The organism is Agarilytica rhodophyticola, from assembly GCF_002157225.2.
Taxonomy (GTDB): Bacteria; Pseudomonadota; Gammaproteobacteria; order Pseudomonadales; family Cellvibrionaceae; genus Agarilytica; species Agarilytica rhodophyticola.
The window spans coordinates 2572501-2630171 of the sequence record NZ_CP020038.1 but is presented as its reverse complement, the minus strand read 5'-3'; the positions used below and the strand labels follow the sequence as shown (position 1 = coordinate 2630171).

The 57671-nt window shown below is 41.7% G+C and carries 53 protein-coding genes, 4 tRNA genes, 2 rRNA genes and 1 CRISPR repeat array (1 of these 60 running past the window's edge); of the genes, 12 read left to right on the top strand and 47 right to left on the bottom strand.

Annotated features, from left to right (window positions below):
• On the top strand, window positions 1–879 hold the 3' portion of the coding sequence (locus BVC89_RS11120) for a Calx-beta domain-containing protein (protein ID WP_158657880.1). Its footprint begins 1962 nt before the window's first position; 879 of the gene's 2841 nt are visible here — the last part of the coding sequence; its start codon lies off the left edge, out of view; its stop codon occupies window positions 877–879.
• Window positions 880–1061: 182 nt separating this feature from the next.
• Here the strand turns inward: BVC89_RS11120 and BVC89_RS11115 are convergent, their stop codons facing one another.
• The 7 genes from BVC89_RS11115 to BVC89_RS11090 all read right to left on the bottom strand — a co-directional run bounded on the left by BVC89_RS11115 (window position 1062) and on the right by BVC89_RS11090 (window position 4673).
• Window positions 1062–1313 carry a hypothetical protein gene (locus tag BVC89_RS11115; protein ID WP_086931253.1) on the bottom strand — a complete coding sequence of 84 codons (252 nt, stop codon included), beginning with the start codon at window positions 1311–1313 and terminating at the stop codon, window positions 1062–1064.
• Between the two features lie 191 nt (window positions 1314–1504).
• On the bottom strand, window positions 1505–1747 hold the full coding sequence (locus tag BVC89_RS11110; RefSeq protein ID WP_086931252.1) for a hypothetical protein: 243 nt from the start codon (window positions 1745–1747) through the stop codon (window positions 1505–1507).
• Between the two features lie 417 nt (window positions 1748–2164).
• Window positions 2165–2323, bottom strand: a complete 159-nt coding sequence (locus BVC89_RS29675; RefSeq protein ID WP_158657879.1) for a hypothetical protein — start codon at window positions 2321–2323, stop codon at window positions 2165–2167.
• A gap of 2 nt (window positions 2324–2325) precedes the next feature.
• Window positions 2326–3734: a CRISPR direct-repeat array (repeat unit 28 nt; unit sequence TTTCTAAGCTGCCTATACGGCAGTGAAC).
• Between the two features lie 350 nt (window positions 3735–4084).
• Window positions 4085–4160, bottom strand: a tRNA-Gly gene (locus BVC89_RS11105).
• A gap of 115 nt (window positions 4161–4275) precedes the next feature.
• Window positions 4276–4351 (bottom strand) — tRNA-Glu (locus tag BVC89_RS11100).
• A 61-nt stretch (window positions 4352–4412) separates the two neighbouring features.
• Window positions 4413–4488: transfer RNA gene (locus BVC89_RS11095), tRNA-Gly, on the bottom strand.
• 109 nt (window positions 4489–4597) lie between these two features.
• Window positions 4598–4673, bottom strand: a tRNA-Glu gene (locus BVC89_RS11090).
• Between the two features lie 202 nt (window positions 4674–4875).
• On the opposite strand from BVC89_RS11090, the gene BVC89_RS11085 reads away from it, so the two are divergent.
• Window positions 4876–5667 (top strand): hypothetical protein, encoded by a 792-nt coding sequence (locus tag BVC89_RS11085; RefSeq protein ID WP_086931251.1) that lies wholly within the window; start codon window positions 4876–4878, stop codon window positions 5665–5667.
• A gap of 55 nt (window positions 5668–5722) precedes the next feature.
• On the opposite strand, the gene BVC89_RS11080 is transcribed toward BVC89_RS11085, so the two are convergent.
• The 3 genes from BVC89_RS11080 to msrB form a co-directional block, all read right to left on the bottom strand.
• Window positions 5723–6436, bottom strand: coding sequence for a DUF1499 domain-containing protein (locus tag BVC89_RS11080; protein WP_086931250.1), 714 nt, complete (start codon window positions 6434–6436; stop codon window positions 5723–5725).
• A gap of 121 nt (window positions 6437–6557) precedes the next feature.
• Window positions 6558–7229, bottom strand: coding sequence for a DNA-3-methyladenine glycosylase I (locus tag BVC89_RS11075; protein WP_086931249.1), 672 nt, complete (start codon window positions 7227–7229; stop codon window positions 6558–6560).
• Window positions 7226–7636, bottom strand: a complete 411-nt coding sequence (gene msrB, locus BVC89_RS11070; protein WP_086931248.1) for a peptide-methionine (R)-S-oxide reductase MsrB — start codon at window positions 7634–7636, stop codon at window positions 7226–7228. Before msrB ends, BVC89_RS11075 begins: the two co-directional genes overlap by 4 nt.
• 203 nt (window positions 7637–7839) lie before the next feature.
• On the opposite strand from msrB, the gene BVC89_RS11065 reads away from it, so the two are divergent.
• The 3 genes from BVC89_RS11065 (at window position 7840) to BVC89_RS11055 (ending at window position 11648) form a co-directional block, all read left to right on the top strand.
• Entirely contained in the window at window positions 7840–9054 is a 1215-nt protein-coding gene (locus BVC89_RS11065) for a pyridoxal phosphate-dependent aminotransferase (RefSeq protein WP_086931247.1), read from the top strand.
• A gap of 17 nt (window positions 9055–9071) precedes the next feature.
• Window positions 9072–9533: a hypothetical protein gene (locus BVC89_RS11060; protein ID WP_086931246.1), complete on the top strand. Its 462-nt coding sequence runs from the start codon at window positions 9072–9074 to the stop codon at window positions 9531–9533.
• Between the two features lie 87 nt (window positions 9534–9620).
• Window positions 9621–11648 (top strand): sensor domain-containing protein, encoded by a 2028-nt coding sequence (locus BVC89_RS11055; protein ID WP_086931245.1) that lies wholly within the window; start codon window positions 9621–9623, stop codon window positions 11646–11648.
• A 12-nt stretch (window positions 11649–11660) separates the two neighbouring features.
• Here the strand turns inward: BVC89_RS11055 and BVC89_RS11050 are convergent, their stop codons facing one another.
• Genes BVC89_RS11050 through BVC89_RS11030 form a run of 5 tightly spaced genes read right to left on the bottom strand, consistent with a single transcriptional unit; the run spans window position 11661 to window position 16406 of the window.
• Window positions 11661–12635: a class I SAM-dependent methyltransferase gene (locus tag BVC89_RS11050; RefSeq protein WP_086931244.1), complete on the bottom strand. Its 975-nt coding sequence runs from the start codon at window positions 12633–12635 to the stop codon at window positions 11661–11663.
• Window positions 12619–13830, bottom strand: coding sequence for an ATP-NAD kinase family protein (locus tag BVC89_RS11045; protein ID WP_086931243.1), 1212 nt, complete (start codon window positions 13828–13830; stop codon window positions 12619–12621). The genes BVC89_RS11050 and BVC89_RS11045 overlap by 17 nt, the downstream gene beginning before the upstream one ends.
• Entirely contained in the window at window positions 13817–14944 is a 1128-nt protein-coding gene (locus BVC89_RS11040) for a 4-phosphoerythronate dehydrogenase (RefSeq protein ID WP_086931242.1), read from the bottom strand. The genes BVC89_RS11045 and BVC89_RS11040 overlap by 14 nt, the downstream gene beginning before the upstream one ends.
• Complete coding sequence (locus BVC89_RS11035; RefSeq protein ID WP_086931241.1) at window positions 14941–15849, bottom strand: 5'-3' exonuclease; 909 nt, start codon at window positions 15847–15849, stop codon at window positions 14941–14943. Before BVC89_RS11035 ends, BVC89_RS11040 begins: the two co-directional genes overlap by 4 nt.
• Window positions 15846–16406, bottom strand: coding sequence for an elongation factor P hydroxylase (locus BVC89_RS11030; protein ID WP_086931240.1), 561 nt, complete (start codon window positions 16404–16406; stop codon window positions 15846–15848). Before BVC89_RS11030 ends, BVC89_RS11035 begins: the two co-directional genes overlap by 4 nt.
• Before the next feature lie 332 nt (window positions 16407–16738).
• Between BVC89_RS11030 and BVC89_RS11025 the strand changes: the two genes are divergently transcribed.
• A complete protein-coding gene (locus BVC89_RS11025; protein WP_086931239.1) occupies window positions 16739–17440 on the top strand; it encodes a hypothetical protein in 702 nt (233 codons plus the stop codon).
• A 130-nt stretch (window positions 17441–17570) separates the two neighbouring features.
• Here BVC89_RS11025 and tusA read toward each other — a convergent pair whose 3' ends face one another.
• Window positions 17571–17813 carry a sulfurtransferase TusA gene (tusA, locus tag BVC89_RS11020; RefSeq protein ID WP_086931238.1) on the bottom strand — a complete coding sequence of 81 codons (243 nt, stop codon included), beginning with the start codon at window positions 17811–17813 and terminating at the stop codon, window positions 17571–17573.
• A gap of 177 nt (window positions 17814–17990) precedes the next feature.
• On the opposite strand from tusA, the gene BVC89_RS11015 reads away from it, so the two are divergent.
• On the top strand, window positions 17991–18272 hold the full coding sequence (locus tag BVC89_RS11015) for an antibiotic biosynthesis monooxygenase family protein (RefSeq protein WP_086931237.1): 282 nt from the start codon (window positions 17991–17993) through the stop codon (window positions 18270–18272).
• A gap of 49 nt (window positions 18273–18321) precedes the next feature.
• Here BVC89_RS11015 and rlmM read toward each other — a convergent pair whose 3' ends face one another.
• Complete coding sequence (rlmM, locus tag BVC89_RS11010; RefSeq protein ID WP_086931236.1) at window positions 18322–19368, bottom strand: 23S rRNA (cytidine(2498)-2'-O)-methyltransferase RlmM; 1047 nt, start codon at window positions 19366–19368, stop codon at window positions 18322–18324.
• Window positions 19369–19426: 58 nt separating this feature from the next.
• On the bottom strand, window positions 19427–19648 hold the full coding sequence (locus BVC89_RS11005; protein ID WP_086931235.1) for a YheU family protein: 222 nt from the start codon (window positions 19646–19648) through the stop codon (window positions 19427–19429).
• A gap of 193 nt (window positions 19649–19841) precedes the next feature.
• On the opposite strand from BVC89_RS11005, the gene BVC89_RS11000 reads away from it, so the two are divergent.
• Window positions 19842–20375: a glycine cleavage system transcriptional repressor gene (locus tag BVC89_RS11000; protein ID WP_158657878.1), complete on the top strand. Its 534-nt coding sequence runs from the start codon at window positions 19842–19844 to the stop codon at window positions 20373–20375.
• A 57-nt stretch (window positions 20376–20432) separates the two neighbouring features.
• On the opposite strand, the gene BVC89_RS10995 is transcribed toward BVC89_RS11000, so the two are convergent.
• The gene (locus BVC89_RS10995; protein WP_086931233.1) at window positions 20433–20825 is read right to left on the bottom strand and encodes a DUF2721 domain-containing protein; all 393 of its coding nucleotides are present in this window, start codon (window positions 20823–20825) and stop codon (window positions 20433–20435) included.
• 336 nt (window positions 20826–21161) lie between these two features.
• Here BVC89_RS10995 and BVC89_RS10990 point away from each other — a divergent pair, with 336 nt between their 5' ends.
• Both BVC89_RS10990 and BVC89_RS10985 read left to right on the top strand, forming a co-directional pair.
• Window positions 21162–22820, top strand: coding sequence for an ExeA family protein (locus tag BVC89_RS10990; RefSeq protein WP_086931232.1), 1659 nt, complete (start codon window positions 21162–21164; stop codon window positions 22818–22820).
• A gap of 38 nt (window positions 22821–22858) precedes the next feature.
• A complete protein-coding gene (locus BVC89_RS10985; protein ID WP_086931231.1) occupies window positions 22859–23695 on the top strand; it encodes a general secretion pathway protein GspB in 837 nt (278 codons plus the stop codon).
• A gap of 53 nt (window positions 23696–23748) precedes the next feature.
• On the opposite strand, the gene BVC89_RS10980 is transcribed toward BVC89_RS10985, so the two are convergent.
• The 17 genes from BVC89_RS10980 to BVC89_RS10900 form a co-directional block, all read right to left on the bottom strand.
• Complete coding sequence (locus BVC89_RS10980) at window positions 23749–24177, bottom strand: hypothetical protein (protein WP_086931230.1); 429 nt, start codon at window positions 24175–24177, stop codon at window positions 23749–23751.
• Window positions 24167–25006, bottom strand: coding sequence for a PilW family protein (locus BVC89_RS10975; protein WP_245929377.1), 840 nt, complete (start codon window positions 25004–25006; stop codon window positions 24167–24169). The genes BVC89_RS10980 and BVC89_RS10975 overlap by 11 nt, the downstream gene beginning before the upstream one ends.
• Before the next feature lie 2 nt (window positions 25007–25008).
• Window positions 25009–25479: a type IV pilus modification PilV family protein gene (locus BVC89_RS10970; RefSeq protein ID WP_086931229.1), complete on the bottom strand. Its 471-nt coding sequence runs from the start codon at window positions 25477–25479 to the stop codon at window positions 25009–25011.
• 45 nt (window positions 25480–25524) lie between these two features.
• A complete protein-coding gene (locus BVC89_RS10965; RefSeq protein ID WP_086931228.1) occupies window positions 25525–25965 on the bottom strand; it encodes a GspH/FimT family pseudopilin in 441 nt (146 codons plus the stop codon).
• Window positions 25966–25981: 16 nt separating this feature from the next.
• Window positions 25982–26368, bottom strand: a complete 387-nt coding sequence (locus tag BVC89_RS10960) for a type II secretion system protein (protein WP_086931227.1) — start codon at window positions 26366–26368, stop codon at window positions 25982–25984.
• 121 nt (window positions 26369–26489) lie between these two features.
• The gene (locus BVC89_RS10955; RefSeq protein ID WP_086931226.1) at window positions 26490–27017 is read right to left on the bottom strand and encodes a hypothetical protein; all 528 of its coding nucleotides are present in this window, start codon (window positions 27015–27017) and stop codon (window positions 26490–26492) included.
• Between the two features lie 46 nt (window positions 27018–27063).
• The gene (locus BVC89_RS10950; RefSeq protein ID WP_086931225.1) at window positions 27064–28284 is read right to left on the bottom strand and encodes a type II secretion system F family protein; all 1221 of its coding nucleotides are present in this window, start codon (window positions 28282–28284) and stop codon (window positions 27064–27066) included.
• Between the two features lie 5 nt (window positions 28285–28289).
• Window positions 28290–30032 carry a GspE/PulE family protein gene (locus BVC89_RS10945; RefSeq protein ID WP_086931224.1) on the bottom strand — a complete coding sequence of 581 codons (1743 nt, stop codon included), beginning with the start codon at window positions 30030–30032 and terminating at the stop codon, window positions 28290–28292.
• Entirely contained in the window at window positions 30026–31522 is a 1497-nt protein-coding gene (locus BVC89_RS10940) for a tetratricopeptide repeat protein (protein ID WP_086931223.1), read from the bottom strand. The genes BVC89_RS10945 and BVC89_RS10940 overlap by 7 nt, the downstream gene beginning before the upstream one ends.
• Window positions 31519–32448 (bottom strand): ExeA family protein, encoded by a 930-nt coding sequence (locus BVC89_RS10935; RefSeq protein ID WP_245929376.1) that lies wholly within the window; start codon window positions 32446–32448, stop codon window positions 31519–31521. Before BVC89_RS10935 ends, BVC89_RS10940 begins: the two co-directional genes overlap by 4 nt.
• Before the next feature lie 11 nt (window positions 32449–32459).
• Window positions 32460–34166, bottom strand: a complete 1707-nt coding sequence (gene mshL, locus BVC89_RS10930; RefSeq protein ID WP_086931222.1) for a pilus (MSHA type) biogenesis protein MshL — start codon at window positions 34164–34166, stop codon at window positions 32460–32462.
• Window positions 34163–34516 carry a hypothetical protein gene (locus BVC89_RS10925; protein ID WP_086931221.1) on the bottom strand — a complete coding sequence of 118 codons (354 nt, stop codon included), beginning with the start codon at window positions 34514–34516 and terminating at the stop codon, window positions 34163–34165. Before BVC89_RS10925 ends, mshL begins: the two co-directional genes overlap by 4 nt.
• Window positions 34509–35207, bottom strand: a complete 699-nt coding sequence (locus BVC89_RS10920) for a hypothetical protein (RefSeq protein ID WP_086931220.1) — start codon at window positions 35205–35207, stop codon at window positions 34509–34511. The genes BVC89_RS10925 and BVC89_RS10920 overlap by 8 nt, the downstream gene beginning before the upstream one ends.
• Window positions 35207–35821, bottom strand: coding sequence for a hypothetical protein (locus BVC89_RS10915; RefSeq protein WP_158657877.1), 615 nt, complete (start codon window positions 35819–35821; stop codon window positions 35207–35209). Before BVC89_RS10915 ends, BVC89_RS10920 begins: the two co-directional genes overlap by 1 nt.
• Before the next feature lie 2 nt (window positions 35822–35823).
• Entirely contained in the window at window positions 35824–36753 is a 930-nt protein-coding gene (locus tag BVC89_RS10910; RefSeq protein ID WP_086931218.1) for a type IV pilus biogenesis protein PilM, read from the bottom strand.
• 320 nt (window positions 36754–37073) lie between these two features.
• The gene (locus BVC89_RS10905; RefSeq protein WP_086931217.1) at window positions 37074–37538 is read right to left on the bottom strand and encodes a tRNA (cytidine(34)-2'-O)-methyltransferase; all 465 of its coding nucleotides are present in this window, start codon (window positions 37536–37538) and stop codon (window positions 37074–37076) included.
• Window positions 37539–37671: 133 nt separating this feature from the next.
• Entirely contained in the window at window positions 37672–38262 is a 591-nt protein-coding gene (locus tag BVC89_RS10900) for a peroxiredoxin-like family protein (RefSeq protein ID WP_086934585.1), read from the bottom strand.
• A gap of 516 nt (window positions 38263–38778) precedes the next feature.
• Between BVC89_RS10900 and BVC89_RS10895 the strand changes: the two genes are divergently transcribed.
• A complete protein-coding gene (locus BVC89_RS10895) occupies window positions 38779–40749 on the top strand; it encodes a VacB/RNase II family 3'-5' exoribonuclease (RefSeq protein WP_086931216.1) in 1971 nt (656 codons plus the stop codon).
• Between the two features lie 127 nt (window positions 40750–40876).
• Here BVC89_RS10895 and BVC89_RS10890 read toward each other — a convergent pair whose 3' ends face one another.
• From BVC89_RS10890 to BVC89_RS10865, 6 genes are all read right to left on the bottom strand, one after another.
• Window positions 40877–41227 carry an FHA domain-containing protein gene (locus BVC89_RS10890; RefSeq protein WP_086931215.1) on the bottom strand — a complete coding sequence of 117 codons (351 nt, stop codon included), beginning with the start codon at window positions 41225–41227 and terminating at the stop codon, window positions 40877–40879.
• A 47-nt stretch (window positions 41228–41274) separates the two neighbouring features.
• Window positions 41275–43746 carry a serine/threonine protein kinase gene (locus BVC89_RS30160; RefSeq protein ID WP_216825128.1) on the bottom strand — a complete coding sequence of 824 codons (2472 nt, stop codon included), beginning with the start codon at window positions 43744–43746 and terminating at the stop codon, window positions 41275–41277.
• Window positions 43747–43776: 30 nt separating this feature from the next.
• Window positions 43777–44130 (bottom strand): FHA domain-containing protein, encoded by a 354-nt coding sequence (locus BVC89_RS10880; RefSeq protein ID WP_086931214.1) that lies wholly within the window; start codon window positions 44128–44130, stop codon window positions 43777–43779.
• 248 nt (window positions 44131–44378) lie between these two features.
• Window positions 44379–45002 carry a DUF4136 domain-containing protein gene (locus BVC89_RS10875; protein ID WP_086931213.1) on the bottom strand — a complete coding sequence of 208 codons (624 nt, stop codon included), beginning with the start codon at window positions 45000–45002 and terminating at the stop codon, window positions 44379–44381.
• A 174-nt stretch (window positions 45003–45176) separates the two neighbouring features.
• Entirely contained in the window at window positions 45177–45677 is a 501-nt protein-coding gene (locus BVC89_RS10870) for an STAS domain-containing protein (RefSeq protein WP_086931212.1), read from the bottom strand.
• Window positions 45677–46867, bottom strand: a complete 1191-nt coding sequence (locus BVC89_RS10865; RefSeq protein WP_086931211.1) for a PP2C family protein-serine/threonine phosphatase — start codon at window positions 46865–46867, stop codon at window positions 45677–45679. The genes BVC89_RS10870 and BVC89_RS10865 overlap by 1 nt, the downstream gene beginning before the upstream one ends.
• A gap of 411 nt (window positions 46868–47278) precedes the next feature.
• Here BVC89_RS10865 and BVC89_RS10860 point away from each other — a divergent pair, with 411 nt between their 5' ends.
• Complete coding sequence (locus BVC89_RS10860) at window positions 47279–47596, top strand: PilZ domain-containing protein (protein ID WP_086931210.1); 318 nt, start codon at window positions 47279–47281, stop codon at window positions 47594–47596.
• A gap of 95 nt (window positions 47597–47691) precedes the next feature.
• Here BVC89_RS10860 and BVC89_RS10855 read toward each other — a convergent pair whose 3' ends face one another.
• From BVC89_RS10855 to BVC89_RS10835, 5 genes are all read right to left on the bottom strand, one after another.
• Window positions 47692–48501 carry an MlaA family lipoprotein gene (locus BVC89_RS10855; RefSeq protein ID WP_245929375.1) on the bottom strand — a complete coding sequence of 270 codons (810 nt, stop codon included), beginning with the start codon at window positions 48499–48501 and terminating at the stop codon, window positions 47692–47694.
• Window positions 48502–48745: 244 nt separating this feature from the next.
• A complete protein-coding gene (hrpA, locus tag BVC89_RS10850; RefSeq protein ID WP_086931209.1) occupies window positions 48746–52624 on the bottom strand; it encodes an ATP-dependent RNA helicase HrpA in 3879 nt (1292 codons plus the stop codon).
• Between the two features lie 71 nt (window positions 52625–52695).
• Window positions 52696–53652: an acetyl-CoA carboxylase carboxyltransferase subunit alpha gene (locus BVC89_RS10845; RefSeq protein ID WP_086931208.1), complete on the bottom strand. Its 957-nt coding sequence runs from the start codon at window positions 53650–53652 to the stop codon at window positions 52696–52698.
• Between the two features lie 638 nt (window positions 53653–54290).
• Window positions 54291–54406: ribosomal RNA gene (rrf, locus tag BVC89_RS10840) — 5S ribosomal RNA — on the bottom strand.
• A gap of 292 nt (window positions 54407–54698) precedes the next feature.
• Window positions 54699–57568: ribosomal RNA gene (locus BVC89_RS10835) — 23S ribosomal RNA — on the bottom strand.
• Window positions 57569–57671: the final 103 nt, after the last annotated feature.

Below are 57671 nucleotides of genomic sequence, written 5' to 3'. Positions count from 1 at the left end.
ATTAGTGGCTTGATAGATAACCTTCCAGCACAAATTACCCAGTTTGATTTGTCCTATCCCAACAGCATAAGTGGGAATATTGGCGCTATTCCAGGCTCTCTTAGAACGTTGAGAATTGTCGATGGCGATAACACCATAGGCGGGCAATTAGGCGCGATACCACAGAGCCTTGCCTCACTGTTTATCGAAGGCAGTAATACCATTAGCGGCAATATTGAGGATTTGCATACAGCTATCGGCGCAATCATGATTAGCGGGCTTAATACGATTAGCGGTGACCTTAGCCTTATCCCTGCCAATACGGGATTACTGTCTTTATCCGTTGATGGCAACAACACCATTGGCGGCGACTTTACCCGTCTCCCTGCCAATATACTATCTATTGATTTAGGCGGGAATAACACGGTTTTCGGTGATATCCAAAATATTCCCTCGAGGCTGTTTAACGTTTTTATATTCGGCGATAACACTATTTCAGGAGATATTCAGAATCTTCCTAGCAATGTGAGTAACTTTCAGGTTTTCGGCAATAACACGATCAGCGGCGATCTTGCCCTACTGACAAACGACTTTATCGCAAGTCTTGCTATCGGCGGCAATAACAGCATAAACCTCTTTTCTAATCCCCCTGTCTGGCGCCCTTTCAGTTTGTCGGAGCTTATCATCACCGAGGGCGATGGAAGTAGTGGGTTTAGCTCAACAGACCTGGATAATTTACTGATCGCATTGGCTGGTAACCTAACAGGAACCAATAACAGCTCAGCAAATATAACGATAACTAGGGCCGCAGACGCAGCCCGCACGAACACCTCAGACGCTGCCGTCATGCAACTTCAGCAATTGGGGTATCGCGTTGATATTGGCCTTGCGGTGCCTTAAACAAAACCCTTAGAAGAACAATAAACTATTTTCTCTAGCGAGGGTCAGAAGCAATAAATTTCTGACCCTATAAGGCAGTTAGTTGTTTGAGATAACTGGCATACAAAAATAAATAGACACACACTGGAATTAGGAAATTAATGAGTAGAAAGCTAAAAGTATATGAAATAAATAAACTCGTCCTATGCATCTAAGATTCTACACATTTCTTTCGCTTCTTCTATATTTTGAACAATTTCATTAGTGAGTTTGAGGCGTTCTTCATCCGACATTTCGCACATATGTGCCACCGCCACAGCCTCACCTGTAAGGTGGTTGATCCGCCATACATTGCCATTGACATCCACCGCAGGAGTGGTTTTAGCAATAGCTTGAGCATCAGTAGTTTGATCGCTAACGGCTTGGTTTGTCATGAGATTGTCTTCTTCTGTCATCACACATACCTCTAGGTAATAATAGACCTGATTTACCAAAGGTGTTCGCAGCTTTTGATGACAAAGTAAATTTAGTGCTTGTTTAGCAGTAAAAGAAGAACCGAGAGATTTACAGTTTTTTATTTAAGATAGAGGTTTTAACACTTATTGCGTCATGAGCAAAATAGCCATATAGGAAAGAGAACTAAGTGCTAAATTTTTCCGCTGGTCATTCGACATATTTTTTTATTCTCTAATACACCATCAATAATCTGTTGGGCAAACAACTCTTGCCTCACATCATCCATCTCGCAATAGTGCATAATGATCTCCGCCTTGCCTGTGACAATATTTATCATCCACACATCACCCAGAGGATCAATACTCCAGGTAGTACTTGGAATTTTTTGTTCTAACAACGCATTAAGCATGGCTTTTTGTTTTGAGTCATCCATACATCACCTCTCTATTCAAGAATAGACCGCTTTCACATGATCCGTCTCTAAATTTGCTCGAGAAATAAATGAATACATCATTTAAATTTTAAAAATCATACAACTAAGATAACTGACACGAAAAGCAACATAAAGTAAAATACACGCCGCTAAACCTTCAATTACTTTTCAGAAGGTATTAAAAACTCAAAGCATTGTAGAATTTAATCTTTAAAAGTTATCTATCTAAAGAAGAACATGAGAAAACTATTTATCTTGACATTACTTATGCTATCAGCGGCAGCGCAAGCTGAGCTTGAATAAAGTAGTAATACAACGATTAACCGATTTATTTCTTTTAATAGTCATGGGGGTGGAGATGTCGTATTTAGCGTTCAAGACCCGGCTCAGAAATGTTACGGATATTGGATAGCAAAATCAGACCCAGGCTTTGAAGCCAATCTTAGTGCAATACTCGCCGCTTATCATGCCAAAGCCCGAGTCAAAGTTTCCGGGCACGATAGTCAAATCTGGACAGGCAGCAGCAACGACTGGTGTAAATTGTATGCAATTGAGTACAACTAAGTAAAAGCTCATAATTGCTTCGCTGCCTATACGGCAGTGAACATGCGTATAGCATTGCGTCGTCAATTTCAACTTTTCTAAGCTGCCTATACGGCAGTGAACTGCTAAGTCTACTTATAACGGCTCTCGTACTTTTTCTAAGCTGCCTATACGGCAGTGAACAAACCGTTGATAATGCGACTTTCTGTTGGCTGTTTCTAAGCTGCCTATACGGCAGTGAACGAAATTCTGATTTGAAGGACGCATCTTTGTCATTTCTAAGCTGCCTATACGGCAGTGAACGAAATTCTGATTTGAAGGACGCATCTTTGTCATTTCTAAGCTGCCTATACGGCAGTGAACGAAATTCTGATTTGAAGGACGCATCTTTGTCATTTCTAAGCTGCCTATACGGCAGTGAACATGGTGAGTGCTGGATGGTGTTGCCAGCGAAATTTCTAAGCTGCCTATACGGCAGTGAACGGTAAATCATGAAAATTGGAACGCTTTAGAAATTTCTAAGCTGCCTATACGGCAGTGAACCACGATCATCTGAATGATCTACACAACGTAAATTTCTAAGCTGCCTATACGGCAGTGAACTTGAATTACCTGAAGAAGAAGGAGTAAGAATATTTCTAAGCTGCCTATACGGCAGTGAACATCTAAACCTGATAGAAGCTTTACTCTTATAGTTTCTAAGCTGCCTATACGGCAGTGAACTTGGTCTGTAATGTTCATTTCTTTTGCACTTGGTTTCTAAGCTGCCTATACGGCAGTGAACCACGAGCTAAATGCACTTTGCCCATACGAATATTTCTAAGCTGCCTATACGGCAGTGAACCAGAGTTTACGGCGCGTAATGGAACTCGCGGTTTTCTAAGCTGCCTATACGGCAGTGAACCAGGCGCTACGTGTTATCAACCTCCTAGCTCGTTTCTAAGCTGCCTATACGGCAGTGAACGATATCCCTGGTTAAACGCAATGCCTCCTAGTTTTCTAAGCTGCCTATACGGCAGTGAACTTACGATGAAAGTAAGGGTTGTTATCTAACTTTTTCTAAGCTGCCTATACGGCAGTGAACGCTGACGGAGAAGACTTACTCATACTCAACGATTTCTAAGCTGCCTATACGGCAGTGAACTAAATGATTTTAGAAATTATAGTGATAGTGTATTTCTAAGCTGCCTATACGGCAGTGAACTAGAAGCCCCCCAGGGAGAGATAGATGCGTTTTTTCTAAGCTGCCTATACGGCAGTGAACTTTATGTCCAAGTAAAGAAATACTATCTTTCGTTTCTAAGCTGCCTATACGGCAGTGAACTTTGTTACGTTCTGGTATGATATCATTAGAGTTTTCTAAGCTGCCTATACGGCAGTGAACAAGATCTTTTGGCTGCATTGAGATATGTCAAATTTCTAAGCTGCCTATACGGCAGTGAACAATATAAAAATAGCTATAAGCATCTGATTATTAAAGAACTTTTGCGCTTTTCGACCAAAACACCTTTTTTTATTTCCTTATTTTAGCCCCACGTAAAATGCGGCCTGTAGCGATGCTCTAAAAAAAGGGTCAAAAGCTATCTGCAATAGTAGACATCTTTTAAAGACTATCCTATTGATTTTGGTGTCAAAAAGAATACCTTGGCGTTTAATACTGATGGAGCGGATCAATGTATGGTAATTATGGTGAGCCAACTTTTGCCAATGCTGATGAAGGGAGTAAAAACAGATAAATGTCGATAATTCTAGAGGATAGGAAGGAATAAAAAGACACTATGACGTGATGAAAAATGGAGCGGGAAACGAGACTCGAACTCGCGACCCCAACCTTGGCAAGGTTGTGCTCTACCAACTGAGCTATTCCCGCGTAGTTACTACTATTCTATATATCCCATTTACATTCTATTACGTAATATTTACCTAAGTAAGTCTTGTCAAACGCCACCTGGATAAGCCCACCAGCCTTGTCACTCTAGTGGAAGTGGCGTCCCCTAGGGGATTCGAACCCCTGTTACCGCCGTGAAAGGGCGGTGTCCTAGGCCTCTAGACGAAGGGGACAAGAACAGGCAAATACTAGGAATTCTATAGAATAATAAGAAACTATAACCTGATGAAAAAATGGAGCGGGAAACGAGACTCGAACTCGCGACCCCAACCTTGGCAAGGTTGTGCTCTACCAACTGAGCTATTCCCGCACATTTTTTATACTCTCCAGATGACACTGCATTTAGCTAATTTACACTAAAATGATCCTGTCAAACGCCACTCACATAAACTCACCGGTCTTATCACACCAATGAGAAGTGGCGTCCCCTAGGGGATTCGAACCCCTGTTACCGCCGTGAAAGGGCGGTGTCCTAGGCCTCTAGACGAAGGGGACAAGAACATGTGTCTCTCAAAGAGGGGCGCATTCTAGATAGCCCTTGAGTTTCTGTCAATATATTCTTTAGGTTTTTTCAAAATCGGTAAATAAGAGACAATTCGCCTCATTTTTCAACACTCGAGGCACATGTATTTGCACAAGCAGCATACAGTGACTAGCCTTGATTATATACTGTCCTAATTCTGACCTTAGATAACTTATGTCTACCGTTACCGTCATCATTGCTATCGTTTGCCTACTAGGCGTTCTCGTCAGCTACGCCTTTGTGCAACAAACTGTAAAAAACAAACAGGAACACCGAACAAGGATGCTCGCAGCGCTGAAATCCCGTTCACGCACGTTTAAATATATGCTCAACGGTTTTCCTAATGGATTCCTAAGCAAAGAATTGGTCAACCTGGTTCAAAAGAGTTTGGTAGATGTCTACGAGCAACTTTCAATGCTTGAACCAGAGGAAGACCAGCACATCCAGGATCTGCAGATAATTAAATCCCAGATGACGGAAAATCAGCGCCAAGCTAAGTCTAATGACCCACCAAGCCTGGAAAACCCTCAACAAATCAAAGAAGTTAAAGTCTGCCTTGAAGAGCTACATAAGTTTGTCTTCAAATTGGAGGAAAAACAAACAATACCCAAAAATCAGGGGCAATACTTTCGCAACCAGATAAAACAGATGGTCACCCAGGTAACAGTAGACTCCTACTGCTTAAATGGTAATCGCGCCAAGAAATCGGGTAAGACAAAGCTGGCGATCCACTATTTCGAAACGGCGCTATCGGTTATCGCAAAAGCGGGTAAAACAGATCGTTTTAATAAGAGAATCACGAAGCTTAAAGAGACTGTCGAGGAGCTTAAAGTCAAATTTCAAGAAGAAATGGATGCAGAAGGAGCCACCCAGCAACAAGGGGCTAGCCAGCAGGAAACGGAAGACGAATGGGCGAAGTTTTCCGATGATGATGATATGTGGAAAAAGAAAAATGTCTATGATTAGGTTCTGCTGAAACAACATGGCATCCCCAAACTACCATAGACATTCGACTTGCCTTTTATTGGTATGCGTCTATGAAGCGCTTAATTCTTTTAGCATTAGCACCTAAGTCACTTTCGCCAACCCTAGACACCGAACGCAAATCAATCACACTTCCCCCTTCACTGGCACTCACACGCACAGCAATATCATCGATAAAACCAAACATCGCAGTTGTTTCAATGGCTTCCAATTGCAACTTATCCTTATCTTCATGGGTAATCGTCCATCCTAAGGAGGTAATGATTTCGCGGCTTTTGCTGTAGGCTTGCTGGGGGTTGTCATTGACGATGAGAGGTTTGAGGTCCGAATAGAAAGAGCGATGCATTGCCAACACCTTTGGCGACGGCAAGCTCAAGCTATTATGGGTTTTGTCACGTAAGTTATGAGCATTTAGAAAATCAATATTATTATCCAGGTTGGTTGAGATATCGTGGATACGTGGCACCTTTAAATCCGCCCCTACCCTGCCTGCGATCACAATTAAAGGAAGCACGCCCAGTAAAAATGCCCCCACCATGAAACTTCGATATTCTGCAGAAATAACGCCAAAGGAAAGTAAAGTCATCACTAGGCTAACGAGACTGATCAATGCGGCCACTAAAAGAGCGAGTGCAAAGCCGCCAAACGCTATTTTAAAAGGCAATATCTGAAATCGCTGCCCGACAATGCCAACTAACATTAAAACAAAACATATGCACACTCCAAAAAAAAGTGTTTTCGAAAAAATCATGGTCCTGGATTCCTAAATATTTATGTGTATTAGCGTAAAGGTTTGTATCCCTACCCTGGGTTGTTCAGTGTTTCGAGCTGTTGCCGATGACTAAAATTAACAATGGCGACAGCTTAGTAAGCTACGATGTAGCCGTACAAGAAATCACACGGCTGATTTCACATAGCGAGCGTCCGCTCTGCTGGTGCCAATAAATGAACGCCTCCTGCGCTGCATACATATCTTTCTTAGATGTGGGGCTGCGGTCAATAACGTTTTCGTTTATTAATACTGCCACAACATCCCGCGTTAATAAAAACGTGTCTTTGCCCACCATACGTAAAAAAGCCGGGCCTGAATTACCACCAAGCTGCTTGCCCTGCTTTTTCAACTGCCACCATAGATCGACAGTGTCACTCACCCCCCAAGCAGATAGGTAATGGCCGAAGCTACCATATTCCTGAGCTTTTTCACGGACAAACTGAGCATTGTGCTGAATCGACTTAAGTTTGCCGCGATGGCGAATAATACGGCTATCTTGCATCAACGTATCGATATCATCCTCACTCAACATCGCACAGAAATACGGGTCAAAGCCGTGAAAGAGAGTCTCAAATTGAGGCCACTTTTTATCCACCATCGAGTGTTTCAAACCTGCTCTGAACACACGCCGGCTCATGTTAGACAAGAACTCATCATCGCTTTTTGCAATGAGCGCCTCATCGCTCAACGCCTTAGGCAAGAGTGCTTTGAGTATTCGCTCGCCTCCTTTATGAAGGCTCGCTAATGCATAATAATCGGCAAACGACTTCATTCACTCTCACTCTTTTCTGTATCCAGTGTGATCGACGACGAGTTAACACAGTAACGCATACCCGTAGGTGCAGGGCCATCGGGAAACAAATGACCAAGGTGGCAGTCGCATTTGGCACACACCACTTCAATTCTCTCCATACCAAGGCTCCGATCCACATTTTCTTTGATCAATAATGGGTCGAGTGCCTGATAGAAACTCGGCCAACCAGAACCTGAATCATATTTGGCGTCGGATTTAAATAAAGGTGTTGCACAACACCTACATCGGTAGGTGCCAGCCACTTTAGTATCCCAGTACTCACCAGTAAAAGCTCGATCCGTGCCTTTTTCACGGCATACCTTGTACTCTTGAGGACTTAATTTATCGCGCCAAAATTCATTATTGCGCAGAGAATCATCATTCATGTTCTACCTACCTTTTACTTCTTTGTCTGGGGTAACCCCTTAATACGTTATAAAACACTGTCAGTATCTAGACAATATAATTTATCACCGTTAATCTTCTTATAAATTGCGCCGATTTGCGGCTAAAGCCTAACTATTAAGCAACAGACAATCAGACACGAAATAATCGCGTAGATTGTTCGCCATCGATTATATTTGAACACATGCAACGGATAAAAAAATCAAACAAATTAGCAGACGTATGTTACGACATTCGCGGCCCTGTGCTGGAACATGCAAATCGACTGGAAGAAGAAGGCCAGCGGATACTAAAACTCAATATCGGTAACCCAGCCCCCTTCGGCTTTGATGCGCCAGATGAACTCATTACCGATGTCATCCATAATTTGCGCAATGCCCAAGGTTATACGGCATCCCACGGCCTCTTTGCCGCACGCAAGGCAGTCATGCAAGAGTGCCAGCGCTTGTCTATTCCTAATGTGGATATCTCCGATATTATTTTGGGTAACGGTGTCAGCGAGTTGATTGTGATGGCTTGCCAGGCTTTACTCAACGATGGTGACGAAGTCCTTATTCCCTCTCCCGACTATCCATTGTGGACAGCAGCGGTGAACCTATCTGGCGGCAAGCCCCGCCACTACCTCTGTGACGAACAAGCCCAATGGTATCCGGATATTGACGATATCAAATCCAAAATAAGCGATAAAACCCGTGCTATTGTAGTCATCAACCCTAACAACCCTACAGGAGCGGTGTATAGTCAAGATATCCTTGAGCAAATTATCAAGGTGGCCGAAGAGCATAAACTGGTAATTTTTGCCGATGAAATATACTCAAAAATTACCTATGAAGACGCGGAATTTATTCCCATGGGACGTCTCGCTCACGACGCTTTATGCATTAGCTTTAACGGCTTATCTAAATCTTACCGCTTAGCAGGGTTTCGTTCCGGGTGGCTAGTGATAAGTGGCGCCAAAGAGAACGCGAAGGGCTATATCGAAGGGATAGAGATGCTCGCTTCCATGCGACTGTGTGCTAATGTCCCTGCAATGTATGCGGTACAGACAGCGCTCGGCGGCTATCAAAGTATTCGCGAACTGATTTTGCCCGGTGGCCGTCTACTAGAACAGCGCGATGCTGCTTGTGCAAGTATCAATGATATACCTGGGGTGAGCTGTGTTACTCCCAAAGGTGCCATTTATCTGTTTCCTAAAATCGATAGACAGATGTATCAAATTGAAGATGATCAGCAACTCATTCTCGACTTTTTATTGAAAGAAAAAATTCTTCTCGTACAAGGAACAGCATTTAACTGGCCACAGCCGGATCACTTTAGAGTGGTGTTTTTACCCCGTGCGGGTGAGATCAAAACCGCCATTGAGAAGCTCGGTCATTTTTTATCACACTATCGAAAATAGGTTGACTTACCACCACAATGATTGAGTCTGTAAGTGATTTACACATTGACGATTTTTGTAAAGATACAGCAAAAATTTTATTAATGCTTTACAAGCGCTTTCCTACAAAAACGGTAGTTTATGTGGAAGACATTGCAGGGCCTGACGAACCAGACGAGTTTGGCCTGCATAGTCCACGTTTTGAAGCAGGGTTTAGCGCTTTAGTGTGGCTTAAAGAGCAGGATTATATTGCTTATTCAGGTGCCATCAAGCAAGAAGCGGTGGAGGACGCGTGTCTATCTCACCGCGGCTTCATATTAATGTCATCTATTGAGCAACATCCCATCTCACTCGATGACCAGAAGCCCCCGGCCGTAGATAAGCTATCATCAGTAGTGCGACGAATCGATCGTTTGCGACATACTTTACGACATGGTAGCTCAGAAGCGATAAAAGAATTAATATTACACTATATGATCTTGTCGCGAGAGCTGAAGTAATGACAAGCGTAAAGCTACGATTCACCCAAAGGAAAATGGAATTTTGGCGTACTGTTACTTCAAAAAACACATCACGACGCGCAGATTATGAATACCTATATCCTGCACCTCGTCATATTCTGTGAGCTACTCGTTGTTGCAGCGGGAGCCTACCTATTTTTTACTCTTATAAAAAACAAACATTTAGGCTACGATAAAAATATACGTACAGCTCTAACAATCGCCCTGGTTGGCTGTGCGTCCATCGTTGTTTGCATAAGTGCGAGATGGTTGTTTCTTTTTGCGCCAAACGAGCAACTGGCTACAACATTTCAGCAATTAAATACATCATACATCGGCACTGTATTTTGGTTGGGCATTGGCATTGGCTTGGTCTGTATTATAAGTGCCATAACACATATGATTTCGCTCATCGTTCATCGCGATGAGGCTAACTACCTTCCACAGAGCTCATTAAAAGCAAATGCAGAACTGGATCTGTTCTTTGCCCAGGCTCCCATGCCACTCATTATTCTCAATAAAAAGCAACGTATTATAAAAGTCAATAATGCGCTCTCGCGTCTTCTTCAGCAAAACACAAGACTGATCGAAAGAAAACCTCTAAAAAAATTTGTTTACGAAAGTGATATAGCAAAGCTCGAGAATCTCGCCCTTAATAAAATTAACGATTGTGATGTAAATACAAGTATCGAACTACGTATCATCATCGAAAATAGTGAAATCATGTGGGTGCGCATATGTCCCAGACTTCTGCAGGCACAAGATAACAATAAATACATGCTACTCTGGTTGCACGATATCAGTGAGTCTAAAAAATTAATGCAACTTACCAATTTTCACTCACACTTCGATCCGTTAACTAAATATCACAATAGGGAAGCACTGGAAAATTATCTGGAGGATAAATACAAAAACCCTAAGCACAGTATTGTGCTTATTTATATCGATGTTGATCAGTTAAAAGTTGTTAACGATACCTGCGGCCGAACAGCCGGTGATATGTTAATACAAGATATGGCTAACATCGTAAAAAAAATAGGTAGAGACTGTGATTTTTTTGCACGAATGGGAGGCGATGAGTTCGCTATAGTAAAGGCCGAAGGCACAATAGATGAAGCCAAAAGCATTGCCGAGCGTATGCGCAGTGCCGCCGAAGACTTTACGTTTACCTGGAATAATCAAAAGTATCGGCAAAGTATTAGTATCGGCGTAGCACTAAGTTCTAAAGCGCTTAATTGTGTTATAGATATTGTCGGTGCGGCTGATTCTGCATGCTTCGAAGCGAAGAACAAAGGTAAAAACCGTGTAGTCATCTACTCAGAAATGCTTGAATCATTGCAAAATAGCCGCCGCGATATGATGTGGGTCAGCCGCTTACAAAAAGCGGTGCAATACGGTTCGTTTGTTTTATATTTTCAACCAATACGAAAGCTCAATGGCGATCCTGAACATATTCATTATGAGTTTTTAATACGCTATAAGGACGAATCTGGCGAACATATTTTACCCCAACACTTTATACCCGCGGTCGAGCGATTTGGCCTTTCAGAACAAGTAGATTTATGGGTGCTCACCACTGCCTTAGATTATTTAGATAAGCATCCTGAGCACACTCAAAAACTCAGCTGCTGCTCTATTAATCTCACCTCTCAGTCTATTGCTAATCCAAGAATACGTAGCGCTATTTTACAAGTGGTTGCCAGTTATAATTTCCCTCTGGAAAAGATTTGTTTTGAAATTACCGAAAGCAGTGCTATTCATAATATCAATGAAGCCCAGGAATTTATCCAGGAGTTAAAGACCCTGGGCTGCCATCTTGCACTCGATGACTTTGGCACAGGTTTTTCTTCTTTTGCGTACCTCAAACACTTGGAAGTCGATTATTTAAAAATTGATGGCTCATTTGTACGAGATATTATCGATGATAAATTTGATCGAGCCATGGTAAATTCAATTAATTACATCGGCAAAGAAATGCAAATATCTATTATCGCCGAATACGCTCATTCAGATCGCATTTTATCATTGCTCACAAAAATGGAGATTGACTATGCCCAAGGCAATGCCATAGCCAAACCGATGCCGCTTAAGATGCTGCAAACCTATTACCATTAAGTAGTATCTAATTTAGTTTTTTTGATACGCCAGCATCTTTAGTTCCCTGCCACTTTCCTGCTCAGGGAAGTCTGGGTGATGAGCCAATGTTTGGCAATGAGAGAAATCATCACTACATACCTCTAACCAGGTTTTAAATTCATCCAGCATAATTTCTGGTGCATTGAGACAAGCTAAAAAGCAACCGCCATCGGCTACCAGCGCCGACATTTTACCAAGCACTTTGACATAATCCTTTTTAGCAATAAAACTCCCTTTTTGAAAGCTGGGGGGATCAATAATGACCATATCATAAGGGCCATATTTTTTTAGCTTGCCCCAAGATTTAAAAATATCGTGCGCAAAGTAGTGAACATTGTCAGTACTAAGATTATTCACCTTATGATTATCTCGTCCCCTAGCCAAAGATTTTCTACTTAAATCAATATTGACAACAGAACTAGCGCCGGCGGCTATGGCAACCACCGAGAAGGCGCAGGTATAAGCAAATAAATTCAGTATTTTTTTCCCTTTCGCTTTTTTTTCTAACCATAGTCTCGCAGGTTCAATATCCAGAAAATAACCTAAATTTTGCTGTGAAAAAGATAAAGTAAACTTAAGATTTTGACGCCAAGCATAAGCAAGATCGGGCACCTCGCCATAAATAGCCTCAAAAGGTGCCTTATATAAGTCGCGACGCTGAATAACCACATTATCAACACCGCAATCAATATGACCGATCACAGACATCTTTATCAGAGTATCTATAATATCTTTTGATAACATATCCATATCCATATCATCTGGAACCCGATATATGGTGATTAATATTAGCGATGAAAAGTAATCGACATTTAACCAGTCCAATCCATGAAAGCATTTACCTCGTCCATGAAAAATACGAAAACAATTCTGCTGCAGGTTCTTCATCAACGCCGCTTTATTTTCAATAGCCTGAGTAATCGGCACTAGACGTTGTTGCAGGTCGTGATCACTCTGAACAAGCATTCACACCCCCGATACAATAGAGTACTTGATCATGATAGCCGGTGATAACAGGGATAAGTCCCTGCCATTGCTGATCTAGAGCAGCATCATTACTGTCGATTAATAAGGGCCTTTGATTGAGTGCTTCTAATTTAGACTTAGTGGCCACAAGCCAAAGGTTATCGCGGCCACAGCGGCGCAAAACTATAGGGCTTAACTGCTGATTACCACGGCCTATAATATGCCCTTGTCCACCAATCGCTGTCAGTACAATAATAACTTTTCCTTGATGCTCTGAAATACGATGCTCAAGCTGTTCAGCGCTCACATCTAAAGCGATAAGTTCCCCACGAAAATAAATATCAACGCCAAGTAAGGTTCCCTCACACCCTAATTCTTGTTGTATAAATTGAGTAGTAGAACCTGTGGCAAAAATCACTAGCGCATCTTGATTCTCCGGCTCTTCCAGTCGCTCTCGGATCTCTGCGGCAATATCCATCAACACTAGTTCATCGACTTCCACTCCACCCTGTTTAACACTTTGTACATAGCGAATTTCATCTGGCACGATCATACTGCCAAAGTAACGACTTTTAACCACGCCTTTTTGAAAAGCGTCTTCATCAATATCACGTACTTCTTGCTCAGTAAGGGAAACCAGTTTAGTTGCAGCGAGATCGTCGATAACCATCGCCGCGCCTTGTGGAGTTATAGCAAAAACGCCTGAATGCATTTTCACTCCAGAGGGAACACCCAAGACTGGCAGTTTGTGTCCGATAACCGAACATACGTCACGCGCTGTGCCATCACCGCCGACAAATACCAACATATCAATATTAGCTGCTAGCAAAGCATCAACCGCTATTTGTGTATCTTCGGCTCGCGTTACTTCTGGAAAATCAATATCTAACAGATGAAAAACTTCATTTACTTGCATACCCGCAGCAAGAAAAGCATTTTCACCCATCGCCCCTTTGAGGGTCACAAACTGCAAGGTATTATCTTTGGCGATGGATGTTAATGCAGATATAAATTGTAGCGCTCGCTCAGGCGCTCGCGATTTAATTTCACCATCGACAACGGCTTTTCTAGTGGTCGAACTGTCACTCCCTTTTAAACCTGCAGGACCGCCTGCACCGGCATAGGGATTAATAACAAAACCCAAACGTAGGGGGACTTTTTCAACACGCGGCTGCTGAATACTATATTTCGTCATCAATACCAAACCCCAAGGCCTTCACCATTGCTTTTTCTTCTGGTGGTACTTTTTTGTGATCGAAAGGTTTACAAAAGAAATGTGAAAATTCTCTTCGCTTTGGATAATTCTTACGTAGTTTATCAAATACGGCGGGCAATTGTGCCTGATGTTGTTTCAGTCTGGCGAAATCTTGCTTTACGTTGTATGCAGTTAAAATCGCATCTATGAGGCCTTTATATTCTATTTCACCAGTATCGCCAAATGCTTGTGCTATAACCTCTCTTCGAACCTTGTCTTTACGTTGTGAGTCAATATTAAAATGTTTACAAAAAGCATCAAAGATCATCAGTGAACCCTGCACACGGCCTTCAAAACTATAACCCGCAATATGAGGTGTACCAATTAATACACGCTGTAAAAGATCTGTATCAACATTAGGTTCATCGGCCCAAACATCTAATACTACTTGCAGATCTTCGCGTTCATGCAATATAACGTTTAACGCTTCATTGTTAATAACACCACCGCGACCTGCATTAATCAAAAGAGCGCCAGGTTTTAGCCCTTGCAATTGATCATAAGCTAGCATATCAATAGTGGGGTGTGCCCCTGAACCAGTTAAAGGAGTATGCAAACAAATAATATCAGCGTCGTAAATAGCCGAAAAATCCACTAGAGGCATACCACAAGAAGAATCAAGAAATGGGTCGACAACGGAGCAGTTAAATCCAATGTTATCCAACATCTGATACACCCGCTTACCGACATTTCCGCCACCGACAATAACGACGTTTTTACGGCTTTGAAGGATATCCAGCGAAGCAAAGACACTGATAATATATTGTACAACCGCGTTAGCATTGCAGCCTGGCGCGCTAGCATAAGCTATAGCTCTTTCTTGTAGATATTGTGTGTCCAAGTGATCAACACCAATGGTACAGGTGCCAACAAATTGAACTGGACTATCGTCTAGAAGCATTTTATTAACAGGCGTCACCGAGCGTACCAATAACGCATTAGCATTATTGACATCCGCATTTGTCAATGTTCGCCCTGGAAGCAATTGAACCTCACCTAAAGGAGCAAATAATTCTTCCACATAGGGAATATTTTCATCCGCAACTATTTTCATAATTCTTTTTTATTCTCCATACGTTGACAGAAACTCTCTGGCAAACCCAAACCACGCAAAAGTCCGACAAGTGCGATCCAATCACCTGCCTGCCGACATGTATCCTCTATCGTTATGGCGATAGCATCACACGCAATGGTGGTTAACTTTAAAGCCATATCGATTTGACTGGCGTACTCAATGATTTTTTTTTCTAACGATTGTGCCCCACGTATTGGCAGGGAATGTATGTCATGCAAATTTTCTTTCATAGCAGACCAAGAAAGAAAGTGATTTAATAATTGCGCTGCTGTTTTTTTACCAACCCCAGGGACACCGGGGATATCGTCACTGACATCTCCAAGCAAGGCCAGATAGTCAGGGATTTGTTGCGGCCAAACCGCCATTTTTTGGTAGATATCTTTTTCATTTAAGGGGTCATCTGCAGGATAATTCCAAAGATGACTGCTAGGTAGGCGAAGAAGCTGAGCTAAGTCTTTATCGTTGGATAATATAGTTACCGGGACCTTCTGACTTTGACACAACTGAGCACAGCTGCCTATAAGATCATCGGCTTCATATTTTTCTGATGCGTAGCAACGAATACCGAACAATTGTGTTATGCGCTTACAAGCCAATAACTGGAACGCTAAATCATCATCAGGTAACGCTCTGCTTTTCTTATACTCAGGATAAATGTCATTGCGAAAACAGGTTGTTAAACTTTCATCAAAACAGGCGATAACTCGCGCAGGCTCCACTTGAGAAAGAAACTCCCACAACCATCGTGTATAGCCATATACAGTTTCTGTCGGACGACCATTGTCAGCATGCCAATGACTGGGCATGGAAAAATAGTATTTAAAAATAAAAATAGATGCATCAATGATAAAAACACGAGCATCTTGATCGGCACGATTGTTCAAATTAAATCCTGTAGCAAGTAATGCTGCTTAGACAAAGGATCGTTCACCTGAAAGGCTTTAGCTAAAGCGCGTACAAAATTATGTGCTCTTTCAGGTAAGCCCATTTGGCAATATTTAAGAGTCTGCTCATGAATGGCGAGACTAAAGCTTTTACTTGCCGATAGATCTGCACCCAGATTATCAGCACTGACAACAAATTTTTGTCTTGAAGCACAAGCGAAAATGCGTTCCAATGCTTGAGGTTTCACCTCCACGCGCTCAAATAAGGCCTGCTGCTCATAACTGCGACCATCTGGTGCATACCAATATCCGTAGTCCAGCTGCAGGCGCCGCTTTGCACCCGCTATACACCAATGCGATATTTCGTGGAGGGCGCTTGAAAAGTAGTCCCGAGTAAATGTAATACGACTAGGCAAATCTCCGCTAGCAGGCTCATAAAGAGGCTCCTCGCCGCCCGCCATCAACAATGTGTGATGGCTCTCAAAAAATTGCGTATTGAAAACGTCGATTAGTATTTTCAGACGAACGGAAGAAGAAAAAATGAATTCTTTTGACATTTAATGTACTAAGCTATAAATATGGGTTCAAATTTGCCCTGATCTGCAATTCAACCTAAAAGTAAGGAGTATATAAAAACTTAATAATAGGGTCTTGTGTTCTAATGCAATACGCTATAGGGTGTATAGTAATGCCATATATGGTCAACTTCAGCTGATACTGACCAGCGGTATAGTGTACATGAATATGACGATAGAAATATAACGCTAGACATGTACATAAGCATAAATATATATGGCATGGGATGTAGCATAAGACGTAGTATAAACAGATACCATAGATAGATACTTAGGTAGTTAGCTGAGCTCACCTCAAATATGGAGGTAGTATTATGAAGATCTCAAGTAAAGGTCACGATATGGAAAATGTGATCGATCTTTTCACCGGCAAATCATATTCCTCTCAATTTGACACTAGAATCATTCGTCTCGCCCCTGAGCTCGATGGCTTGGAAATGCTCTATTCCAACGAAGTAAGCGGGGAAAAATACTTTAGTCTTAAAATTTTGTGCTGGGCCCTGCGCGCAGATGGGCAAGTTGCAGGTTTGGTACCGTGGTTAAACGATATTATCGCCTGCCCCGATATCAAAGACCCTCTTAACGGAACATTTGAGGGCTACTATGATCCCGGTATCGATGAGTTGTTCTTTGAGGCTCCCATTCACAAAGTTGTAGAACTGGAAACAGCCGCAGAATACTACGACTATCAATGTGAAAATGCCTCAGATATCATCCAGGAAATACCCGATACTATTGGTACCCACGCAGTACTGGCAGACGAAGGGTTTAAATGTCTGACCTTACAAGAGGTTGTCAGCTGGCGTCTACACCATGACGGTGTTGTCGACTGTATGCTAGTGGATGAGGACAAGGTAGTTAATACCCCTGTTTTACCCGGTGATGACTGCCTGTATTCAGGACATTCCAACGATAAATTTAGGTATTATTTTCAGCATCACATTGCCAATAAAATTAAGTCAGAAGATCCTGATGCCCTAGCAGCTATATCTATGCTAGTGGAAGAGTCAAACTGATACTGTTTAGCGCTGGACTGGGGAACTTAACAAGCTAGCCCAGCGCTTATTCATACTGGCTAAAACCTTATTAAGTGGAACACGTTAGTGTGCTAAACAGCTTAAAGAAGCTAAGAGTGGTCTACTGACTTTAGGATTCTGCTTTCTTTTTAATCAAGAAAGTTAACAGCTCATCACCTTTGCTAAACTCTACTAAAGTATGCCCCAAAAAATCGCAAAAGCGTGTAATGTCTCGCTCTGTTGAGGGGTCTGTTGCAAGCACTTTAATAACATCGCCATCATCCGCATCTCGCACCGCACTATGCAGCATCATAACGGGCTCAGGACAAATCAACCCTTTAGCATCGACAACTTTTTGGACTTCACTTGGCACAAGTATTTTTTCCTTCGCTTTAACTTAGGGCCTGTTAACACTCATTGAGTCACATCTGCTGATGTGTATTAGGGGCGACAGATGCGATTTAATTCGTGTTAACAAGCCCGGGTAATATTATGTATATTCTATTATATGTTTTAATACCTACTTTAAAACAAGCGGATATTCTAATTTATGATACATGTAATGATTGAACGTCACATCGCTGAGGGAATGTTATCTACCTATGAAGAGTTTTCCCGCAAAGCACTGCAAGAAACCTACATTGTTCATGGTTTTATTTCTGCTGAAACATTAACCAACACTAATGATATCCATCATCGCTTTATCATGTGTAAATGGCGTACACAAAAAGATTGGAATCGCTGGTATCAAAGCCGCGAGCGTATGGAGTTGATGAATAAAGTGTATCCCGTATTAAGTGAGCCTGAAAAAATCCTCGTGCTCGAAAACTAAACCAGGCCAATATACTGAGGCCTGGATAAGGCATATGGAGGCATAGGCTCTAGAACAATTTAATATGCCCGGTAACCTCTTCACGATCGTGATACAACTGCTTAAATTTCAGCTCATAAGTGCCATGATCCACCAGCTGAGAGGCAATACGATGCCTCGCCTCTTCAACCGCCACATAGCGCTGCTTCATTGGTAATTTTAAATTGAAGACGGCCTCTCTAAACCAACGATTCTCGGCCCAATGGGCGATTAAACTGGCCACTCTCGACGGTTTATCGGCAATATCACATACTAGCCAGTCAACGGGCTTGGGCGGCGAATAGCGAAAACCGTCTTCAAGGTGATGAGTCACCTGCCCAGAATCCATTAGAGACTCATCCATAGGCCCATTATCAACTGCATCCACAAACATGCTTTTATTCACCAACTGCCAGGTCCAACCACCGGGCGCAGCACCAAGATCCACTGCCTTCATACTAGGCCTTAGGCGCTCTTCCCGCTGCTCTTTGGGGACAAAATGCAGCCATGCTTCTTCCAACTTCAACGTAGCGCGGCTAGGGGCACTGCGAGGCACTTTGAGCCGGGGGATTCCTCCTAACCATGGCGACATATTTCCTTCAGAAGTGCGACCAATAAGCACATGATCTCCCGCCAGACACAATAGCTGCAGCACCCAGGCAGATTTAGTCTGCCAAAAGTCCACCTTTTCCAAACGAGTTTCAAGGTGGCGACCAATACCTCGGGTTAGCTTGGCCAGTGATTTACCCTCATTAGTGTCCACATTGATACATTGCAAACTGCTGCATTTGGGCAACTTGCCAGCAACATCTAAAATGGGAGTGACTCGATCTTGGGTATCCAGAGCAGTAAACTCATGGTCAAGTACAAGCCAATGTCGAACAAAAACAAGTTCATCAAAGGAGGTTCGCTGAATGAGATTCTCAGCATCATTTCGCTGGTAAGTAACGAAACGCACCAAACCACTGTTAGCCTCAGTTTTGATATAGCCACCGATACTTAGTTTCGCTGCATGAGCGTTGATTTCAGAGGCGACTTCCTTCTCAAAACCGCATCGACACAACAAGATAACTTCCACGAATTATTCACCACTGGTGTTAACAAAAAAAAATTTTGATATCTAAGGCTGACCTATATTAGACAATAGAAGCATCATCTTTAGGTACAAGATTAACTGACTGACTCTCCTCGTCATACACAATCAACACCTCCCCTTTGAGCACCTGGGGCAATAAGCGCTTGACCTTACTGTCTAAGTCCAGCTCATGCTCACCGTAATCCGTGCCTTCGCGAGTGATATACGACTCAACAATACCAATAAGGACTTCTCGTGTTAGCTGTTCAGGGGGGATTACCATATATGCTGTCTCTCTCTATATACCTATTCCTGTTGAAAAAGTGCGCTGCTTAATCAGCAGGAGCGCAGCCAATAGGCAAGGCTTCGCTAGCTTGCTTTGGTTTTATATGACGTCAATCCTTTCATCAAAGATGTGCAAGTTTGTGCGCGGGCATTATACTTGCGCGAGTTTATTTTCAAAAGTGACGAAACACATGCTTAAACATATACTCATTAGTGTCATCAGTAACGATAAACCGGGCGTTGTCGAGGCAATCGCTGAAACAGTCTCCGATAACGGCGGTAATTGGCTAGAGAGCAGCCTTTCGCAACTTGCAGGTAAGTTTGCAGGTGTTATTCGAGTGTCCGTAAGCCCTGAACAACAAGAACAATTACAATCGGCTTTGAGTCAGCTTATTGAACATGGCATCTGGATAAAAACCGAGCACATCGATGCCGATTCAGCACCTAAGAGCGATACCACGAATGCTTATATTCATGCATTAGGGCCCGATCGCTCCGGTATTGTCAGAGAGCTTTCTCGGGCACTGGCACAGCACAAAATTAATATGGCCTATTTGGAAACAGCGCTAACCAGTATGCCCTACAGTGGCGATCCTCTGTTTGATGCTACCGGACAGTTAGAACTGCCAGAAGGCGTGGATATTCCTCAGTTACATGACATCCTAGATGAAATTGCCAACAATTTAGCATTGGATCTTTCCCTCTCTGAAACACCATTCGAATGATATTAATGTGGCCTTAAGTTGTGGCCCTTGTGTTGATGACACAAGGGCCCTTCGCCATTAATGTAAATCTAGTTTTTCTATTTCAATGTTGATCGCGGCAGTAGAGATATGTACTTCATAAAGTGAAAATAATAAGGATATTGTCAGTAGAATTAGGCTTGAACCAAATAGAACTTTGCCGCCTTCAAGCCAGGTAAGAAAAAGCGCAAAAGTGGATAATGTGCATATAACAAAGGCTAAAACACCAAACACTTGCATAAGACGAATAATGTATAGTCGCTTGCGCAAGCTAGTCACTTGGCGTTTGACGATATCCTTAGACTCGGCACCATCCATATTACTCAATTGACGAATAACATTTGATAACACCATAAAACGGTTAGTGTAGGCCAGTAATAACAGGGATATTGCAGGAAATAACAAGCTAGGTGTGGTCACTGTCATTTCCATAATCGTATTTCTCTTCGATAAAACATTGCGGTATAAAACTCATTGATGACGAAAAACGTCATTGTAATATATTGCGAAAGTAATCTTGTAGTAGCCACCTATTTTTTGCCAAACAAATCTTAATTGCCCATAAGCAAGCGAGAACTGGATAAAAAGAAAGCTATTTAAAAGCCATAGCGTCATTCTAAAAGCCAGCCTATGATACAGTTTCTAGTCCAAAACGTTTATTAGGAGTATCATGCAGGCCAAATAAGTGTGAATATGTGCTACATATATTCACCGTTCACGGGTTAATAGGCAGGTTCATTAAGCAGGTTAATAGGCACCAGATAGACCATGTATCAAAATCATTTCGGACTAAAAGAGCAAGCATTCTCAATTGCCGTCAACCCACGCTATCTCTACATGAGCCAGCAGCATAAAGAGGCGCTAGCGCATTTGTTGTACGGCGTCAAAGAAGGTGGTTTTGTTATGCTTACCGGTGAAGTTGGTACTGGCAAAACCACCATTATCCGCTGCCTGCTAGAACAACTGCCAAAGCAGACAGAGATAGCCATTATACTCAATCCAATGGCGAATATTCTTGAGCTGCTTTGTACCATTTGCGATGAGTATGCAATTGAATATAACAGCAAGAACATCACCATCAAAAGCATCACCGACCTATTGCATCAGCATCTGTTGAGCAATCACACACGTGGCAAAAACACCGTATTGCTCATCGACGAAGCCCAGCTTCTCTCCGTTGAAGTAATGGAGCAGATTCGCTTATTAACCAACCTTGAAACGGCAACTCAAAAGCTTTTACAAATAGTATTGGTAGGCCAACCAGAGCTGAACGAGTTATTGTCACAACCGCAGTTACGACAGTTATCTCAGCGCATCACCGCGCGCTTCCATTTAACGCCATTGACAGTGAGTGAAACCCAGAGCTATATCAGCCATCGTCTGAGGGTTGCCGGGATGCAGGATATGGCTCCCAATCCCTTTGGGCCAAAAATGGTAAAACGTATTCATCGCTTTACAGGCGGCGTACCAAGGATGATTAATGTACTGTGTGAAAGGGCCTTGATCGGCGCCTACGGCCAGAATAAATCATGCGTTGATAACGCTATTTTTAAATTGGCCAAAAAAGAAGTTGAAGGCAACCGGGAAAGCACACTTATTAATAAAAAAAGCCATCCCTATTTAATTTACAGTGCCCTATCGGCCTGTGGAATTATTGGTTTAGCCGTTATTTTTGTGATCACGCATATACTTTTCGGCTCAAAACCCAACGACACTATAACTATGGTTACCGCAGAATCGGCCCAGCCAATAAGACCAATAATACGCGAGCCAGCATTAGCACCTGCAAACGTTAGTGACCCGGAACCAGAAGGACGAACGAATAATACTTCCCGTTATGACATAGAAAACAATATTGCCGCGCAAGTTGTATTATTTAAGCATCTGAATTTTGATATAAATACCGATACCCATCCCTGCTGGCAACTTAATACTCAAGGATTTGCGTGTAGCAAAACTAAGCTTGAGACCTGGGAAGAAATTATCGCCCTCAACCGGCCCGTGGTACTATCATTGATTAACAGTAAAAAATTTCGCTCTTATGCTGTTCTAATTGGCGTCCAAGGTGAAAAAGCACTGGTCATCGATGGCAAAAATAAGCGGCAAATTATTACTCTAGAAGAACTGGGGCCGTTGTGGACCGGTAATGTATTTTATCTTTGGAAAAAACCCAAAGACTACAGCGAACCTTTAGGTCTTGGTAGTAGCAATGCCACTGTTGCCGAGATAGCAGCACAGTTCGCCTTGCTCGATGCCCAGCCGACACCACTAACCAAGCGCAGATACAATAAAGCGCTAAAAGAGCGGGTAACAATTTTTCAACGAGAACATCAGTTGACAGCAGATGGCATCTTAGGCGAGAGAACACTAATGAAACTCAATGAAGCCTTAGGCCTAAGCACTATACTTGAAAAAGATTTTTTATAAATAGAACACTAGAATTAACGTAGACGGAACGCAAGCCAATGTCACTCATATTAGATGCGCTGAATAAGGCTGACAATGAAAGAAGTAAGAATAGTCCGCCATCACTTAACAGTAATCATGATACTGCGGTAGACAATACTTCTTCCAAACACAGCAACAAAATTATCCTCATCCTCTGTATTATTACCATAATATTAGTGGTGGCAGTTGTACTTCTATTTTTAAAAAGCCAAGTATCAGAGAATCAAGCTAAGCCAAGGCTGAAACAAAGTGTTCCCACTGTATCTCAATCTAAGCGGCCTTCAGCAACACCAGCAAATACATTAAATAAGGAAAAACAGCAAAGTATTGCCTTCGCCCCTGAGAAAAAAACACCAACGAGTGGCACTCAAGAGAAACAAAAAGAAACAAAAAAGTATGAAGAAATAAAACAACGTCTTATTGAAGCTCAATATGAAAAAGCCAACCAAGAGCCGGAAAAAAAGCCGGTTAAATCTGCAGCCAAAAACAAGACGCAAATTAGTTCTATTTATCAACAGAACAAAGCACAGCAGAATACCCCAACAGATAGTGCAGCGGCGGGCAATACAACACAGGCCAATACAGTAAAAACCTCGATAAATGATTTTGATAAAATTGGCAAGATAAGAGACCTACCTCAGTCTATACAACAAGATATTCCTACCATTATGTATAGCGTCCACAACTATAACGCAAGTCGCTCAAGTGTAACTTTAAACAATAAGAAGCGCAGTAAAGGGCAACTGGTAAGCGGCCAGCTTTATATTGAAGAGATTTTAAAAGATGGTGTTATCCTTCGCTACAAGGGCCATAAATTTAAAATGGCAGCATTAAGCAGCTGGGTTAATTTGTAGTTGTATCGATTAAGCTCGATAATACAGAATTAATAGAGATTAATAAGTAACCACTACATAAACGAGGATACTTCGATAATACGCCGTGCAAAAATATCGCCGCTGCCACAAGTGCCGCCGCTGGATATGGTATAAAAACTCTGAGGGCTGCCGACAATATTCGAACGTGAACAGCTAATAATAGCCTGGCAAACTTGTAAGCCTGCCGTAGAAAAATTTACCACCCGCCCGCTAAGCGCATCACAGTTTGCATCAGCAATGCTTCTATCATCCACATTAAACATCAACTGATTCATCGCTACGTTAGCACCGCTCTCAGCTGCGTAAAATGCCTGTATTGAAATACCTTCTAAAACACTCGCCTGAGATGATTGTGATGTGAATCGACTAATTGCAGCTGCCAATATCGCAACACCAACAATTATAATGGCCGCTAGTGGGATAAGAAATCCTTTATTTTGCTTAGCAGATTCAAGGGACATTTCGTATCAACACCTGCTGTTGAAGAGCCACTTGATTGTTGCCTTGCAAGAAATTCAAGTCGATATCTACCACTGTATTAAAATCTTCAGACCCCAAAGAAATACTAAATGCTCTGCTAGTGGTGGCAACATTTTCAGCCATAACATCAACCGCCCCACCTGGATTAATATCACTTAACCCTGTTGTCGAAAGACCATAGTTACTATAGCGAAATAGTGTTGTCCCGATAAGACAAAACCGTTGAGGGTTATCGGTTAAGTAGACACGTCGCTGGCTAGAATTGCGAATAAAACGGTGATTGGAGGTTAAATTAATTGTGCTAAAAGGAGGCCCAGCGCCTAAATTATTAACGTTCACTCGACTGTTAAGACTTCCACTAGTATATATTTCACTATCGACTAGCGCTCCGACAATAGCATGACGCGCACTCCCTAAACCAAGAGTATAAGGAGCAGTACGAATAGTACTTCCCATTGACACACCATTATCAATATCCGGAACATCTTCAACATAACGCACACCTGCAACAATAGGCAGGAATTCAACGCAATTTCCAGAAGCGCTTACACGGGTACTATTTGGCGAGGCTATTCTCAGCTGGCGAGTCATTTGCTCAATCACCAAACGGCCTCGATTAATGATTTTACTGCGCTGTTGAACTTCATCATAACTGTCCACCACGCTTAAAAAAAAACTACTCCCCAACGCCGAAACGATACCAAGAATGACTAGCACAGCGATCAATTCTATTAAAGTAAAACCGTGATAACGCCCATACATGTTATTTGGTTTTTTGTTTAATTTTTTATGTAAGTCAACATTTGACATAATCAAAAATTAGTTTTATATGCGCTTAAGGTAACACTATCGCCATTATTGCTGGTGACTACTACAGTGATTCTTCGGGCTGCACTGTTTGCCATTCCACCACCCAACTCACTGCCAGCAGCAATAACAGACACCGATATCGTATGCCCTTGGTTACTCGTATCAATAAAACCATTGTAGTCGCCCACATCGTCAAAATCACCATCAGGACTTATACCAAGACACGCAGGGCCGTCACCGCTATCACATGCAGGTACACCGCCGGTAGGCGTGTTCTCGTCAAATTTTCGTGCAAGAATCTCATCAAGTTGCGCCTGCGCATGTTCTAAAGCTTGTACTTTTATCAATGGATCAACACTATTGATAATTGCGTAGCTATACACTTTAACAAGCGCGACAATGGCAATACTGACAACCGTAAGAAAAACTATTGTTTCTATAAGAGTGACACCTTTGTAATATCTTACATGCATAGGCAATAGTAATTTCAAAAAACATTTAAATTAACAACAAAGGCATTAGAAAACGAAGCCTGTTGCCGATATGGTAATCTGCAGCGATTCACTATTTTGATTTAAAGTAAGTGTTGCTCCGCCGTTAGTTGGTCGTCCTAAACGGTCAAAAGTAATCGCGATGGGTGTCAGGTTTTGATTATCCAAAAGATTAATCGGGTATCTTACAGCACTGGTGTTAATACTGGCATCAACACTACCGCTTATTTCCCTCACATCGACTTGATTAGGAGCTCTTATCACCAAGCGAACAGGGTTTGTTTGAACCATGGCACGCTGTTGAGCAATAAAAAAAGCCGTGATGATCTGATCACGGCTTGCTTGGAGTTGAAAAGTGGTACTTGGTAGTAATGAAGATGTTGCTGCGCCGCCAAGAATAGCAATTAACAATAAAATAGCAATAAGCTCTACAAGAGAGAAACCTTTTACTTGTGTAAGCTTAGTCAACGCTCATAGTTGCAGCTTAGGTCGCTGCCCCGATGATAGAAAACTGGGCTGTTGTTGAGTCAGGCCCATTTAAAGTACATGTTACCGTCGCTTTGTCAGATACTGCAGCAGCGGTAACCGTATAATTTGGAGGTAAACCACCTGCTAATAAACTTCCCGAATCGTCGCAATTATCAATTGCTTCAAAAGAATCAGTACTCAGCCCTGCCTCATTTGCGATATCAATAGCATGATTCAAAGCACTAGCGCTTTCAATACTACCGGCAATATTATTCGTTGCAGCAACTTGCGCTTCATCAGACAAGTCAACAAACTTGGGAACTGCTGTCGCGGCTAAAATACCCAAGATCACAAGCACCGCAATCAATTCTATCAGCGTAAAACCCGATTGTTGCTTAATCATATATTTCTCCAAACCTTACAAAAAATCTTAACTCTCTAACGTTAATTCTCTTGGCTCATATAAATATAAGTTATTTTGAGATAGTTTTTATTCGCACCTATTAAGAAGACCTAAGCTTATCTCACTGCATAATAACTTTTACTACGCCATTACTTACATCATAGTCAAAGAAAAATGATCCTTCCTGCCGGCGTGCCAATTGATAACGGCAAATTACTTTTTCATTTAAAGATATAATATAGTCAACTTTTTTTATATATCTATTCTTACTTATCTCATTGGATGGAGGGTTTCGGAAAACCGACAACCATAGTTGTTGACATTCATCTTCGGTTTGGTTTTCTAAAAGTGGAGAAAAGCCTTCGTGGGTATTGGCTGGCCATCCATTCTCATTTAAAAAAAACGTATGGCCATTGATATTAACGTAATTTTTATTAACAGATGCTCCATAAGCATTTAGATTAGACATCATACGAGAGAATATACCTGCATGAAACTCAAGCATGGACTCCTTAGTTTTACCCATTGGACTTAAGTAATAATTAATACCCATATAAATAATAAAACCTATAACAGCCAAAACTAAAAAAAACTCATAAGTTCTTGATCGATGGCTATCAGATGTTTTTATATATCGGTTTTCATACATAAGTTTTATCGCTCAGACACTAACAACTTATTTGAGGGTACCTGTATTAACCGCGGATTTCGTAAATACTCCACATGGGTAAAAATATGCCTAATGCTAAGATAGTAACAAAAATAGCCATGACGAAGATCAATATAGGCTCGATTCTGTCTGTTAACGTTTTTAAGTCATAGTCCACTTCACGCTCGTAAAAACCTGCAACATCCGAAAGAAGTTCTTCTATTTGACCACTTTCCTCACCAACGGCAATCATCTGCAAAACTAAAGCCGTAAACATTTGAGATTGGGCATGGGTATGTATCAAGCTCTCGCCGCGTTCAATACCCTCACGTATATTAATAATTTTTCTCTCTAAAAATGGGTTGTCTATAGCTGCGGCGCATAAATTTAGGGATTTTGTGATGGGTACACCCGCACGAAGCATAAGGCTTAGGCTACGGGAATAACGAGACATTGATGCTCTAATAATTAAATCCCCAACTATAGGTAATTTCAACTTATACTTTCCCCATTGCCATGCACCTTGAGGCGTTCTTACGTAATGATAAAAAGCAAAACCAGATAGAAAAACACAAATGAGCATAATGCCCCAATAGTTAACAAAGATATCGGACATGCCTATAAGCACTTTAGTCACAAGTGGTAGCTCTGCATTAAACTTCTCAAACATCTGGGCAAAAGCAGGTATAACCCAGATATTAATAATAGTGACCGCAGCAATAAGGGCTAGGGTCACAAATGAAGGGTAACGCATAGCAGATTTAATGCGTTTTTTTGTTTCTTCATCACGCTCAATATAAAATCCTATCTGCTTAAAAACATCTTCAAGTTTGCCACTACTCTCCCCCACATTTATCATGCTAACAAACAAGTCATTAAAAATTTTGGGGTAGGCCTTCATTGCTACAGATAAAGAATTGCCTGCCTCAAGACGTGTCACGATATCCAGTAAAGCTTCTCTGAAATGTTCGTGTTTAATACTCGAAGCAAGCCCTCTTATACCTCGGGTCAAGGGTATACCCGCTTTATTGATAGTATACATCTGACGGCAAAACATAATCAGATCGACAGGGAGAACTTTTTGCGCCCCCAACAGAATATTTATTTTTTTTACATACGACTCCGTTAGTGGCACTTCTTGAATCTTTATCGGGGTTACGCCCTGACTAAGCAATTGATTAGCCACATAGGATGCACTGGATGCCTCAATTTGTCCAGTGACCACTTGACCACTATTTGACTGACCTCTGAATTTATACTGAATCATGATTCTTACTCTTCATCTATCAACTCAGATAGGCTCTCATCCTCCACCTGTGCAGACACCCTCAAAACTTCATCAATAGTAGTAATCCCTTCGATAGCAAAATCAAGTGCGCTGGCACCTAGAGGACGATAATTAGGATCACGATGGGCAGCATCATTAAATCCTCGTACACTATTTTCTCTTAGAGCATCTTCCATTTCACTATTAAGCTCCAACAACTCAAACACGCCAACGCGGCCACGGTAACCACTATTAAAACAATGGGCGCAACCTACGCCTTTGCGAAAATTATATTGCCCTGTAAAATTGGGTTTTAACTTGTTAAATAAATGCTGCTCAGCATCGTTTAACTCATAAGGCTCAGAACAGCTCGTGCAAATACGACGTACCAGTCGTTGCGCCACTATTGCCCTTAAACTGGATGCAACAAGATAAGGGTCGACTCCCATATCAACCAAACGTAATGCTGAGGTAACAGCATCATTAGTATGCAGTGTGGACAAAACCAAATGCCCAGTCATTGCAGCGCGCAACGCGATTTCCGCTGATTTGGCATCGCGAATTTCGCCTATTAGCAAAATATCGGGATCTTGGCGTAAAGTGGCCCTTAGTATCGTCGCAAAATCTAAACCTATTTTTTCATGGATCTGAACCTGATTAATGCGGCTCAAACGATATTCAACAGGGTCTTCCACTGTGATTATTTTTTTCTCGGGCTGGTTTAATTCACTAAGAGCGCCATATAAAGTCGTTGTTTTTCCACTTCCTGTTGGACCTGTGACCAGGATTAAGCCATGAGGGCGTGTGATAAGTTTACTGAAGCGGTTGCGGTAATTTTCGGGCATACCTACTTTAGATAGAGGCAGCACTCCCTCAGTCTGATCGAGAATCCTCATTACTACCGATTCACCATGTTGAACCGGCATGGTGGAGACACGTACATCGATATTATGATTTTTTAGACGCAAGTTAAAACGTCCATCCTGAGGCAAACGTTTTTCCGATATATCTAGGTTAGACATTAATTTTAAACGCACCACTAAAGCCCCGGAGATACGTTTCTCATTCATAACCTGCTCTACTAATACACCATCAATACGTTGACGGATACGCAAAACATTTTCATCTGGCTCGATATGAATATCAGAGGCCTTGGTATTGATGGCTTCCTCGAACACTTTTTGTAGCAGTTTCACAACTGGAGCATCACTGCCACTGACATCAGTGACTATATCAGTCAGATCTACTAAATCTTCGACAATCTCTTCATTGAGCTGCCCAGCTAAATCAGCAATTTCATCCGCATGGCTATAGGCAATATCCAAAATATCCAGTAGCTCATTTTCTCTTACTACAGCAGGCTTAATAGGCTTTTGAATAACTTTCTGTAGTTCATCTAAGCCAAATATATCTGTCGGATCCGACATGCCTAATAAAATACCATCACCATCTTCACGCAATATCATCACACGGTAACGACGTGCGACAGTTTCAGGTAAAGTTTGCACAAGTTGAGGATCAAAGCGGAAATTTTTTAGTTCGACGAAAGGTATATCCAACTGCTGAGATAATAAATTAAGAAGACTATTCTCTTCGACAAATCCCATATCAACCAGTTGGCGCCCAAGCTTACGACCACTTTTTTTTTGTTCCTTAAGAGCACTTTCAAGTTGTTCTTGAGTAATCATTTGGTGGGCGACAAGCAAGTCACCCAAACGAATACGTTTACGACCAGCTGCATCTACCATAGAATACTCTCCCCTACACTATTCTCTCCTAAGTTACTTTTCTCTGCACTATCGCGTTTAATATCAGCGATACGTTGTTTAGCAAAATCCATCACTTGAGAAGAAGGGTGGCCTACTTGCAAAACCCGTTGATAAGCTGCGGTAGACTTAGCATTGTCATGCAATGCATCTGAAGAAATAGCATAACCTAATAAAAATGTGACATTAGTGGTATCGGCATGCAATAGGTCTTTGTATATTGCTCTCGCATCATCATGTCTATTGCGCTTCTGGTACAAGGCTGCAAGTAAAGAATAATATAAAGAATCACCAGTACTTTGCACAATACTCTTCTCTAAAATAGCTATGGCCAAGGTCAGATCATGCCGATAATAGGCCAAACGAGCCTTAAAGTAATTTTTCATGGAGTGACTATCTGATAACGCTAAAGTCAACTGTTCGGCATTGGTAATACGGTGACTATCGATATAGTAGTTAAAAACAAGTTTGTAAATATTATCTGAGACTTTAGGATCAACTTCACTAATATATTTTTGTATTTCCTTTACACGATTATGCAGTAACAATTTTTTTACTTCTGCTAGTACTTGCGTCTCCTCATTTAAATATTCAGTGGGAGTCGTCCATTTTTCATTATTTAAAGAAGAATAATCATTAATATTTGATATTTTCTCTAACGCATGTGAAGATACTTGACCAGAATCGGCATTTACGTTGGATATATCATTTACCTTTGCTTTATTAAATAACGTAAGGTACTCATTCTTTTGTTTATCATTAATATCAAAAACAGACCAGCGCTCCATAAGCTTGCCAGCCTTATCTAATCGATTGTTTTTTAGGGTGTAGTCTAATTGAGCCAAAAAAAATATCTTTACTTTTTCTTTTATTTTTTTTATTTCAATATTATTTTTTGATATTTTTTCAGCTTCCCCTAAAAAATACATGGCGTTATTTTTAAAGGGAACGGTCAATCTATTATCTGCCATAGCTCTCTCGGCCTTTAATAGTAATTCATTCAACAGAGGTTTACTATTTTCACTGAAGACTTTTTTGTCATTATCTTCCTTATCATTGTGATTCGAAGCAGGATACAACTTAGCATGTAACACAGGTTTACTTAATACATTTTCAACAGGCTTTTTTTCAATATTATTTTTTTGTTTTATATTATAAAGTGCGTCAGACGGGGCATTAAGAAGGTTAAAAGATTCAGCAGTAGAAGTATTGTTTAATAATGAAGGGGGACTTATATCTACCCACTCGGAAGATGCAAGTGCGTTTATCACAGTTTTATTCTCGGATGATTGGCCAAAATACACATAAGAAGTTAAAGTAGCCACACACAAAATAGCAATGAACCAAATCTTATTATGTTGTTTAATGACTCTCACCTCGTCACTTGCAGAGCAAGTCACGCTATCGATCTTAAACCTATGTTGTCTCCCTCTAACATCCAGATCATGTAAAGCGTCATTCAGTAAGCTCATAATGCAGTCTCAAAGTTCAGCATTGAATACAGCAAACTTACTGAACAAAACAATATTACTTGTGCAGCAAATGACATTTTTTTTAAGCGCCAATGAAAGGAACATAGCTTCCCTAACCAGTGGCTTTCTTGAGTATCCGCAATGGCTTTAGCAACGTGCCAACTGGTCACTTTCTTGTTACCTTTACCGAAAGCACTAATAAGTGCCTTATGAGCGAGAATATTAATTAAACGTGGCACTCCTCCAGAGCCATAGTACAAAAGTCGCAGTGCATTTAGGGTAAATAGTTCACTGGAACCACCAACAGAATTGATACGATGAAGTACATATTCTCTCACACCGCTCATTGAAAAAGGATGCAAGCGCTCAGAGAAAATAATACGTTGTTTTAGCTGGCGTAAATCAGAGCGAGACAGTAAGCTATCTAACTCCGGCTGACCGAGTATTACCACCTGCAATAGTTTACGCTTCTCGGTCTCAAGGTTAGTTAATAAACGTAAACTCTCGATGGTCTCTCTAGGCATTGCCTGAGCTTCATCGACTATTAAGACAACCTGTTTATTATTTCGAGCTAGCTGCATTAGTCTTCTATAAATACGGCTCATCAGCTCATGAGCGGGAATATCTCTTCTATAGTCCACACCAATTTCTTGAGCAAAAAAAGCTTTCAGTTCGGAAGGGCTTAAGAAAGGATTGGGGATATATGCTGTTACAAACCCTTTGTTTAAATGGGAAAGAAGAATACGACACAACAAAGTTTTACCAGTACCCACTTCACCTACCACTTTGATAAAGCCTTCACAGTGCTTTAATGCCACTAGCATAGTGTTTAGCGCATCGCGATGGCTCTGTTGATTAATAAAAAAAGTAGTATCTGGAGTTAAAGAAAATGGCGCTTCTTCGAGTTGGAAAAAATCTTGGTACACAATGCCTCCCTTCAGTGATCCTGATATTCTTGAGACAGTAACTTTATTCTTTCAGATTGACGCAGCAAACGATCATCCCAAGTATCTTTATTCACTACAATAGGTTGCATTAAAATAACCAGCTCAGATTTTACAAAGCCTTTTTGCTTCGTTTTAAACAGCAAGTTAACGCCTGGAATTCTACCTAATAATGGTCGTCGCGTATCCACATTAGACCGCCGCTCTTGCATTAACCCGCCTAAAACAACTACCTGACCATTCCTTGCTTTTACAATACTGTCAGACTCTCGCACATCTCTCAAAGCTAAAGGAAGAGAAAATTGGCTGCCCGCCACATCGATCTCTTTAATTTGATCTTGCACATTGGTTACCAACGGATGGACATGTAAAATAACCTCACCACTTTCCGCAATCTGAGGAGTTACATCCAGAGCAATGCCGCTGAAGAAGGAATCTAATTCAACTTCAGGCGTATTGACAGTTGTAGCGGCGCTGGAAACCACTGGATTAGAAACACCTGTGACAAAAAACTCATCGGAGCCCACACGTATCACCGCTTTTTGATTATTGACAGTAGAAATACGTGGACTGGAAAGTACTTGCACTTTCCCTTGTTGCTCAAGAAAAAATAATAGTTCGGTAATATCGTTAACGTTAAGTACTGTGGAGATCACCGAGTTACGTGTATTATTTCCATTAAAAACTATATCTGATAAAGAACCTGTAGAAGAATCTGTTTGCGTTGCATTAATTTGCCCACTAATTGCCCCCCAATTTATTCCTGCATTAAATTCATCATTGAGTGTTACTTCTAATATCTTAGTTTCCAATACGACTTGACGTTTTATACTTAATTCAGATTTTTTAAGAAATTCTCGCACAGCGTTTAATTCTCTTGGCAAAGCTTTGACGACAGCTAAGCCAGCTTGCGGATCAGTCATCACCATACGACCGTCTTCTTCCCCCACAATAGCTAATAATGACTGTGTTAAACCACCCCAAAAATCTGTTTTACTTAGGGTTTGAATCCGTGCACCGGGCGTTATTTCTTGTTGTCCGCCACTGGTGTTTTCTTCGTTATCGAGAAAACCCAGTAAATTGGTGCCGTCTTCTGAGTTATTAGAAGATGATGCATTATTCTGCCTATTATTTCTGTTATTAGTGGCGTTGGATGTAATTCTCCCAACCAGAACACTGGTATCGGTTACCCCCACGCGCTTTACGTCTAGATAGTTAATGGGAAATATTTCTGTGCGTAATTTACGTGGGAAGATAGTATAAATATTATTTGCTAACTTATATTCGTAGCCATAGACCTCCCGTGTCACATCAAGCACGTCAGCTACCGTTACATCGCGTAGTTCTAAAGATATTTCGCCAGATACTTCGGGGTGAGCGACTACATTCGTACCAGTATCTGAGACTAGACTTACAAAAAAAGCACGTGCTGGAACACGGTTAACGGATACATTAAAACGTTTTTCTTTAAGTGTTAAACTACGATGGTTACCATCAATAAGCACATCATTAACCTCATCAGGTACGTTTAAGCGTTTGCTGCGTTGCGCCTTATCAAGATCAGCGATAATACTTTCAGCGGGTGTATTATTAGACCCATTATTGCTGGCACACGATAATATCAATACGGAAGCAAGCAGGGTCGACAAAGTACGAACAATATAATATTCTGTAGTAAACGGGTTTATTGTTTCTTTCATTTATCGAAAATGCTCTGTCTTAATTTTAAAACACGCAAGTCATCGCTAGATTTGTAAACCACATGATCATTAGTAATATCAACGATGATTTTGCCATTTATAGTTTCACCTTTTTTTACTGCTGTACCATTGATAATAGCCTTTTGCTTACCATTTCCTGAAAAAATCGCCTGTAAAACCAAAGGCTTTTCACGTATAACAGCACGCCTATAATTAATAGGCTGTGTCGGATCACGCAACGCTGGAATATTTTCTATTGCACTAGTTCCCGCTTCAGCAAATATCTTGCTCGACAGACTCAATAATGCAAAGGCCACATAGATATAAACCGACAAACTGAAATTAAACACCTAAGACACCATGTTCTGTAGATAGTGTATAGACTTCGATCATTATTTTAGCCTGTGGATACTGTATTACTTCATAGTCAATTTCTTGCCAATATATTTTCCAAGGAAGCTTTTCTAGAGCTGCCAAATATTTCACAACATCGAAATATTGCCCTTCTAAAACAACCACTACAGAGTGTTTAAAGATACCAATATCTTCTTCTTTTTGCTTTGAGGTAAAAGTACTTGACTCAAGGTTATCCTGTTCATCTTGTTCACCTTGTATTTTCAATTCACTAGACTCTAGTGTCTGCATACCCACAAGCGTTAAAGTGCTTATAGACTTAACTACATCTCTTAGTACAATAGTAAGGTTTTCCGCCGATATTAAGCCAACAGATAAAGCCTCGAGCTTTTTATCTAACGAAGACAATCTTCTCTCTAAAGCTAATATTTGCTGCTTCTTATGAACATTAGGATCATCATCTAGCGCTTTGGCTAATACCATTTCCTGCGCAGTTAGTTTTTTGATATCCATTTCCGCACTTTCCATACGCTGACTAAGAGCAGCCGTTTTTTTATTGATATCAGAAATTAAAAATACTTTAAATAGCCCCCATGTTATGACTATGGCCAGCACACTGATAATCGCTCTTTCTCTCAGTGGACGGGTATTAAAATTTTCGTTGACATTATCCCAAAAGGCCAACATCAGTTATCCTCCTGTGCAGCCAATTGATATACCGAATCGAAGCCCAATGCAAAATCATGGAGAGAAGAGTTTTTAGCATTAACAACACTCATAAGGCCAAAACGAGATTCGGTAAAATTAGGCTCATTCTTAAGCTTGCCAATAAAGCTTGGAATATTTTCTACAATATTCGTTGTACCTTTCAATTCAACAAAAGCCCCACCACGAGATATACGAATATGCTGTAAAGAAATGGAAGGGAAAGACTGCCTTGCAAAACCCAACATAGCGCCTGAAAAGCCTAATTCATTACCTAGATTTTGGCCTTGGATAAGATCGCCAATTTGCTCTCTTGCCATTACTTTTTTTTTCAATTTTTTTTCAGTTTGTTCCAGTGCCACCATATTAATATTGCGCGGTGAGCTTTGAATGTGATTTACACGGATTTCAATAATTTCTTTTTGCTTTTCAATTAAAACAATCTTAGCCTCATACTCCTTAAGATTGGATGATATTAAATATAGAGAGGCACTCATTAGAAAAGCAAAGCCAAGCAGGGATGATGCGACAGTATTAGCTGTTAACCATTCTTTTTTTGGCCGTAATTCAGGTAAATATAAATTAACTTGTTGCATACTCATGGCTCAGCTAATTCGCGATAAACGCCTCCGAGAGCACCTAGACATAATTGCGTCATCGCACTATCTATATCATCCACAAATTCAACTGTTGGTGTAATATCGAGAAATTGTGCCGGTACTGTAAGGTTACGAGCAAAATCTTGACAAATTTTATCTTCGCTAATATTTTCCCCCCCCACATATAAAGCTCCTGGAGGCACAAGTCCCATCTGACGCTCGTAATAGTCAATAGAACGCTGTATTTCTAAGGCTAATTCATCGCAGGGTAAATCATCGAGCAACCCCCCGTTGTAATTAAGTTGAAATTGACGGGATAAATAAAGATTACCCTCTCGATACAGCAATACGATACCACCGCCTTGAAATATCCTTACAATTCCCACACCGCGCTCGTGCATCTGATCGTTAACCATCAACGCAATATTGCGCAGTGCCATTTCTGCAATATCTATCGAGGCCAAAGTCAAACCCGCGCCATTAATCAAAGCAATTAACTCGTTAACCCGATCCAACTCAGTAACCACCACGTAGGCCATTTTTTTAGCTGATCGACTAGCATCGTCCGGCAATCTGAAAACATCCACAACGACTTTCTCAAGAGGGGTTGAAATCAAATCTTTAATACGCCAACGGGCCGCCTCACGCAGGTCTGTATCGTCGACATCGGGTGCTTCGATAAGTAATAACTGATAGTCTGCGGGACTTAGAATTAGATGGCACAAACGCTTATGTATTTTTGCTTTGTTGACGAAGTGATTCAACTCATGGGCAAGCTTATCTTGCTTTTGCTCGCAGTGAATGACATGTACCAGATCTATATCGTTTTTCTCTCCAAAGCAGCCCTTGGCAACCAGCGCTAAGCCCTCTGTGATTATCTCAATACCGACAGCGCCTTTTTTTGCACTAATTTTATCCAACCAATCCACTTTGCCGGGCTCCTCTAGCCGCTTGCATTGTCACACTTAGGGCCACTATCAACTGTTAAATAAAAACAAAACATCTTTAGAATTTAAACACGTAGCTATCTAAATGAATCTTTCAGGTTAAAGTATAGACCGTGAATATAATTTCGCCGAAAAGCACAGAATTTAGAGAACAGTGACAGAGGCAGACAAGAACTCTGCCTGATCACAAAGATATTGAGCTTAGAATACGCGCAGGAATTCTCTTTGCGTCCGGAGGCAAGCAAGCGCCTTAACGGCACATATTACTACATAAGCTGAAGGCAAGAGCAAAGAACAGGTATCTAAAAACCACCTTCGAAGTTATTTTGCCGCCACGCTTCATAACTAATAATAGCGACCGCATTAGATAAGTTCATACTGCGGTTGTTTTCTAACATAGGGATGCGTAAGCGATCCTGCGGATTAAAACTGTCCATAACTGCAGGCGGCAAGCCGGCGGTTTCCGAACCAAACAATAGGACATCTCCTACTTGAAAGCCCGCTTTATCGTGAGACCGGGTCCCTTTGGTAGTACATGCAAAGATCCTTCGACCCTCTACTGCTTTAAGAAAAGCCTGATAATTCTGGTGACGGCTGACATTGGCTAAATCACGATAATCAAGTCCAGCCCTCCTCACTTTTTTCTCATCGAGATCGAAACCTAGAGGCTCTATCAGATGTAAATGGCAACCATTGTTGGCAATAAGTCGGATAATGTTGCCGGTATTAGGGGCAATTTGAGGCTCATACAAGGCGATATGAAACATAGAGATTATTGATATTTAGTTTTTTAAGATAGCAAGGACAAAGTGCTTATGAGGACGAGAAGTATAGATGAAGCAAAATAAAAGGCCAAATACAGCCTTTATTTTGCTTGATTTTTAAATAGCGTGGGTAAAACTACTTAAGAGCCGATTTTGCTGCTGCTAACAGCACGTCGGTATCGATACGCACCTTGTAATCGGGACTGTGAAAAGAGAAACGCACTTTACCTGAAGTATCGGTAATAAGTGCTGCCGGCACAGGTAAGATATGATGTTTTTCACCAGACGCTTCCTCTAGGTCGATATTGTAACCCAGATACTTTTTATACGTTTCAGCATCCACTTTGAAGGCTAAGCCCATAGCTTTAACAGCTGTGGCCTTGGAATCCGATAGTAACGTATAGCTGATCTCATTTTTATCCATGCTTTGCTTGAGGTTCTTGGGTAAATCGGGGCTAATCGCCACGATTTGATAGCCCATTGCTTTTAAATCACTCTCTATGGTTTTCAACTCTCCCAAATGCACGTTGCAATAGGGACACCAACCACCGCGATAAAACACTAATACAGTGGGCTTTTCGCCTATTTTAGCGGCTAAATCAACATTCTTACCATCAATACCTTGAAGTGTCACCTTAGGTATCTCTTGCCCTACTTTAATCGGACAAACCTTGGCGGCATCCTCAGGTACTTTATCCGCATAAGCAGAAAGGCAGCATATGCTCATGATGAAAGATGCTATGAGGGTAAAAGTTTTTTTATTTATTATATGTATGAGATCACTCATATATGTTTGACTCCATATGGTGTTGAGCAATAGCCACGGCTATGTGCAAGTATCTATTATGTGTAAGTGAAAATAATGTATAAGTAATAGCCACTATGACCGGGATAAAACTAGATAAAAGTATATACTTATCGAAAAATAAGCTCTAGCGCCAATTGGCAATAGGCGAGGCCGCGGTATCGCTAGCCTAAACCTAAGAGGTTACCTTTCGCGCCAAGCAAACCTCTATATGCCAAGCATAATTCAGCACTGGCAAACAATTCATCTCAAAACTTTATACGTTAAGCAGTAAAAATAAAGGTGAATAAAACTGTGCACGATACGAGGAATTCGGGTATTAATAGGAGGATTTTTCATTTTCGAGTAAATTTTACGGTTAAAGTTTGTGTATAACCATCCCAAGACGGTTCAGTTTTCTGCTAGAATCGCGCGCTTTAGTTTTCAAGGTTCACAAGAATGCTCAACAACGATGCAATAAGCCAACTCTCACAGCTAAAAAAAGACATTCAAGCGTCAAAAGAATATGGCAGTGGTACTGTCGTCGGCAGTAACGGCCGGTTCGGTTTTGTCAGATTAGACGACGGACGGGATGCTTTTCTTTCGCCTGACAAAATGCAGAGAGTAATACCGGGCGATATCGTCCATGTTAGCCTCAAGAAAAACGATAAAGATAAACTGGAGGCTGATTTAGAAAAACTACTGACGCCGGCTCTTGACCGCTTTATCGGACGCTATCGTGTTAAAGGCAACGCACACTTTGTTGAGCCTTCAGGCATCCAATCGAGTCGTTGGATTTTTCTGCCGCCAAAATCTCGCAGCAAATGTAAGGAAGGGGACTATGTGGTGGCTAAGATGCTACAACACCCCTTCCGCGAAGGTAAACCTTCGGCAAAAATCGTCGAGCGGGTGGGACGCGATGACGAAGCGCGCTTTGAATTGAAGTACACAAAGGCCAAATATAATCTCAATCAGCCTGAAGATAAGGCCCAAAATAATCAAACTAAGGCTGTTGAAAAGCAGTTTAGTGACCTTGATCTTGATAATCGCTCCGACTTGAGTCATCTACCTTTTGTCACTATCGATGCGGCCAATACTAAAGATATGGATGATGCCATCGCCATCGAATCTGTAGAGCGAGAAGGTCACAATGTTTCTTTACTGCACGTGGCCATTGCTGATCCATCGAGTTTTATTCCTCAAAATTCGCCGCTCGCGAATGCCAGCTTAAAAAATGGACAAACCGTATATTTGCCCGGTGGCCTAGTGCCGATGTTCCCTATTCAGCTGAGCCATCACTGCTTTTCTTTGGAGCCTCAGAAAAAGCGTCCCGCGTTAGTGTGCCATATTGAATTCAATCAAGACGGAGAAGTGCTTAGTTCAAACTTCGAGTTCGCTTATATTGAATCTAAACACAAGCTTAGCTATGAAGACGTTGGCGCCTTTATTGAAAGCGACCAGGATTCAGTGCCCGAAGAATGCAAGGTCATACTCAAACAGTTACATGACCTTTCTGTAATAAGACGCCAATATCGTGAGCGACATTTTTTGGTAGTACAAGACCAAATAGATTATGACTACCAATTCGACGAACAAGGTCATATTCAAGAAATCAAGGCACGGCCAAGAAATGCAGCACATCAGATTGTCGAAGAAGCGATGTTGGCTACGAATATCTGTGGCGCAGAACTACTTTCGCAGCATAATACTGGCCTGTTTGTGGTTCACCCTGGATTCCGTCCAGATCGTCTAGGCGAAGTCAAAGCGCTATTAAAAGAAGAAAACATTGTTCACGATGATCTCAACACTCTCGAAGAGCAAGTAAAACTTTTCAGCACATTAGATAGCAAAGGCGAAGCGCCAAATCTCAGTTTGGCCTTACGGCGAATGATGGTAAGTTCCGAGTTGAGTGCCACAAAGGCCCCTCATTTAGGCATGGGCCTGCCTATTTACAGTACCTTAACTTCACCGATAAGACGTTTTGCGGATCTTTATAACCACTGGTGTCTTCAACATATTATCCACCAAAAGTCAGTTAAAAAGCTTTCTGAGAGAGATTTAGAGAAACTTTCAGAAACCCTACAAAATGGTAAACAAGCAGATCGTGAACTTTATCAATGGCTACTTTTAGAATATACAAAGAAACAAATAGGCCAACAGGCACGCGGTACTATTCGTATTGTCACCCAACACGGTTTCGGCGTTAAACTTGATGATAATGGCATTGAGGGTTTCATCTTGTTTGGCAAGGATAAAGAAAAAAAATACGACGCTAAGCGCATGACCTTAACTGTGGATAAGGAATTGTATTATTTAGGCAAAAGTGTCGAGATTAAAATTAAATCCGTAGATCAGACAAAGAGGCGTATTGCCTTTGAGCTGGTTGTCAAAAAGCAAGAGACGGTGGTCGATGAGACCGTGAGTGCTTAAGCAGTCTGGTAACGTATTAAGAATTGAGATAGTCATGGGCTGCAATGACTTGCAGCCCTATTTATTAGTAGTTTGATCACCAGACAATCAAGAGAACTACCGAATTATCGAATGTAAAAACTACAGATTATTTTAGTATATGGGCTGTTTGCGATAAATTAACCGAATGCTCATCAATAAATTTAAAAGTATTCCAAGCAATAGTCACTTCATCGCTGTGATGTAGCTGCACCCTACCTTCAATTTTTTCACCGTTGACACTGGTGCCATTAGTACTGTTTAAATCTTCAATAAAATATTCCACCGTATCGGGGAAATCTGGGTTAGGTACCGCTTGTAAAGCCGCATGACGCGAACTAACGGAGGAATCCTCGATAATAATATCACAGTCAGGCATACGGCCTATAGTAAGCTTATCGGAACCAATATTAAATTTATGGGCCACTACCCCATCAACCAACTGTGCTAGCACTGTCATAATCACTTCACCTCTATAAACCTAATACGTGATATTTTATAAGAAATTTATACGTAACCAATTTGTTTTGCTTCTGCTGAGAAATCTCGTTTTATGGCTTTTTTCAATACCAAAGCCATTTCCGCAGCAGTCTCATAACGATCATCAGGGTCTTTTTGTAAGGCCTGATTAATAATGCGTGAGGCACTTGCGGGCAAATCCTTACGTATTGAACGAACGTTCTTATGCTTGCCGTAAATAATTTCGTAAGTCAACGCCGCCAAATTACTACCATGATAAGGCAAACGCCCTGTGAGTAATTGATAAAAAGTCACACCCAGACTAAAGATATCTGCCGCTCGATTTACTTTCTTACCTTTAAGCTGCTCCGGTGCCATATAAAGTGGACTACCGAGGATTTCTCCGGTACTTGTCTTAGAATTATCTACCAGCCGAGCAATACCAAAGTCTGTCACTTTGACCTGATAAGGTGAGGGATTGTAGATAATATTACCGGGCTTAACATCACGATGTACCACATTACTATCATGAGCATAAGCGAGTGCTTGTGCGACATCACAAACAACACGATAGACTTCGAAAACAGGTAATAAATTATCTTCACTGACAAAGTTATTTAATGCTTTACCTTCAGCAAAATCCATAGCGATAAATGCTAAATCGCTTTCTTCACCTACATCAAATACTGAAACAATAGCGGGATGATTGAGTCGACCTGCTGCCTCCGCCTCGCGGAAAAAACGCTGTTTTAGCTCATTACTATTTTTATCTTTAAATTGATCATAGCTGAGAGTTTTAATGGCAACCCGCCGCGCAATTTTTGGATCAAAGCCTAAAAACACACGTCCCATCGCCCCTCTACCCAGTTCCCCTTCAAGTTCATAGCGGCCGATAATTCTTCGATCCGTTTGGGCTGTGGTAATGGCTGTTGTCTTCTGTAAATTATCTTCTTGATCCACGTTCGAAGAAGACTTAAGCATCGTGTTTAAGACTTTTAATTTTTGCTCAGCATCCTTATAAGATTTGCGCTTGCTGCGTACCATACGCATCACATCAATTGCTTGCTGATATTGTTTTTGCTCAGCATAGGCATCAGAAATATCGTAAAGCGTTTGTAATAATGGCTCGTCTAGAGAGCAATCCGTTAGCTGTTCCAAAGCTAAATTCAACTCCTGTTGCTCGATAAATTGGCGAGCCTGTTTAATACAAATACCATCAGCTCTATCAATATTGCCTTGTATACGGCGCTTTTTAATCATCCAGATAGAGAGAGCGAAATGTCCAACAATCAGCCATACCACAACAAGGGCTAGAGGTAGCCATACTCGATGGGAAGCGATAATAAGAATTTGGCTTAAAATTATTGTGATGCTTAAGAAAAAAGAAATTAATCCTGCTGTACGAGGCGTAATCCTAATTACCAGTAAGCCCAAATAAAGAGTGACCATAAATACTAAGGCCATCAACACTATGTTAGACCACCAAGGTGAGTAAACAACGGCATCATGCTTAACACTATAAAGTGCTTTGGCTAACATATCAGCACTGCGGCTACCCTGCTGGGCAATTAAAATAAATTCTGGAAATGCGCTACGTGCCAGAGCCTCATTTAACGCAATAGTATTGACGATAGGAGCCATACGATTGGATAAGGAATGCAGGGGAATAAAGCTACCGTCATTGGATAAAGGCAGGTTTAATGTTCCTATAGTAAGAGCTTGGCCTTTTTGCCATATTAAATTTTCACTATCTGAAACATTCTCGATAGTTTTTAAAAGCTGAATAAAAAAATCACTAAAGACGCTGTTGTTGTCATCATAAAACAACGCTTGATATTGTGATGATAGTGAATTGGTCAGGGTAAATTGTTCAAAAGAAGGGCGCGCAACCTCGACGCTTTTCGCCGTTGAAAAACAATACTTGCAATAGGGCCAAATAACTTCCTTTAAGACGGGAGAAAAAACATGTCTATCGTAAGTTTGCTCAATGACAGTAGGTTTTTGACCGGCGAAAAAAAAACCTTCCACACCGACAACCACACGAGAATTATTAAGGTAATCTTTTAACAAAAACTTGCGATCTACTAACGCTTTAGCCTTACGATAGGGGGTATCGTTAGATGCGCCTTGAATATAGGTTTCGATTAAGGTATCAGCAGCCCCAGCACCCTCATCAATGGGCTGCTGAAGAATTAGACCAACCGTACTATTCGCGCCATTGACAATATTCGAAAGTAATGCCGCCAACTTTCCTGATGAATGGATGTCTGATTGCCAAATGGCAATCTCTTCTTTCGGCACTTCAACGATGGCAATACCCGATGATCCCAAAGGAGGTGCAAACAAATAACTACTAGCTTTGATAATGGTGTTATCAATTGCAGAAAAAAGGTGCACTCGCGGCGCACACACCACTAGTGCCAAGCCAAAAATTATAATAACACCTCGAAAGTTAACATGGCTTACCAATACGGCGAGCATAGTGAGGGCTTTTTCAATCGCTATAAAAGTTTTTTTCACTACTTTATCTTCACTAATGACAGTCAGGCATTATCTGGCAAAGTAAACGCCAGGTATCCAGCTTTTTTTGATCTCTAACGTTTTATCAAGATCGTGAGGAATTTCCTGCAAATATTCAAATTCATGGGTGCCAATCGCGAAGATAGCACCTGCGCTTAAAATCGCGCTCGATATCTGTTTGCCATTGAGTCGAATGCCATTGGTACTATCTGTATCTTCTAATCGACAATTCTCAGAAGTAAGTGTCAACTTTGCATGAGATGAACTGATAGTAGGATCATCGATGGTAATATTGCACGTAGGATGTCGCCCAAGTAATACCGTCTCTTTTATTTCATACATAGAAACGACATTGCCATTCCAATAGTGTCTTAAGTAAGCCATTACTTTCGATATACCCTATTTTCGTTGTTATCATATGGTGAGTCTCGAAGTATTTTATTGTATGAGACTATTAGCCGCCAGAACATAATAATATGTCTTTCAAGCTAGGGCCAGTTAACATAATAGAAGCAAAAAAGAATGGGAAAGGCTCGACAGCGGGAGAGAAAACTAAGAGAGGGCTAAGCCATACAAGCTCAACACCTCACTTAAATAAGCTAAAGTAAAATGGGACGAAAACCCAGGCACATCTATGGACAAGCCACCTCGGCATCTTTGATAGCAATGCGCTCAATTGAACCATCAGAGCGCATAAAATTAGCGAAGATAGCGTCTAACATTTCATCATAAACCACCGTTAGATGCTCACAATTACCGACACTGACAGCTTTAATTTGAATAACATTACTATCTTTTTTCGCCGCTTCCGGCTGATTTATGGCAAGAGACAACTCTCTAACATATTCGAACTCAGCACCGCCGCCATCACTGAGTAATACCGAACCTCTGGAGTAAGGGTAACCATAGCCATAACCAAATTGGCCGCCGATCAGCACACGACTATGAGGTTTGTCTTTTTCTTGGCGGCTGACGCTATAACCTAATTTAGCAATGAACTGGGCGTTTTCATCTTCTGTAGGGGTATAGCCCAGTGAACTTAAGCGTTGTTCTAACTTATCTTTATAGTAACGAAATTCAAGGGTTTCGGGGGCTTCATCACTTTCAGTTGCCACTCTTATAGTGCCAGTGGAGAACGAAGCGTTTTCGTCACGGAAGGTCTGCACATCAGTGCGAACTACAGAGGAACATGCACTAATTGCAAAAATACATGCCATAAGTACAGCACGTGATAGTATTAGAAAATCTCTACTCACAGGATAAATCCTCATATCTATTCAGAAACCGACCAAAAAAAACGATTAAGTCGATAATCTTGTCCTATTAATGACTCGGGTCAAATTAACTTTCAGCCCTACCACACACTAACTACCTTGCTCAACATTACAGTATTACTGAGCCATTATTTTTTGTAGTGTCAGTTATATATACTATTTAGGAGCTTCTAAAGTTTCGACCAATTCTTTGAACTGGGCGTGGTTTTCATCATTTAACCCCATCAAAAAACGATGCGCCTCAAGAACCTTGACCTTTATTTCGCTCTCCGAGCCATTATTTTCCATAATAGTAATTTTTTCATCACTTTTGCTGTCATCCTTAACAAAGTTATCTTCATCGACAAGTCGGAAGATATCATCAAAGCTCATGGACACCAAAATTCGGGAAATACTTGGATTATTAGATATGACAATTGGGGATTCTTTGTTGTGTTGACCGGCTTTGATTGAAAATTTAGCCATCAAGCCTAAGGTTGTACTATCAATCGCTTGCGCTTGGGTGAGGTCGAAGATGACAGAAGTGTAATCGGGTCTGGACAATAGCTGCTCGATAAACTCGTCAAATGAAAGACATAACGTTAGACGCACATCACCAATCATCTTTATCACGAAAACGCCGTCGTGATCCGCTATTTTAATCGAGCCTGATGTCATTATGATATCTCTGCTTGTATCTTAAGAATAGCGATGTCGTCAGGGACCGACGACATGCTATCAATTGCAAAAGCTTGCGTAAGCGACCCTATGTCCTGCGTATTATTTGCAACAACTTCAAGTAGGTGCTGCTCTTTTTCAATAAGTTCTTTTCCTGGTAACACCTCGAGTATTCCATCTGAAAACACCACTAAAGAGAAGGTGTCAGGTAAAGTCGTCGAATAGACTTGCCAGCTGGCATCAGGAAATATCCCGACAGGTTTGCCTTTACCTGTTAGGTACTCACACCCTTTATCAGTGATCAATATAGGAAAAGGTAGATGCCCACCGAAAACATAACGCATCTCTTTTGAATATATATCAATCACGCCAACAAAACACGTCATGTGGCAACCCACGCCAGAATTTATCACTTCCATATTCACCAGGCTCAATATTTTAGCGGCATCTTTTTCAAAAGATTCTTCTGAACGAAATGCATTCTCCTCGCGAAAAAAGTGATGTACGAGTTGCTTCAACCACACAGTCACAAATGCTGAAGCGGCACCATGGCCAGAAACATCCACCAAGTAGAAGGCTAGATACCGTTTCGATATACAACCAAAATCAATGAAGTCACCACTCAAATATAAGGAGGGAATAAGCTGAAAATCCACATTGAAATCACCGAAAGAAACAGGAGCCTCTGGCAACAACTTACGCTGAACACTGCGGCCTGCTTTTTGGTCACGCTCCAATAAACGAATATATTCGGTGAGTTCTGAATTGGCCTGTTCAAGCTCCTGGCGATAGACCTGATTTTGCAATATTAGCTCTGAACGTTCGAGAGCTCGTTCAATTGCATGTAATAAAACTTCGATATTAGCAATAGGCTTAACGAGATAATCTGCAGCGCCAAGATGCAACACATCCACCACATCTTTCACCGCCCCACTATCAGATGTCACAATGACAGGAATTTGCGGTAGCTTTTTTCGCAGGGCTTCAAGTACCTGCAAGCCATCCATATCAGATACAAAGAGGTCAGCCAAAATAGCATCGGGACGGTTAGCATCAAGCCATAGCAAGGCTTCTTTACCTGAGCTAAATTGGTGAACATCAAAGTCATTCTTTTTTAGGTGCGCCACAACATCTTCCCGGATCGAAATATCCGCATCGATAACCAGTAACTGACGGTGAGGTCGTGACATATAAAAATTTTTAGCTCATTAATAAAAGCGCAACATTACTCCAGTCGAGATAGTGGTGCAAGACAACAAAGTTGAGATATTTATATCCATATCGAAAGATAATTTTAAATCACCAGTCGTTTTCATCTTACATAGACGCGCTCAATTCAAAAATCGAACAGGTTGCACAATTTAAAAGCAGAAAAACAACAAAAAAGAGGTTTTATACGACTCTATTTTCACTTCAATATGAACAATCAAATTGTGGAAATATCAAGCAAGTGACAACGTTGCATTGTATCAAAACCCCACATAGTGTGTTTTTATTAAGCAAAAACTACCAAAAGTGGTAATTATGAGTTAGATTTGTACATAGCGTTTATCATTTAACGTGCTATAAAGATAGATAACGAAACAATCGGGACGGTCATAATGAATACAGCTAATTACGGTTATCGAGAAAAACGCAATTATATTCGCATGAAAGTCGACACTCCTGTGGCTATTGTTTGCTGTCACGACGGTAGTAGTGTAGAGGGAATTTGCCGTGATCTAAGTGGCGGTGGATTAATGATTGAGTTGAATACTACATTTCCAGTAGGAACTCAGATGGAAGTCACCATTTCATCGGGACACGCTCATAACCCCATATTAAAAGCTAAGACAGAAGTTACACGTATTATTTCGCAGCCGGATTCCGAAGAGCAGCCTTGTTTACTCGGCATGCAGATTTTAGAAGTCCTGAGTTGAAAAAAGGCCTTCATTTGAAGGCCTTTTTTTTATCCATCATGCGCAGTGTTAGCTGCGTATATGGGTTATTTTTCTTTAGAGTTGATAGTGATTAGTTATTCATAATCGTCGTACTCATCATCTCCAAAATCTTCACCATCGCCAAAATCATCTTCTACCACACCGTCGTTTTCGAGAAAGTCTAAGCGCTGGAGGTAAGCTTCTCTAATAAATAAATAACGGTCACCAGAGATAAGATCTTCTGCCTTCAATAATTCAGAGCGAGTATGAATAATGTTAAGCGCACTCAGGGCAATGGTTGCATTGGAGGACTCTAAATAAAAGGTCGGATCGGTCACCCAGTCAGCGGGCATAGAAAGACCGCCTCGCACCGTGGTTGGCCCTAAGAACGGCAGCACTAGATAGGAACCCCGCCCTACTCCCCACTTGGCAAGTGTTTGCGAAAAGTTCTCACCATCACTTTTTTCTAAACCAGCGGCAGAAGCCACATCGATTAAGCCCACCAAACCTATGGTGGAGTTCAAAAGAAAACGGCCCGTGTCGTTTGATGCCTGTTTCCATTTCCACTGCAGTCCATCATTAACAATATTTCTTATTTCACCTAGGTTGCTAAAAAAATTACCCACACCAGTCTTAACAGGCGAAGGAGTAATCCAGTTATAACCTCTGGCAATAGGCTTTAGAAGCCAGTAGTCAAAAGTATCGTTAAAGCGAAACATCACGCGGTTGAAGCCCTCCAAGCTATCAACATTTTTTTCTTTCACTTGGGCTTGGATATCAGGATTATCTGGATCTACGTTAGCGTTGTTCGGTGTTGATGCACAAGCGCCCAGGAAAGAGAGCAAAAAACACACAAAAAAAGCTTTGTATAGGCGTGCCGCCTTTTGGGGTAAATAAAAATTCACGTATATATCCTTTATGCTGACATAGATAGCGTTCACTATAAAATAGCTTTTAACATAAGCCCTATAGTGACATTCACTTATGACGAAATTAGCAGTTAATTTTTGTTAAAAAAGCGCAGTAAGTTGTACTAAGGCTTGTTTTTTAAACAGCCCTAATATCAACCTGCTGACTGACCTTTGTTAATCTGAGGCTATATTGATAATATCGATAATATAAAAAAATACCAATATAGAATCACATATTTCACTCAAGACTTAGCTGCCACTGCTTCTGCAGACGTTTTTCAGATACAGGCATCGCCGTCTTAAGTGTCTGGGCGAATAAAGAAACACGTAATTCCTCTATCATCCAACGGTACTTTTGCCATTGGGTATTTTGTGTATAGGCCCATTCTCCCTCTTTTTGCAAACGAGTTTGATGAGCATCCCAAAGTTGGTTTAAAGTCTCAGTCCAGGCGTTATCTCGCGTCGGACTCTGGCCCATTTTATCCAACCTAACATGAACCGCAGATAAATAGCGAGGATACTGGTCAAGCCAGCTTTTCGGCGTTTTAGTGAAGACACCAGTAAAAAAAAGTCGTTCCATTTGAGCACTAATATCATTCGCTGCAAGGGCTATAGCAAGTGGATTCTTATGTGTTTTAATGCGCTTTTTTATCTCAACGAGGGAAGACAATGATTTGGCCAATAGAGCTTCATAATGCTCTGCAGCTGCCACTATATCTGAGCGGCCTTGGTTTACTTTGTGTTTAAAGTCATCTTTTTCTTGTGGTAATTCTTCGCCCCGAAAAATAGCATCATCAATCGCTGCAAGAATAATGTCATCGATTACTTGCTCGCGGCGACCAATATTGACAACTGTTAGTCCCAGGTCCTTGCCTTTCATAAGGTTCTTTTTCAAGTATTTAACCGTCTGGTGGCACTCGAAAGCTGCTAACCTCAACATACCAAAGTGCGTGTTAAAACGGGCTTCATCTGGATTATCCAGAACTTTCAGTTCAACACTATCCGTATTGTTAATCAACGCCGGGTAAGCTTTAATTTTTACCTTACCTTTATTAAGCAAAACACTATGAGAAAACCTACCAAAGTCCCACTGGGTGATATTTTCTCTCTCAATACCATCACCAGCTTTAGCCAATGTTTTCTGGACACGAGAACGGTGCTTGTTTTTTAATTGATCGAGATAACGAGATTGATCAATAACTTTATTCTGATCATCTACTATTTGAATATTGATGCGATAAAAGTCTTCAATGGCAGACATATCCCACTGCTCTTGTGGAATATCTACCCCACTGATATGTCCAAGTGCTTCTCCCAGTGCTTGAGTAAGTCTAAGATTACCAGGTTTCAGGCGGGGCATAACACGATCGACAAACTGCGGTACTGGTACTAAATTTTTACGTGTAGCTTTTGGTAATGACTTCACAAGAGCGATACATTTGTCGCGCAGAATACCGGGCACACCCCATTCCAACATTTCTTCTGATAATCCGTGCAAAATATCCACCGGTACTTGAATATTAACACCGTCATTTACTTTTCCCGGTTCGAAGCAGTAGCTCACACTCACAGCATAATCGCCTAAGGATAATTCATTAGGAAACTGTTGCTTGGAAATTTGTCCCGCGTCATGCAACATCAAAGTTTCTTTTGAAAGAAAAAGAATCTTTGAATCTTGCTTTTCCGCTTCTTTTCGCCAGTGCTCAAAGCCTGACAAATTAGAAATATGCGCAGGCACATTAGTGCGATAAAATTCGAAAATTCTCTCTTCGTCTACCATGATATCTCGCCGTCGAGATTTGGCCTCGAGCTCGTGAATATCTTCGATCAATTGCAGGTTATGTTTAAAAAATTCACCTTTGCCACGATATTTCCCTTCCACAAGTGCTTGTCGGAGAAATATTTCATGTGCCTCATCAGCATTAATTTTGTTATAGGCAACCCGCTTTTTTTCCTGCAACACTAGGCCAAATAAAGTAGTGCGTACAAATGCCCTTACCGCCCCCATTTTGACATCGTAGTGAGGTTCAAAGTAATGCTTTTTACTCAGGTGATCGGCATAGGCAAGTACCCACTCAGGTTCCACCTTAGCGACACAATGAGCGAAAAGTTGACTAGTCTCGATAAACTGCGCCGCTAATATCCATTTGTGTTTTTTCTTGGTTTGGGAAGAACCGGGAAATATAAGGAATTTTTTTTGTCTAGTACCAAAGTATTCACGAGACTTGCTTTCACTGTCCTTGTTGCCTACTTGAGACAAATACCCACAGATTAATGCGCGATGAATAGTTTCATAATTAGCACCTTGATGATTTTCTTTGTAATCTAATTTTTTTATGGCTAATTTCAATTGGTGATGAAGGTCTCGCCACTCGCGCATGCGAAGATAATTAATAAATTCCTTCTGACATAGTTTTCGTAATTGAGATTGCGATAAATCTTGCCGTTGAGTCTCGAAGTAATCCCATAAGTTAATATAAGCGATAAAGTCAGAGTGTTCATCGAAAAAGCGTCGGTGTTTTTCGTCCGCAGCTTGTTTCTTATCTGCCGGGCGATCCCTTGGGTCTTGAATACTTAGTGCAGAGACAATAATCAAAGCTTCACGCAAGCACCCCAGTTTATTGGCCTCTATAATCACAGCCCCTAAGCGTGGATCAATGGGTAATTGGTGAAGTGAGCGACCAAGAGTACTGACCTTGCCAAATTTATTGACGGCTTTGACTTCTTCTAATAATTTGAAGCCGTCATTAATAAAACGTTTGTCAGGTCGATCGACAAAAGGAAAATCACGAATATCGCCTATACGCATATGAAGCATTTGCAAAATAACAGCAGCCAAATTCGTGCGTACAATCTCGGCGTCCGTAAATTCAGGCCGACTATTAAAGTCCTCTTCTGAATAAAGCCGATAACAGACACCATTACTTACGCGGCCACAGCGCCCCTGTCGCTGATTAGCACTGGCTTGAGAAATAGCTTCGATGGGTAAGCGTTGAACTTTTGTTCTTACGCTATAACGACTAACGCGGGCATATCCTGGATCGATAACGTACTTAATACCAGGTACTGTGATAGAAGTTTCTGCCACATTGGTAGCAAGCACGACTCTTCGTCCTTTAGATGTATGAAAAACTTTATTTTGCTCTGCCAAACTTAGACGGGCATACAACGGTAATATATTAAGGTGAGGGAAGTTAGCTTTTTTTATGGCGTAAGAAGCTTCACGTATTTCTCTTTCACCACTAAGAAAAACGAGAATATCTCCAGATGTTTGTGTCGTTAATATTTCCTGAATACTGGCAACAATTCCTTCGTTAATATCGTCATGCTGATCCTGCCAGGGGCGATAGATTGTTTGTACAGGAAAAGTCCTCCCAGAAACTTCTATAATGGGAGCCTTGTCAAAATGAATAGAAAAACGTTCTACATCAATGGTGGCAGATGTCACGATAAGTTTTAGATCAGGGCGCTTTTTGAGTAAACGTTTTAAATATCCCAAGAGGAAATCGATATTTAAACTGCGCTCATGAGCTTCATCAATTATTAAAGTGTCATAATTTAAAAGCAGAGGATCATTCTGAATTTCGGCGAGTAAAATACCATCCGTCATCAACTTGATAAAAGTATCTTCATTGGTGTGATCGGTAAAGCGCACCTGATACCCCACTGCTTCGCCAAGATTTGTCTCCAACTCTTCTGCAATTCGACTAGCTACTGTGCGTGCGGCGATCCGACGTGGCTGTGTATGGCCGATTCGTCCCTTAACACCGCGCCCAATAGATAAACATATTTTCGGTAGCTGTGTGGTTTTACCTGAACCTGTTTCACCTGCTAAAATTACAACTTGATGAGACGAAATAGCCTCTGCAATTTCGTCTTTTTTTTGGCTTACAGGTAACTGGTCGGGAAAGCTTATTGGTGGTATTTTCAATAAACGAGCAGAAGCCTTATCCAACGCTCTTGCCAATTCATCTTCAAAGTGTGCGAGCTTTTTATCGTAAGGTAAATTTTCGTCACGTCGTTTAATTAGGCTATTAAGTGTTCTCGACATTTTATGCGCATCTCTAACACCTAATTGCGAGAGATAAGGAACAAATGTTTCGAGAGTCTTTTCCATAGTTTTCAATATATTCAAAGATAAAAAAAGGCCCTAAAGGCCTTTTTATTAGTTGTGGAATAAATAATAGGTTACGAGAAGTTGTTACCGTAGCTCATAAGGCGATCATAGCGTTTGGCCAATAGCTCATCAATATCCACTGATGTTACACGATCAAGTTGATCAACAAGGCGCTCTTTTAAAATTGCCGCCATCTCATCGATATCCCTATGAGCGCCACCGGCCGGCTCATTAATTGTTTCATCAATGATACCGAGCTCAGTTAAAACAGTTGATGTAACGCCCATTGCTTCAGCAGCTAATGGTGCTTTTTCAACCGTTTTCCAGATGATATTGGCGCAACCTTCCGGCGAGATTACAAAATAAGTGGCATACTGAAGCATATTTAGTTGGTCACCCACACCGATGGCAAGTGCTCCACCAGAAGAGCCTTCCCCAATAACCGTGCAAATAATGGGTGTCCTAAGACGCGACATAACCGCTAAATTTTGCGCTATCGATTCACTAATACCTCGTTCTTCACTATCGATACCAGGATACGCTCCTGGAGTGTCTATAAAAGTTAGAACTGGAAGCTTAAAACGCTCGGCCATTTCCATTAATCTCAAAGCTTTGCGGTAGCCCTCTGGCTTAGGCATACCGAAATTGCGATAGACTTTGTCTTTAACACTTCGACCTTTTTCTTCACCAATCACCATGACTGAACGGCCACTTATGCGACCAATACCAGCAACAATAGCTTTATCGTCGCCAAAGTGTCTATCCCCATGTAGCTCATCCCAGTCATCAAATAGTCGAGGGATGTAATCAGATGTATATGGCCTGTGAGGATGCCTTGCAACTTGCACCACTTGCCATGGTGTTAGGTTTGAATAAATCCTATCTGTAAGTTTTTGACTTTCTTCTCGTAAACGATTTATTTCTTCGTTTATGTTCAGATCGTTATCGCTGCCAACTAGTTGTAACTCTTCAATCTTGCCCTCAAGCTCCGCAATGGGTTGCTCGAAATCGAGATAGTTTAAATTCATATCGGATTACTACCCTTTTTTAATTTCGCCGGCTATTGCATAGGATGACTGAATCATCTGAATGCTTTCTGTTGTGGTACAACAACCCTGCGAGTTTATCATTAGTATTTTGTAGCTAGAAGCGACATTCTTTCAGATTTACTACCAGAAAATAACTCTTAGTAAGCTTGATACAAGTTAAAAGCTATTCTTGAACAATCTAGAAGCCAAGTACTTTCTCTGTTTCTTATAAATGTTCTATAAGCCTAAAATGGCAACATTTACGCCTGCCCTGCTATATTTCGCCTATTATCTTTTAATAGTAACGATGCAGCAACTAAATCAAATAAAACATATCTTGTTTTTATATGTATGTAACAGCCGACACAAATTAAATGTTAGAGATATAAGTTTTTTCCTGACATTAATTCAAGTTCTGCTAGAGGCTGTTGTGTTCTTTATAAAGAATGAACTCCTAGTTCATTGCCGAATAGGAATAATATCGTAAGCAATAACATTAACGCCGCCATCTCGAAGACACTAACTAAGATAATTACTGAAGAGTTGGCCGGAGAAGAACGATGAATTTTAATATGCCGATAAGATAACAAGACATAAAAAAAGGGCTAACTATAAAGTTAGCCCTTTTCATAATAGAAGCCTGACGATGACCTACTCTCACATGGGGAAGCCCCACACTACCATCGGCGATGCACCGTTTCACGTCTGAGTTCGGGATGGGATCAGGTGGTTCCAGTGCTCTATAGTCGTCAGGCATAACCGGTGGACGAAGCAGCTAAAGGTTATTAGCAACAACATCGAATCTGTTATGCATGCCTGTTACACAGGCTTTAACAAGCGAAAGAAGAAGACAGCATAGTGTTCTTATACACACATAATCCAGTGTCACTCATGAACTAAAGTGCTCTACGCTATAACTTGATTAGTACCAAGCCTAGCCAGCAATACATTCATTGTATAATCAACACAATCAAAGCCTTTACACAACTTATATCGTTTATCATCGATTATCGTTGCCATAAAGATCTTTCAATCATTTCCGTTATATGGTCAAGCCTCACGGGCAATTAGTACGGGTTAGCTCAACGCCTCACAACGCTTCCACACCCCGCCTATCAACGTCTTAGTCTTAAACGGCCCTTCAGGGGGTCAAGCCCCAGGGAAATCTCATCTTGAAGGAGGCTTCCCGCTTAGATGCTTTCAGCGGTTATCCCGTCCGAACATAGCTACCGGGCAATGCCACTGGCGTGACAACCCGAACACCAGAGGTTCGTTCACTCCGGTCCTCTCGTACTAGGAGCAACTCTTCTCAAATTTCCAACGCCCACGGCAGATAGGGACCGAACTGTCTCACGACGTTCTAAACCCAGCTCGCGTACCACTTTAAATGGCGAACAGCCATACCCTTGGGACCGGCTTCAGCCCCAGGATGTGATGAGCCGACATCGAGGTGCCAAACTCCGCCGTCGATGTGAACTCTTGGGCGGAATCAGCCTGTTATCCCCGGAGTACCTTTTATCCGTTGAGCGACGGCCCTTCCATACAGAACCGCCGGATCACTAAGACCTACTTTCGTACCTGCTCGACGTGTCAGTCTCGCAGTCAAGCGCGCTTTTGCCTTTATACTCATTGCATGATTTCCGACCATGCTGAGCGCACCTTCGTACTCCTCCGTTACTCTTTGGGAGGAGACCGCCCCAGTCAAACTACCCACCATACACTGTCCCTAATCCCGCTAAGGGACCGAGGTTAGAACCTCAAACATACCAGGCTGGTATTTCAAGATTGGCTCCACCTAGGCTAGCGCCTAAGTTTCAAAGCCTCCCAGCTATCCTACACAAGTAGGCTCAAAGTTCAGTGCAAAGCTATAGTAAAGGTTCACGGGGTCTTTCCGTCTAGCCGCGGGTATACGGCATCTTAACCGCAATTTCAATTTCACTGAGTCTCGGGTGGAGACAGCGCCGCCATCGTTACGCCATTCGTGCAGGTCGGAACTTACCCGACAAGGAATTTCGCTACCTTAGGACCGTTATAGTTACGGCCGCCGTTTACCGGGGCTTCGATCAAGAGCTTCGCATAAGCTAACCCCATCAATTAACCTTCCGGCACCGGGCAGGCGTCACACCCTATACGTCCTCTTTCGAGTTTGCAGAGTGCTATGTTTTAAGTAAACAGTCGCAGCGGCCTGGTATCTTCGACCAGCCTCAGCTTAAGGAGTAAATCCCATCACCAAAGCCGGCGCACCTTCTCCCGAAGTTACGGTGCCATTTTGCCTAGTTCCTTCACCCGAGTTCTCTCAAGCGCCTTGGTATTCTCTACCTGATCACCTGTGTCGGTTTAGAGTACGGTCAACTGTAACCTGAAGCTTAGAAGATTTTCTTGGAAGCAGGGCATCAACGACTTCGTCTCATAATGAAACTCGTCATCACCTCTCAGCCTTAGCAGCCCGGATTTACCTAAGCCACCAGCCTACAAGCTTAAACGTGGACAACCAACGCCACGCTCGCCTAGCCTTCTTCGTCTCTCCATCGCAGTTACAGCCGGTGCAGGAATATTAACCTGCTTCCCATCGATTACGCGTTTCCGCCTCACCTTAGGGGCCGACTAACCCTGTCCCGATTAACGTTGGACAGGAAACCTTGATCTTTCGGCGTGCGGGTTTTTCACCCGCATTATCGTTACTCATGTCAGCATTCGCACTTCTGATACCTCCAGCAAGCTTTTCAACTCACCTTCACAGGCGTACAGAACGCTCCCCTACCATGCATAAATGCATCCGCAGCTTCGGTTACCAGTTTGAGCCCCGGTAAATCTTCCGCGCAGGCCGACTCGACTAGTGAGCTATTACGCTTTCTTTAAAGGATGGCTGCTTCTAAGCCAACCTCCTAGCTGTCTAAGCCTTCCCACATCGTTTCCCACTTAACTGGTATTTGGGACCTTAGCTGGCGGTCTGGGTTGTTGCCCTCTTGACTACGGACGTTAGCACCCGCAGTCTGTCTGCCGTGATTGTACTCCTCGGTATTCGGAGTTTGCATGGGGTTGGTAAGTCGGGATGACCCCCTAGCCCAAACAGTGCTCTACCCCCGAGGGTAAGACACGACGCACTACCTAAATAGTTTTCGGGGAGAACCAGCTATCTCCGGGCTTGATTAGCCTTTCACTCCGATCCACAGGTCATCCGCTAATTTTTCAACATTAGTCGGTTCGGTCCTCCAGTCAGTGTTACCTAACCTTCAACCTGCCCATGGATAGATCGCCCGGTTTCGGGTCTATTGCTAGCGACTCGACGCCCTATTAAGACTCGATTTCTCTACGGCTCCGTTAACACTTAACCTTGCCACTAACAATAAGTCGCTGACCCATTATACAAAAGGTACGCAGTCACGCCGAAGCGCTCCTACTGCTTGTATGCACACGGTTTCAGGATCTATTTCACTCCCCTCACAGGGGTTCTTTTCGCCTTTCCCTCACGGTACTGGTTCACTATCGGTCAGTTGGGAGTATTTAGCCTTAGAGGATGGTCCCCCTATCTTCAGTCAAGATATCACGTGTCCCGACCTACTTAATATGGAGCTACTAAACCTTCGTGTACGGGGCTATCACCCTGTATCGCCAGACTTTCCAGACTGTTCCACTAATTTAATAACTCTCGGCTGCTCCCCTTTCGCTCGCCGCTACTAAGGGAATCTCGGTTGATTTCTTTTCCTCCGGGTACTTAGATGTTTCAGTTCCCCGGGTTCGCCTCTACACCCTATGTATTCAGATGCAGATACTCCTAAAAGGAGTGGGTTTCCCCATTCAGAAATTTTGGGATCAATGCTTGTGTGCCAACTCCCCCAAACTTATCGCAGGCTCCTACGTCTTTCATCGCCTCCAACTGCCAAGGCATCCACCGTGTGCACTTAATCACTTGACCATATAACACAAATGACTAAATCTTTACGACTTCAATTTTCATTTAGGTGCCCTTGTATAACACCTAAATGCGCTGATTATCCAATCGCTTCTTCTTACACTGC

Excerpts from the sequence above, each read along its gene's own strand:
- BVC89_RS10920 (WP_086931220.1), bottom strand. The coding sequence starts at position 35,207 with ATGTTGGCCTTTTGGGATAATGTCAACGAAAATTTTAATACCCGTCCA.
- mshL (WP_086931222.1), bottom strand. The coding sequence starts at position 34,166 with ATGAAAGAAACAATAAACCCGTTTACTACAGAATATTATATTGTTCGT.
- BVC89_RS10980 (WP_086931230.1), bottom strand. The coding sequence starts at position 24,177 with ATGTCCCTTGAATCTGCTAAGCAAAATAAAGGATTTCTTATCCCACTA.
- BVC89_RS29675 (WP_158657879.1), bottom strand. The coding sequence starts at position 2,323 with ATGAGCTTTTACTTAGTTGTACTCAATTGCATACAATTTACACCAGTC.
- BVC89_RS11060 (WP_086931246.1), top strand. The coding sequence starts at position 9,072 with ATGATTGAGTCTGTAAGTGATTTACACATTGACGATTTTTGTAAAGAT.
- BVC89_RS10870 (WP_086931212.1), bottom strand. The coding sequence starts at position 45,677 with ATGACATCAGGCTCGATTAAAATAGCGGATCACGACGGCGTTTTCGTG.
- BVC89_RS10900 (WP_086934585.1), bottom strand. The coding sequence starts at position 38,262 with ATGAGCATATGCTGCCTTTCTGCTTATGCGGATAAAGTACCTGAGGAT.
- BVC89_RS10950 (WP_086931225.1), bottom strand. The coding sequence starts at position 28,284 with ATGATTCAGTATAAATTCAGAGGTCAGTCAAATAGTGGTCAAGTGGTC.
- BVC89_RS11080 (WP_086931250.1), bottom strand. The coding sequence starts at position 6,436 with ATGATTTTTTCGAAAACACTTTTTTTTGGAGTGTGCATATGTTTTGTT.
- hrpA (WP_086931209.1), bottom strand. The coding sequence starts at position 52,624 with ATGGAAAAGACTCTCGAAACATTTGTTCCTTATCTCTCGCAATTAGGT.
- BVC89_RS11050 (WP_086931244.1), bottom strand. The coding sequence starts at position 12,635 with ATGCTTGTTCAGAGTGATCACGACCTGCAACAACGTCTAGTGCCGATT.
- BVC89_RS10860 (WP_086931210.1), top strand. The coding sequence starts at position 47,279 with ATGAATACAGCTAATTACGGTTATCGAGAAAAACGCAATTATATTCGC.
- BVC89_RS10995 (WP_086931233.1), bottom strand. The coding sequence starts at position 20,825 with ATGGAAATGACAGTGACCACACCTAGCTTGTTATTTCCTGCAATATCC.
- BVC89_RS11075 (WP_086931249.1), bottom strand. The coding sequence starts at position 7,229 with ATGAAGTCGTTTGCCGATTATTATGCATTAGCGAGCCTTCATAAAGGA.
- BVC89_RS10915 (WP_158657877.1), bottom strand. The coding sequence starts at position 35,821 with ATGCAACAAGTTAATTTATATTTACCTGAATTACGGCCAAAAAAAGAA.
- BVC89_RS10945 (WP_086931224.1), bottom strand. The coding sequence starts at position 30,032 with ATGGTAGATGCAGCTGGTCGTAAACGTATTCGTTTGGGTGACTTGCTT.
- BVC89_RS10845 (WP_086931208.1), bottom strand. The coding sequence starts at position 53,652 with ATGAATTTAAACTATCTCGATTTCGAGCAACCCATTGCGGAGCTTGAG.
- BVC89_RS10990 (WP_086931232.1), top strand. The coding sequence starts at position 21,162 with ATGTATCAAAATCATTTCGGACTAAAAGAGCAAGCATTCTCAATTGCC.
- BVC89_RS11065 (WP_086931247.1), top strand. The coding sequence starts at position 7,840 with ATGCAACGGATAAAAAAATCAAACAAATTAGCAGACGTATGTTACGAC.
- BVC89_RS10985 (WP_086931231.1), top strand. The coding sequence starts at position 22,859 with ATGTCACTCATATTAGATGCGCTGAATAAGGCTGACAATGAAAGAAGT.
- BVC89_RS10905 (WP_086931217.1), bottom strand. The coding sequence starts at position 37,538 with ATGTTTCATATCGCCTTGTATGAGCCTCAAATTGCCCCTAATACCGGC.
- BVC89_RS11055 (WP_086931245.1), top strand. The coding sequence starts at position 9,621 with ATGAATACCTATATCCTGCACCTCGTCATATTCTGTGAGCTACTCGTT.
- BVC89_RS11045 (WP_086931243.1), bottom strand. The coding sequence starts at position 13,830 with ATGACGAAATATAGTATTCAGCAGCCGCGTGTTGAAAAAGTCCCCCTA.
- BVC89_RS10960 (WP_086931227.1), bottom strand. The coding sequence starts at position 26,368 with ATGATTAAGCAACAATCGGGTTTTACGCTGATAGAATTGATTGCGGTG.
- BVC89_RS11005 (WP_086931235.1), bottom strand. The coding sequence starts at position 19,648 with ATGGTAATCCCCCCTGAACAGCTAACACGAGAAGTCCTTATTGGTATT.
- BVC89_RS11000 (WP_158657878.1), top strand. The coding sequence starts at position 19,842 with ATGCTTAAACATATACTCATTAGTGTCATCAGTAACGATAAACCGGGC.
- BVC89_RS11040 (WP_086931242.1), bottom strand. The coding sequence starts at position 14,944 with ATGAAAATAGTTGCGGATGAAAATATTCCCTATGTGGAAGAATTATTT.
- BVC89_RS11015 (WP_086931237.1), top strand. The coding sequence starts at position 17,991 with ATGATACATGTAATGATTGAACGTCACATCGCTGAGGGAATGTTATCT.
- BVC89_RS11030 (WP_086931240.1), bottom strand. The coding sequence starts at position 16,406 with ATGTCAAAAGAATTCATTTTTTCTTCTTCCGTTCGTCTGAAAATACTA.
- BVC89_RS11115 (WP_086931253.1), bottom strand. The coding sequence starts at position 1,313 with ATGACAGAAGAAGACAATCTCATGACAAACCAAGCCGTTAGCGATCAA.
- BVC89_RS10880 (WP_086931214.1), bottom strand. The coding sequence starts at position 44,130 with ATGGCTTACTTAAGACACTATTGGAATGGCAATGTCGTTTCTATGTAT.
- BVC89_RS11025 (WP_086931239.1), top strand. The coding sequence starts at position 16,739 with ATGAAGATCTCAAGTAAAGGTCACGATATGGAAAATGTGATCGATCTT.
- BVC89_RS11110 (WP_086931252.1), bottom strand. The coding sequence starts at position 1,747 with ATGGATGACTCAAAACAAAAAGCCATGCTTAATGCGTTGTTAGAACAA.
- BVC89_RS10970 (WP_086931229.1), bottom strand. The coding sequence starts at position 25,479 with ATGCATGTAAGATATTACAAAGGTGTCACTCTTATAGAAACAATAGTT.
- BVC89_RS11085 (WP_086931251.1), top strand. The coding sequence starts at position 4,876 with ATGTCTACCGTTACCGTCATCATTGCTATCGTTTGCCTACTAGGCGTT.
- BVC89_RS10955 (WP_086931226.1), bottom strand. The coding sequence starts at position 27,017 with ATGTATGAAAACCGATATATAAAAACATCTGATAGCCATCGATCAAGA.
- BVC89_RS10940 (WP_086931223.1), bottom strand. The coding sequence starts at position 31,522 with ATGAGCTTACTGAATGACGCTTTACATGATCTGGATGTTAGAGGGAGA.
- msrB (WP_086931248.1), bottom strand. The coding sequence starts at position 7,636 with ATGAATGATGATTCTCTGCGCAATAATGAATTTTGGCGCGATAAATTA.
- BVC89_RS10890 (WP_086931215.1), bottom strand. The coding sequence starts at position 41,227 with ATGACAGTGCTAGCACAGTTGGTTGATGGGGTAGTGGCCCATAAATTT.
- BVC89_RS10865 (WP_086931211.1), bottom strand. The coding sequence starts at position 46,867 with ATGTCACGACCTCACCGTCAGTTACTGGTTATCGATGCGGATATTTCG.
- BVC89_RS10895 (WP_086931216.1), top strand. The coding sequence starts at position 38,779 with ATGCTCAACAACGATGCAATAAGCCAACTCTCACAGCTAAAAAAAGAC.
- BVC89_RS10975 (WP_245929377.1), bottom strand. The coding sequence starts at position 25,006 with ATGTCAAATGTTGACTTACATAAAAAATTAAACAAAAAACCAAATAAC.